A 57671-nucleotide genomic window follows, 5' to 3' on the forward strand; every position below is an offset into this window, starting at 1 on the left:
AGGCGGTTGCCGTTCTGGTCGTACTCGTAGCGGGTCACGCCGCCCATCACGTCGGTCGTGCTCAGCAGGCGGTTGTCGGCGTCATAGGTATGGCTGGTGGCGTTGCCGGCAGCATCGGTTTCCTTGACCAGGTTGCCCAGCGCATCGTATGCGTAGCTGCGCTTGCCGCCCAGTGCATCGGTCTCGCCCACGACACGGCCCAGGCCGTCGTAGCTGTAGCGCGTGACGTTGCCGTTGGCGTCGGTCTGGCTGGTCACGTGGCCCAGGGCATCGTACGCGAAGCGGGTCACGCCGCCCAGCGCGTCGGTGACGCTGGTCTGGCGGCGCAGCGCGTCGTAGCTGTAGCTGGTCGTGTTGCCGTTGGCGTCGGTGCGGCTGAGGCGGTTGCCCACCGCGTCCACCGTATAGCTTTCCTCGTTGCCGAGAACGTCCTTGGTGCGCACCAGCGCGCCGGCCTGGTTGTAGTAGTAGCTCGTGTACTTCTGGTTGGCATCGCGGACCTGGCTCAGGTTGCCCACACCGTCGTAACTCGTTTCGGTGTAGTTGCCCAGCGCGTCGATGACACTGACTCGGCGGTTCAACTTGTCGTAGCCATACTTCGTCGTGTTGCCGCGGGCATCCTGGACGCTGGTGCAACTGCCGTTGGCGTCGTAGCCGTACCTGGTCACATTGCCCAGGGCGTCGGTCTTGGTGCTGACGCGGTTGTCGGCATCGTAGGCCAGCGTCGTCACGTTGCCGCGGGCATCGGTGATGGCGACACGGTTGCCGGCCACATCGTACGCGTACGACACAGCAGCGCCCATGGCGTCGGTCTGCTTGACCAGGCGGTTGTCGCCGTCGTAGGCGAACAAGGTGCGGCCGCCGGCGGCATCCTGCGCCGCCAGGCGGTTGCCGACCGCATCGTACTCGTAGCTGGTCTCGCCGCCCAGGGCATTGGTTTCCTTCAGCAGGCGGCCCAGCAGGTCGTAGCTCCAGCGCGTGCTGAAGCCCAGCGCGTCGGTGCTGCTGGTTTCGTGGCCGGCGGCATCGTAGACGTGGGTGGTCACGCCGCCCATGGCGTCGGTCTCCTTCAGCAGGCGGCCGGCGGCATCGTAGCTGTACTCGGTGCGCGCGCCGTTGGCGTCGACCATGGCGGTGCGGTTGCCCAGGATGTCGTACTCGTAAGTGGTGACATTGCCCAGCGCGTCGGTCTTGCTGATGACGCGATTGCCTTTGTCGTAGGCATAGGTGCAAGGGTTGCCATTGCCGTCGCGGACGACGATCCGGTTGCCGAAGGCATCGAGCTCATAGGACTGCTGGCGCTCGTTGCCTTCGCGGAAGTCGGTCTCGACCAGGCGGCGGTCGGCGTCGACGCTCTGGCCGAAGTAGGAGCCGGTGCCGTCATAGGTATAGCGGCGGTCGCCATTCTTGTCGTAGGCGTGCTGGATCTTGTTGCCCAGCGCGTCGGTGACCATCAGCAGGCGGTGTTCGCCGTCGTACTGGTAGGTCGTGGCATTGCCCAGGGCATCGGTGACCTTGACCAGGTTGCCGACCGCGTCGTATTCGCTGCGCTGGACATTGCCTTCCGCGCTGCGGCTGAGCACCTGGCGGTTGTTGGCATCATACTCATAGCTGGTGGTATGGCCGTTGGCGTCGGTAACGCTCAGGCGGTTGCCCACTGCGTCGTAGGTGTTGCCGCTGATGCCGCCCAGGGCATCGGTGGTGGACGTCACACGACCCAGGGCGTCGTAGGCGCTCCTGGTGACGCCGCCCAGCACGTCGGTCACGGCAACGCGCTGACCCAGCACGTCATAGCTGTAGCTGCTGGTCTGGCCCAGCACGTCGGTTGAGGACAGCAGCAGGTGGCCTTCGTCGTAGGTGTAGCTGACGGCATTGCCCTGTGCATTGACTTCGCGCACCAGGTTGCCGACCGCGTCGTACTCGCGGGTCGAAATGCCGCCCAGGCTGTCGACGCTGCGCACCAGGCGGTTCAGCGCGTCGTATTCGTAGGCCGTGACCTGGTCGTGCGCATCGTCGGCCAGCGGCAGGTCGATGCGGAAGCTGTCGCGGTCGCCCCACCATGGGTCCGGCAGCTGGCCGTCGACCTTGTTGGCATAGCGGGTCTGGCGCACCATGTTGCCGTTTTCGTCGTATTCGTAGTGGGTCAGGTAGCCCAGCGCCGACACGCTGTCCGTCAGGCGGTTGTTGTCGTCGTAGAAGTAGCGCGTGGCGTTCTGCAGCGCGTCCGTGCGCATCAGCACGTTGCCGTTACTGTCGCGCGTGAGATTGTCGCTCAGGCCATCGGTGCTGTCGTGCCCGCTCACCCGGCCGACCTGGTCATACCAGGTGCTCTTCCAGTTGCCGAGGGCATCCGTGACGCGCGACACCTGGTGGTGTTCGCGCACGTCGAACCTGGTGACATTGCCCAGCGCGTCGGTATGGCTGATGCGGTCATCGGCCGCATCGTAAGCATTGGTCGAGGTATGGCCGTTGGCGTCGGTCGTGCTGGTCAGGTTGCCGACCTTGTCGTAGCCGTAGGTGGTGGCGGCGCCCAGGGCATCGGTGGTCTTGACCAGGCGGTCCAGTACATCGTAGGCATAGGCGGTGCTGTTGCCGGCGCCGTCGGTGGTGCTGGTACGGTTGCCGTTGACGTCGTAGGCGTAGCGGGTCACCGTGCCGCGTGCATCGGTTTGCTCCACCAGGCGGTTGTCGGCGTCGTACACGCTGGCCGTGGTGCGGCCCAGCGCATCGGTGGTGCCGATGCGGTTGCCCTTGGCGTCATAGCGGTACTGTGTCACGCCGCCCAGGGCGTCGGTGCTGCTGACCAGGCGGTTCAACAGGTCGTAGGTGTAGCGCGTGGTATTGCCGCGCGCGTCGGTCGAGGCGACCATGTTGCCGTTTGCATCGTATTCGCTGCTGGTGGCAAAGCCCATCGGGTCGGTGCTGCCGATGCGGCGGTTCTCCTTGTCGTAGCTGTACGACGTCATGCGGCCGCGCGCATCCGTGACCATGGTGCGGTTGCCGGCGTCGTCGTAACGGTATTCGACCCGCCTCCAGTCTTCGTTGCGGTAGCCGACCAGGCGGCCTGCCGCGTCATGGGCGTAGCCGCCGTCCTTGTTCTCGGCTTCGTCGTAGTTGCGATAGAGATTGGCCTGGTGGATTGCGTTATAGGTATAACGCTCGCGTTCCTCCCAGTAGTCCCAGTTGCCGTTGTCGCGCAGCAGCGTCGAGCGGGTCATGCGGTGCAGCGGATCGTATTCGTACTCGCGGACATGGCCGTTCGCATCTTCGACCCGGGTGCGGTTGCCGCCGGCGTCGTACTCGTAGCGCGTCTCGCCGCCCAGGGCATCGGTGGCCAGCAGCAGCTGGTTGATCGCATCGTAGGCATAGGTGGTCACCGCGCCGTTCGGTCGCGTGCGGCTCAGCTGGTTGCCGACGGCGTCATAGGTGAAGGTGGTGGCGGCACCCAGCGCGTCGGTGCTCGCTACCATGCGATACAGCTTGTCGTAGGCGTACTGGGTGATGCCGCCGGCTGCGTCGGTCTGGCTCAGCACATTGCCAACCGCGTCATAGGTGGACGAGGTGACACCGCCCAGGGCGTCGGTGGTGCCGACCAGGCGGTTCAGTGCGTCCCAGCGCTGCAGCGTGGTCGCGCCGCGCGGATCGGTGGTGCTGACCAGGTTGGCATTGGCGTCGTAGGCATAGGTCGTGACATTGCCCAGCGCCGAAGTCTGGCTGATGCGGCGGTTCGCAGCATCATAGGCGAAGCTGGTCTCATTGCCGTTCGGGTCGATGGAAGCGGTCATGTTGCCGTTCGCATCGTATTCGTATTCGGTCGGCGCCAGGCCGCCATGCGATTCGCTCGCCAGGCGGTCGCACTCGTCGAACGTGCGGTTGATGGTGAAGTGCAGCTCCATGTCGTCGACGCCGCCACCCTCTTCGCCGCCCCAGATCTGCTCGTAGTAGCGGTCTTCGAAGATGATGTTGCCCACGCCGTCGTAGCCGTAGTCGGTCACATGGCGCGGCCCGTAGTGCGGCTCTTCCCAATCACCGCCGTAGGACAGTGCGCCAGGAACCAGCATCGCCTCGCCGCCGGCCCTGGTCAGCGTCAGGGATTCGCCCCAGCCGGGGGTATGCATCATGTGCTCTTCGCGTACCAGGCGGTCGTTGGCGTCGTAGTGATAGAACGTCTCGTAGCCGAGCGGATCGTCCTTCTCGATGCGGTTGCCGACTGCGTCGTAATAGTAGTAAGTCGTATTACGGTTGGCATCGTATTCCCGGATCATCCGGTGCAGCGCATCGTAATGGAACTCCGATACGTTGCCGTTCTTGTCCTCCACGCTAATGCGGTTGCCCACTTCGTCGTAGGCGTAGCTCTCCTTGTTGCCCAGCGCGTCGACCAGCGTTGCGACGCGGTTCAGCGCATCGAAGTGGTATTCGGTGGCGTTGCCGTTCTTGTCGGTGATGCTGGTGCGGTTGCCGTTGGCGTCGTAGGTGTAGCTCTCGGTATGGCCCATGGCGTCGGTGGTCGACAGCAGCTGGCTCAGGGCGTCGTAGCTGAACCTGGTCACATTGCCGTTGCGGTCCACCGTTTGCAGCATGTTGCCGGCCGCATCGTAGCTGCTGGACACCGTGTGGCCCAGCGGGTCGGTGGACAGCAGCAGGCGGTCGCTGGCATCGTATTCGAAGGTGGTGACGCCCCCGTTGCGGTCGGTGTAGCGCGTGCGGTTGCCGGCGGCGTCGTACTCCACCTTGTCCGCATAGCCTTTCGGATCGGTGGTTTTCACCACGCGGTTGACGGCGTCGTACTCGTAGGTCGTGGTGTGGCCGTTGCCGTCGGTGCGCGCAATGCGGTTGCCTTCGGCGTCGAACTCGAGTTTGGTGGAGTAGCCCATCGGGTCTACCTTCTCCACCTGGCGGTTGACGGCGTCGTACAGGAACTGGGTGCGGTGGCCGTTGGCGTCGATGCGCGCGGTCAGGTTGTAGACCGCGTCGTATTCCTGGCGGGTGTGACCGTCCAGCGCGTCGATCGTGTCGACCAGGTTGTACACCGCATCGTAGACGTACCTGGTGGTGAACCCGAGCGCATCGGTGGTGCTGACGCGGTTGCCCACGGTGTCGTAGGCGTGGGTGGTCGCGTTGCCCAGCGCATCGACCTGCTTGACCATGCGGTTCAGCACATCGTAGTCGAAGCTGGTCTTGTTGCCGTTGCGGTCCGTGGTGCTGGTGCGGTTGCCCAGCACGTCGTAGGTGTAGCTCTCCTTGTTGCCCAGCGCATCGGTCTGCTCAACCAGGCGGTTGTTCAGGTCATAGGCGAAGCGGGTCACGCTGCCAAGCTGGTTGGTGGCCGACGTCTTGTTGCCGACGGCATCCCAGGTGAAGGACTGGGTGGCGCCCATCGGATCGGTCTGGAGCAGCAGCTGGCCCAGTGCATCGTACTCGTACTTGGTCACATGGCCGTTGCGGTCCGTGTTGCTCAGGCGGTTGCCGACCGCGTCATAGCTGCTGCTCGACACATTGCCCAGCGCATCGATGGTGCGCAGCTGGCGGCCGGCATCGTCGAACTCGTAGCGCGTGGTGTGGCCGTTGCGGTCGGTGTAGGCGATGCGGTTGCCGGCGGCGTCGTAGGTCGTGCTGTCGGCATTGCCATTGCCGTCCACGGTGCCAACCAGCTGGTTGACGGCGTCGTAGCTGAAGCGGGTTTCGTTGCCGTTGCCGTCGACCAGCGAGGTGCGGTTGCCCACTGCGTCATACTGGTAGCTGGTGCTGTTGCCCAGCGCATCGGTGACCGTGGTCAGTCGGTACACCTTGTCGTACTCGTAGTTGGTGCTGTTCTGTTCCGCATCGACCATGGTGATGCGGTTGCCGACGCCGTCATACACGTAGCGGGTCGATACCACGCGCTGGTAGGTCTGCTCGTAGCCCTGGTTCCAGTAGTGCTCGTCGAAACGGTCGAAGATGGTCTTGACCAGGCGGTTCAGCTGGTCGAATTCGTATTCGGTGGCATGGCCCTTGGCATTGGTGCTGCGCACCAGGTTGCCGTTGGCGTCGTACGCGTTGGCGGTGACGTTGCCCAGCGCGTCGGTGACGGTCACGACGCGGTTTTCCTCGTCGTAGGCGTAGGCGGTAACGCCGCCATTGCGGTCGGTCACGGACAGGCGGTTGCCCACAGCGTCGTAGGCATAGCTTTCGGTCTTGCCCAGTGCATTGGTGACGGCGACCAACTGGTCGTTGGCGTCGTAGGCGTAGGTGGTGGCCTTGCCGTTGCGGTCGACCAGGGCAATGCGGTTGCCGACGGCGTCGTACTGGTATTGCTCCATGTCGCCCAGCGCATTGGTGACGGACAGCAGGCGGCCGTCCGCATCGTAAGCGAAACTGGTGGTGTGGCCGTTGCGGTCGGTCACGGAGGTGCGGTTGCCGGCGTCGTCGTAGGCGTACTGCTCCGCCTTGCCCAGCGCGTCGGTCGCTGCAATCATGCGGCCGGCCGCGTCGTAGCTGTAGCTGGTCTGGTTGCCGTTGGCGTCGGTGACCGAAGTGCGGTTCACGCCGTCGTAGGCGTTGACGGTCTCCCCGCCCAGCGCGTCCTTGGTGACGGTCAGGCGGTTGATCTGGTCGTAGCTGTATTCCGTGCGGTTTTCGTTCCGGTCGATCATTGCGACGCGGTTGCCCACGCCGTCATATTCAAAGCGGGTCACCAGTTCTACCGTGTAAGGGTCCTGGTAGCCGGTGAAATGGCCGCTGCCGTAACCGTAGCCATAGCCGTAGCCATAGCCGGAATCGTCGCCGCTGGAGACAGCGAGGCTGTTCATGCGGAGCATTGGAGGCCAGCCGCCAGGAGGCGGCTCTTCCGGTTCGCCCGGTTCTTCCGGGAACTCCGGCTCTTCCGGTTCGGTCGGCGGTTCGATATCGGGATCGACCACCCACTTGATGTCGCCGGCGGCGCTGGTCACGCTGTTGCGGATCGCGATCAGGCGGTCGTCGGCGTCGTATTCGAAGTAAGTGCTGTTGCCGTGGCGGTCGGTCAGCTGGATGCGGTTGCCCACGCCGTCGTAGGAATACACTTCGAGATGGCCCAGTGCATCGCGGCTGCCGATCAGGCGGTTGCCGGCGTCATAGCTGAACTGGCGGGTGTGGCCGTTGCGGTCGGTGGCCGAGAGGCGGTTGCCGACTGCGTCGTAGGCGTAGCTTTCCTGCTTGCCCAGCGCGTCGGTACGGCTGGCCACGCGGTTCAGCTTGTCGTAGGCCTGCTGCGTGGTGTGCCCGTTGCGGTCGACCGTGCTCAGCAAGTTGCCCATCGCATCGTAGGCATAGCTTTCCTGCTTGCCCAGCGCATCGGCCATCGTGACCTTGCGGTTGGCGGCGTCGTAGCCGAAGGTGGTGCGGGCGCCGTTCTTGTCGCTCCGGGCCAGCATATTGCCAACCGCGTCGTACTCGAACTGCTCGCGGTGGCCCAGCGCGTCTTTTGCTTCCAGCAGGCGGTCGGCAGCGTCGTAGCTGAAGGTGCTACGGGCGCCGTTCTTGTCGGTAAAGGCCAGGCGGTTGCCGGCGCCATCGTACTCGAACAGTTCGGTGTAGCCGAGGGCATCCTTGCTTTGCACCAAGCGGTCGGCGGCGTCGTAGCTGTAGCTGGTGGCGTGGCCGTTCTTGTCGGTGAAGCCGGTGCGGTTGCCGACGCCGTCGTAGACGTAGGCTTCGGTGTAGCCCAGCGGATCGGTCAGCCCGGTCAGGCGGTTGTCCTTGTCGTAGACGTAGCTGGTGGTGTGGCCGTTGGCATCGGTGGAGGAAACGCGGTTGTCCACCTTGTCGTATTGCCAGCTGTTGCTGAAGCCCAGCGCATTCAGGCTGGACGTCATGCGGTTCTTGGCGTCGAAACTGTAACGGGTCGTGTTGCCGTTGGCGTCCTCGAGCGCGATGCGGTTGCCGACCTTGTCGTATTCGTATGCGGTCACGCCGTCCAGGGCGTCGATCACTTGCAGCAGGCGGTTGTTGGCGTCGTAGGCGCGGCGCGTGACGTTGCCGTTGGCGTCGGTCTGCGCCAGCAGGTTGCCCACTGCGTCATAGGCGTAATCAAAGCCGTTGTCCAGCGCATCCTGCTGGCGCACCAGGCGATGTTCGGCATCGTACTTGCTGCGCTTGGTGTGGCCATTGGCGTCGGTCACGGCAACCTGGTTGCCGACCGCGTCGTAGCTCATGGTGGTGGTGTTGCCCAGCGCGTCGGTGCTGCTCACCATGCGGCCAGCCAGGTCATATGCGTAGCGGCGGGTATGGTCGTTGCCGTCGGTCTGTTCCAGCAGGCGGCCCACGGCGTCGTAGGCGTAGCGGCTGGCATTGCCCATGGCGTCGGTCTTGACGACCAGGCGGTTGCCGGCGTCGTACTGCGACAGGGTGGCATGGCCATTGGCGTCGGTCAGGTTCACCACGTTGCCCACGGCGTCGTAGAAGCGGCGGGTTTCGTAGCCCAGCGGGTCGGTCACCAGGGAGACGCGGTTCAGCGCGTCGTATGCGAAGGCGGTTACGCCGCCGTTGGCGTCGACCACCGAGGTGCGATTGCCGACCTGGTCGTAGCCGTAGGCGGTGACGCCGTCCAGCGGATCGGTCACCGAGACCAGCTGGTTCAGCGCGTTGAACGCGCGCCTGGTGGCGTTGCCGTTGCGGTCGCGCTCGAGCAACTGGTTGCCGACATTGTCGTACTCGAAGATGTTGGCGTTGCCCAAGGCGTCGGCATGCGCCACCAGGCGATTCAGCTCGTCGTATTCGAAGGTGTTGTCGTTGCCGTTGCGGTCCACGACCGACAGGCGGTTGCCGACGGCATCGTAGGTGTAGCTCTCGATCGCGCCCAGCGCGTCGGTGTGCTCCTGCAGGCGGTTGTTGGCGTCATAGGCGAACTTGTTCTCGGCGCCGATGGCGTCGATGACCGAGACGCGGTTGCCCACGGCATCGTAGGCGAAGCGCGTTTCCGCGCCCAGCGCGTCGACCTGCACTACCAGGCGGTTGGCGGCATCGTACTGCGCCGAGGTGCTGGCGCCGTTGGCGTCGATGCTGCCGACCAGGTTGCCGGCTCCGTCGTAGCTGTGGCGGGTCACGCCACCCAACGCGTCGGTCGCGCGCACCACGCGGTTGGCTGCGTCATACTCGCTGGCGGTGACGTTGCCGCGCGCATCGGTCACGCTCAGGCGATTGCCGGCGCGGTCGTAGGCATGGCGGGTCTTGCCGCCCAGGGCGTCGGTCACCTGCACCAGGCGGCCGTTGGCGTCATACTCGAAGGCGGTGGTGTTTCCGCGTGCGTCGGTGACGCCGGTGCGGTTGCCCACATGGTCGTAGGCGAACCCGGTCTGGTTGCCCAGCGCATCGGTGGTGACGGCCAGGCGGTTCAGCGCATCGTAGGCGAAGCTGGTGGTGTTGCCGTTGGCGTCGGTTGCGCTCAGGCGGTTGCCGACGGCGTCGTAGCTGACACTGCTGTCGTGGCCCAGGGCATCGGTCTGCTTGACCATGCGGCTCAATGCGTCGTAATGGAAGCTCGTGACGCGGCCCAGCGCGTCGACCACCGAGGTGCGGTTGCCCAGCACGTCGTAGGCGAAGGATGTGGCATTGCCCAGCGCGTCGGTCTGTTTCAACAGGCGGCGATTGGCGTCGTAGCTGAAGGCATTGGCATTGCCGTTGGCGTCGACCACGCGCACCTGGTTGCCGACGGCATCGTATTCGTGCTGCGTCGCGTTGCCAAGCGCGTCGGCCTGGCGCACCAGGCGATTGTTGGCGTCGTAAGCGGCGGTGCTGGTGTGGCCGTTGCCGTCCGTGACGGCGACGCGGTTGCCGACCTTGTCGTAGCCGTAACTGTTCATCTCGCCCAGCGCATTCTTCACCTGGACCAGGCGGTTGGCGGCGTCGAAGATGGACTCGACCATGTGGCCATTGCCATCGGTGACGCTCACCTGGTTGCCGGCCGCATCGTAGGCATAGGCGGTTTCCACGCCCAGCGCGTCCTGCAGCGACACCAGGCGGTTGGCCTGGTCGTAGGTAAAGCGGGTGGTATTGCCGTTGGCGTCGGTGCGCGCGATGCGGTTGCCGGCAGCGTCGAAGGCGACCGCCGTCACGCCGCCCAGCGCATCGGTGATGCCGACCTGGCGCTGCAGCTTGTCATAGGCGAAGCGGGTCACGCGGCCCAGGGCGTCGGTAGTGCTGGTGCGGTTGCCGACCGCGTCGTACGTGGCGCGCGTCATGCCGCCCAGGGCGTCGATGGCCGCTACCTGGCGGTGCAGGGCGTCGTATTCGAAGCGGGTCGGGTTGCCGGCGGCGTCGACGGTCTCCAGCAGGTTGCCGACCGCGTCGTAGCGCAGCTTGTCGGTCCCGCCCAGGGCGTCGATCGTCTCGATCACGCGGTGCAGCGCGTCGTATGCCGCGCGCACAGTGAAGCCGTTGGCGTCGGTGGTGCCGACGCGGTTGCCCACGGCGTCGTAGGCATAGCCGGTACGGTTGCCCAGCGGGTCGGTCTGGCCCACCATGCGATCGGCCGCGTCGAATTCGTAGCGGGTGGCGTGGCCGTTGGCATCGATGCTGGCGATGCGGTTGCCCACCTTGTCGTACTCGAAGCTGCTGGTATTGTTCAGCGCGTCGGTCACGCTTGCCACGCGGTTCAGCGCATCGTAACCGAAGCGGGTGTCGTGGCCATTGCCGTCGATCATGACGATGCGGTTGCCGGCGCCATCGTACATGAAGCGCACGGTATGTCCCAGGGCGTCACGCTGCTCATTGAGGCGGTTGGCGGCATCATAGGCAAAGCTGGTGCTGTTGCCATTCTCGTCGACGACCTGGATGCGGTTGCCGGCGGCGTCGTAGGCGAACGCTTTCTTGCCGCCCATGGCATCGGTCTGCGCTACCAGGCGGCCTGCTGCATCGTAGCTGAAGGACGTGGTGCTGCCGGCGGCATCGGTGGTCGATACACGCTGGCCGGCGGCATCATAGCTGTGGCGGGTGACGCCGCCCAGGGCGTCGGTGATGCTTTGCAGGCGGTCGGCCGCGTCGTAATCGAAGGCCGTGGCATTGCCCAGCGCGTCGGTGCTGTGGATACGGTTGCCGACGGCATCGTAGCTGTGCGTGGTGACCGCACCCAGCGCATCGGTCTCGCTGACCAGGCGGTAAGCGGCGTCATACGCGGCGCGGCTGGTGGCGCCGTTGGCGTCAGTGGTGGCCAGGCGATTGCCGACCTTGTCGTATTCGTAGCTGGTGGCGTTCCCCAGCCCGTCGATCTGTTTCACCAGGCGGTTTGCGAGGTCGTACACGTAGCTGGTGGCATGGTCGTTGGCGTCGATGCTGGCGATGCGGTTGCCCACCGCATCGTAGGCCAAGCGAGTCATGCCGCCCAGCGCATCGGTACGTACGGACAGGCGGCCGTTGGCGTCGTAGCTGAAGCGGGTGGCATTGCCGTTGCCGTCCGTGCTTTCCACCATGGAGCCGACGGCATCATAGGCGAAGCTGGTCGAGCGTCCGGTGCCGTCCGTCTGGCGCACCAGGCGGTTGTTGGCGTCGAACTCGAAGCCGGTCGCATGGCCGTTGGCATCGATTGCCCCCACGCGGTTGCCGGCGTTGTCGTAATGGTACTCGGCCCGGTTGCCCAGCGCATCGGTCTCGGAAACCAGGCGATCGGCCGCGTCGTAGCCATAGCTTGTGACATGGCCGTTGGCGTTGACTGTGGCAACACGATTGCCGGCCTGGTCGTAACGGTGCTCCACACGGTTGCCCAAGGCGTCCGCGGTGGCGGCCAGGCGGCCGACGGTATCGTAGCTGAAGGAGACAGTATGGCCGTTGGCATCGGTGGTGGACAGGCGCTGGCCGACGGCGTCGTAGGCGTGCGTGGTCCGGTGGCCCAGGGCATCGGTGCTGGACACCAGGCGGTTGACGGCGTCGTATGCAAACACTGTCTGGTTGCCGTTGGCGTCGGTCGTTGCCGTGCGGTTGCCAGCCGCATCGTAGCTGAAGGCGGTCACCTCGTTGCCGGGAGCGGTGACGGAAAGCAGGCGGCTGTTGGCGTCATAGGCGAACAGGGTGCCGCGGCCCAGCGCGTCGGTGGTGGCCACCCGGTTGCCCAGGCGGTCGTAATCGTGGCGGGTGATGTTGCCGAGCGCGTCAGTCTGGTTGACCAGTCGGCCGTTGGCGTCGTAGGCAAAGCGCGTTGCGTTGCCCAGTGCATCGGTGACGACGGTGCGGTTGCCCACGGCGTCGTAATCGAAGCGGGTAATGGCGCCCAGCGCATCGCCTGCTGCAGTCAGGCGGTTCAGTGCATCGTAATGGTTGAAGCGCTGGTGGCCGTTGCCATCGCGGGTCATGATCAGGTTGCCCACGGCGTCATAGACATGCTGGACCGAGTCGCCCGCGGCGTTGGTCTCTTCGACCTTGCGGTTCAACGCGTCATAGCGGTAGCTGGTGGCATGGCCATTGGCATCGACGCTGGCCAGGCGGTTGCCCACCGCGTCGTAGCTGTAGCGCGTGCTCTGGCCCATCGCGTTGGTGTGCACCACCAGGCGATTGCTGCTGTCGTACTCAAAGCGGGTAGCGTTGCCCAGCGCATCGAAAGCTGCCGTGCGGTTGCCCACAGCATCGTATTCGTAGGAGGTACGGGCGCCCAAGGCGTCGATGGTCGCGGTCAGGCGGCCGTTTGCGTCGTAGTCGAACTTGCTGTCGTGGCCGGCCGGATCGATGCTGCGTACCCGGCGGTTCAGCTGGTCGTACTCGTGGCTGGTAACCAGGCCGAGCGCGTCCACGCTGCGGGTCAGGCGGTTGCCGGCGTCGTATTCGAAGCGGCTGGTGTTGCCAGCGGCATCGGTCAGCGCGGTGCGGTTGCCGACCGCGTCGTACTGGTAGGCGGTGACAAAGCCCATGGCATCGGTGCGGCTGACCACGCGGTCCAGCGCGTCGAGCATGTAGGTGGTGGCATTGCCGGCGGCGTCGGTGCTGCGCAGCAGGTTGCCCACTGCGTCGTATTCTTTGCGGGTGACTTGTCCCAGGGCGTCGGTGGTCTGCACCAGGCGGTTGGCGGCGTCGTAGCTGAAGCTCGTGGCATGGCCGTTGGCGTCTACCACGGACGTGCGGTTGCCCGCCGCGTCGTAGGCGTAGACGGTAGTACCGCCTTGCGCGTCGGTCACGCGCACCAGGCGGTCCGCGCCGTCGTAGGCGAAGCTGGTGGTGTTGCCATTGGCATCGGTCAGGCCGGTGCGGTTGCCGCGCGCGTCATAGCTGAAGCGCGTGGTGCCGGCCGCGTCGACCTGCTGGTCCATGCGGTTGGCGCCATCGTAGTGGAAGACTACGGTATGGCCGTTGGCATCCGTGGTGGCGATGCGGTTGCCGTTGGCATCGTACGCATAGCTGGTGCGGTTGCCCAGCGCATCGATGCTGGCGGCAAGGCGGCCAGCCGCGTCGTATTCGGCGCGGCTCACGCCGCCCTTGGCATCGGTCACGCTGAGGCGCTGGCCGTTCGCGTCGTAGGCGTAGGTGGTTTGCTGGCCCAGCGCGTCGATCTGGCTGGCCAGGCGGTTCAGCTTGTCGTATTCGAAGCGGCTGGTGCGGCCCAGCGCATCGGTGCTGGAAAGGCGGTTGCCATTGGCGTCGTACGTGTAGGCAGTCACGCCGCCCAGCGCGTCGGTCTGCGACAGCAGGCGGTTGCCGGCGTCGTAGACGAAGCTGGTGGCATGGCCGTTGGCGTCGACGGCGCGGGTACGGTTGCCGTCCGCGTCGTACTCGAACCTGGTTGCATGGCCCAGCGCATCCACCGATTCCAGCAGGCGGTCGTTGGCGTCGTAATGGAACTGGATGACGTGGCCGTCCGGGTCGGTCATGCTGACACGGTTGCCTTCAGCGTCGTAGGCGTAGCGGGTGGTGACGGCCAGGCCGGCCGGGTCGACCACTTCGGCCACGCGGCGGCCCAGCTTGTCGTAGTCGTAGCGTACGCTGGAGCTGTCGACGCCGTTGGCGCCGCGGCTGACGGTCAGGGTGTGGCCCTGCGCGTCGTAGGTATAGCTGGTGTGCAGGTTCAGGCCGGCCGGATCGACCACCACGCGGGTAGCCTGGCCTTTCTGGTCGTAGCTGGTGACGGTCAGCACGCCATTCGGGTCGCGCTGCGACACCACTTCGCCCTTGGCGTCGTAGGTCCAGGTGGTGGTCAGCGCCAGGCCGCCCGCATCGACCACCTGGCTCAGGCGGCGGTCGGCGGCATCGTAGGTGTAACGGGTGGCGACGCCGTTGCGGTCGATGGTGGCGACCAGGTGGCCGGCCGCATCGAATTCATTGCGCTCGGCCTTGCCGTTGGCATCGTTGGTGGCTAGCAGGCGGCCATCGGCATCGTAGCTGTAGGCGGTGGTGTTGCCATTGCCATCGGCAAGAGCGATCACTTGCCCTTGCGCGCTGCGCGTGATGGTGGTCACGATGCCAAGCGGCGAAGTGACGGTGGTCCTGTGCAGTGCCGTGTCGTAGGCATAGCGGGTCACATTGCCGCGCGCATCGGTCTGGGTCAGCACGCGGTCGAAAGCGTCGTAGCTGGTGGAACGCACCTGGCCCATGGCGTCATAGCTGGCCACCACGCGGCCGTTGCGGTCAAACGTGCTGCGGGTGACCTGGCCGTTGGCGTCGGTCTGCGCCACGGCGCGGCCAAAGGCGTCGTATTCAGTGCTGCGCAGGGCGGCAATGCCGTCGGCGTCGCGCAGGACGGACGTCTGCAGGCCGCGCTTGTCGTAGGTAAAGCGCACGAGTTCCTGCACAGCCGCGCTGATCGGACGCATTTCCTTGCTCAGCTGGCCGAAGGCGTCGTAGCTGCGCACGGTGGCATTGCCCAGTGCGTCGGCCAGGCGGGTGGCCTGGCCGCGCACATCGTAATCGGTGTGCAGCAGGCTGTCGCGCAATGGATCGGCCGCCACCGCCAGTGCGGCCAGCACCGGCGCATTGCTGCCGCCGGCCAGGCCGGCGGTATCGATGCGGTTGGCGTAGCTGATGGTGTCGGTGGCCTGGCCGAAGGCGTCGTAGCGGATGCCGCTTACCTCGCCCAGCGCGTTGACGCTATGGGTGCGGCGGCCGGCGCCGTCGTAGAAGTACAGCGTGGACGCACCAAGGGCGTCGGTACTGCTGACCATGCGGCCGGCGGCGTCATAGCCGTAGCGCTTGGCGTAGCCGGCCCAGATGCCGGTGTCGTGCACGGTGTCGCCGTTGAGCAGGCTGGCGCCCTGGCCGGACAGTTCGGCCACCAGGCGGCCCTGCACGTCGTAGCGCACCAGGGCCGTGCGCTGGTCGGCACTGCCGGCCGCCTGCACGGTCGATACCAGCTTGCCCACCTTGTCGTAGGCGAAATCGCTGCGCACGCCGGCGGCGTCGGTGCTCGAAACCAGCTGGTTCAGCTTGTTATAGCTGAAAGTCGCCTGCTGGTCGGCCGCGCTGGCTTGCGGCAGCATCTGCGCCAGGCGCGCGCCCGGCATGTAGTTGACCGGGTTGGCGAAGCGCTTGACGGCGCTGCGGTTGCCGGCGGCGTCATAGCTGAAGGTGCTCAGGTAGCCTTCGCCGTCGATGGCGCCGGTCTGCTGGCCGCGCGCATTGAAGAACTGGTGCACGCTGATGTCGGCGGCGGAAGCCTGTGGACGCAATTGTTCCAGCGAGCCGTTGCTGCGCAGGGCGGCATCGGTCAGGGTGGCATAGCGCACGGTCTCCACCAGCTGGCCGATGGCGTCGTATTTCTGCTCGGTCAGGACGCCCTGGGCATCGAGCTGGCCCACCAGGCGGCTGTCGGCATCGAAGAAATTGCGGCTGTGGCGGTCCTCGGTGGACGACACCACCTGGATGTCGGCCAGCTGCGGGTTGGCCGGCAGCGCGGCACGGCTGATGGCGTTGTTGTAGCGCACCAGGTCGGTGACGCGGTTGGCGGCGTCGAAGAACTGCTGGGTGACGAAGCCCGCTTCATCCACCGTGTAGACCAGGCGGTTGTCCTTGTCGTAGACCTGGTCGACGCGGCGGTCGGCGGCGCTGGCCAGCGGACGCAGCGTGGCCAGGGTCGCGGCTTGCGGCGCGCCGGCGGCATCCACCAGTTTGCTGCTGTCCACCAGGTTGGCGTAGCGGATGGTGCGCACCAGATTGCCGGCGCCGTCGTACACGCTTTCGGTCAAGGCGCCGAAGCCGTCGATCATGCCGTTGCGGCGGCCCATCTCGTCGTACAGGAAAGTGGTGCGCACGCCGGTCGCGTCCTGGGTGCAGAACAGGCGGCCGTCGGCATCGTAGAAGTTGCGCACGGTGCCCAGCTCGGCGCCGTTGGCGCTGTCGCTCTGGATCACGCTGACCAGCTCGCCGGCGGCGTCGTAGGTGGAGGTGGTGGCCAGGCCGTTGGCCAGGGTCGACACGGTGCGGTTGTGCGCATCGTCGTACTGCACCAGCGATTGCTGGCCCAGCGCGTCGGTGCTGGCCAGCAGGCGGTTCAGGCCATCGTAGGCGTAGCTGGTGGTGGCGCCGGCATTGATGGTCTTGAGCAGCAGGCCGGAGGCATCGTATACATAGTTGACGGTGTTGGCGCCATCGGCCACGCCGTTGCCGGCGCCATCCACTTCGGCATAGGTGGTGCTGGCGCTCACCAGGCCGCGGAAGTCGTAGGCGAAATCGCTGCGCGCACTGAGGGTCTTGTCCTGCGCCGCAGACCAGGCAGTCATCTGGGCTTCGCCTGGCGCCGCCCCTTCCGCCAGGGCGGAGGTGTTGTAGGTGCCGCCGTTGTAGGCGATCTGCGCCACGCGCTGGCCCTTGGCGTCGTAGCGGTATTCCACCACGTCGCCGGCCGGGTTGATGCGGAAGCGCAGGTGGTTCTTGCTGTCGTAGACGTAGCGGGTGACCAGGGCGCTGCCATTGCCCATGCGCACCGACTCGCTCACCACGTGGTTGGCGCTGTTGTAGCTGCGTGCCACCACGTTGCCCAGCGCATCCTGCTGCGTGAGCTGGTTGCCGTTGCCGTCGTAGGTCATGGTCACGGCATTGCCGTTGCCGTCGGTGACGCTGGTGACGTTGCCGCTGGCGTCATAGGCGTAGCTGGTGCGCACGCGAATGCCATTGACCGCAGGGCTGAGCACCTGGGTCAGCTGGTTCTTGGCGTCGTAGAAGAAGCTGGTGACAAAGCCCAGCGGATCGGTCATGTCGGTGCGGCCGTTGGCAACGTCGTAGCTCAGGCGGGTGACGCGTCCCAGGCCGTCGGTCATGCTGGCGACGCGGAAGTCCGTTCCCACCTGCACGTAGGTGAACGATTGCACCGTGCCGTCGCTCTGGGTCAGGGTGGCAATGCGGCGGCTGGTGCCGTCGTAGGTGTAACGGGTGGTGTAGGTGTTGCCGTCGGTCTTGCTGTTATCGTCCGGCGACAGGTCCACCTCCACGCTGGTCAGGCGCTTGCTGCTGTCATAGGTGTAACGGGTGCGGCTGCGGGTGACGCCGCCGCTGACGGTGCGCAGGCCGACCAGGTTGTTGTCGCTGTAATCGAGGTAGAGCACATCGCCCGAAGCCATGGTCACGCTCTGCATCAGGCGGCCGGCATAGGTGAAGGTGGTGGTGTTGCCGTCCACGTCGGTGGCCGAGGTGATCAGCCCCGAGGTGTTGTAGGTCTCGCTGGCCTGGCTATCGCCGTCGCGCCAGGTCCAGCTCGACGGCACGCTGCCGTTGGCCGGGGTGTAGGTCAGCGTGTCATGGGCGCCGGCGCCGTCGGTGGTGACATAGCAGCCGCGCGCCGCGTCATAGGTATAGGTGGCGGTGCTGCCGTCTTCCTCGGTGCGGCTGGCGATACTGCCCGCCGTGTTCACCTTGCCGCTGACGAAAGCGACGCGCTTGTAGACGCCCAGGCGGAAATTGTCGCCGTTATCGCCGTCGCCGAACACGCCCAGGCGGTCGGTATAGATGCCCTGGCTGTTATACGTGCGCAGGAGCGCGGTGTCGATGCCATTGGCGGCCAGGAACTCGTCGCGCGACTGGATGACCAGGTTGCCGTTGGCGGCGTTCAGATAGGCCTGGTCGCCATTACGCCCCAAGGCCGCATTACCGACCGTTCCCCGGTCTCCACCCAACACGAAACGGGAACCGCTTTGCAGGCCCAGTGCACCACCGCTGACAATCGCTACCATGAATTTCTCGTCCGAATAAATTGTTTGTTGGTAAAAGCGGGCATGGAGTCCTCCTCAACATGCCCTTCAAACAATATATCCAGCGTTTCCGGCAAGAATTTAGCGTTTTCTGCAATATTTTTTTTCTAATACACATTTATGCAGATGAATGTTGCTATTACGGCAATAAAAATGGCGCCTCGAGGGCGCCATTGCGTATTCTGGAGCGGGTGAAGGGAATCGAACCCTCGTATGAAGCTTGGGAAGCTGCCGTTCTACCATTGAACTACACCCGCGTGCCCGCATTCTATGTGGCTTTGGCTGCGGTTGGCAAGACTGTAACGGTGGCCCTACTGGATGAACGGCCAGCCGTCGGCGGTAAAGCCAAGCGTATTGATGCCCAGCGTCGCCCGCCCGCCATTGTTGCCGTCGTAGTAATGGTAGACGTAGGTGGGCTTGTTATTGTTGCCGGGATCGGTGAACACGCTGCCGCCGCCCGGGCCGATGATATTGCCGTGGGTGCTGAGCAGGATGGTGCCGCCGCCTGCGGTCAGGGCCACGCCGCCGCGGTCCACATAGGGCCCGGTCACGCTGGTGGAGCGGCCGACGATGGTGCGGTAGGTGCTGGTCGAGCCTTTGCAGCATTCGTTGATCGGCGCGAAGTAATAGTAATAGCCGTTGTAGTAGTAGATGAACGGGCCTTCTTCGCCGGCCGACGGGTTGCCGCGCTTGGCCACCGTGTACACCGGGGCGTTGGTCTTGATCAAGCCGTTGGCCGGGTCGAGCTGCACCAGGTGCGTGCCGTCGGTCCAGGAGCCCCAGGCCATCCACCAGTTGCCGCTGGCGTCGCGGAACGGCGCCGGATCGATCGCATTGTCGGTGGTCGCCCAGAAGCCGGGCGGCGGCGAGGTGGTTGTGCTGTTCCAGGACTTGGTGACGAAACCCTTGTCGGTCCATGGCCCCTGCGGCGACGAGCTGGTGGCGACGCCGATCACCGCTTCCGCGCCGGTGCTAGGCAGGTAGGGAATCGAGTAGTACTGGTAATAGGTGCCGTTCGCCACCATCAGGCTAGGCGCCCAGACGTCGGTGTTGGCGCCATTGTTCCATCCCTTCGGCGTCTGCAGGCCGCTCCATGAACTGAAGTCCGGCCCGATGGCAGGGCAGTTCGGCGCATAGCCGCCCATCTGGGCCGTCGTGCAGCTGGTGTAATTGGTGAAGTTCACGCCGTCGGTCGATGTGGCCAGCGTCTGGTGCGAACCATACAGCCAGTACTTTCCGCTGCCGTCGCGCAGCATGTAGGGGTCGTGCACGAAGATGCCGTTGCCGGTGACGGCGCGCGGCGCAGGGTACGGGCTGGCCCCGGTGTTCACCAGCTGCCATTCCTGGCAGGTGCAGCCGGTCAGGCCCCATTGGTCGATGGTGGCGGTGTTGGCGGTACTCGCCATATACACCTCCAGGTACTTGCCGCTGTTGACGTTCTGGATCAGGAAGTTGCCGCTGGCCGCTTGCGTGACCACCCATAAGTGGTCCGAAGTGCCGTTGTCGGCCCACTGGACGACCTGCGCGCCGTCGGCGGTCGAGGCGTTGGTGACGCCCAGCACCTGGTGCGTCAACATGTTCTCGATGTTGTAGCGCCCATTCCCCATCGGCATGAAGTGCCACAGGTGGTCGGCGGTACCGTTGTCGGACCACTGGATCACCTTGGAGCCGGCAGCCTGGCTGGCGCCGTCAATGCCCAATACCAGGCCGCTGTTGACGTTCTTGATCTTGTACTGCACGCTGGTATTGATCGTGATCGGCGTGGCTGCGTGCGCGGAAAGCACCATGCCGATCAGCATGGCGAAACATGACAGAATTCTCTTCATAGATGGTCTCCTTGGAGTTTTTTTTTACTGCCAGACCATCGTAGTCATTGGTTCGCACGACCACCAATCGTATCTTTTACATCCGCAATACCCCTTTTGGTATCACGGTTATGGCGTCACGCCATTGAAAATTCACGCAGCGGCCAGCGCGGAAGGTGCAAAATGCCTGGACCACATCACCGGATAGCTCCCAATGAAAGCAACCGTCGCCCTCAGCATCGCACTGGCCTTCGCGGCAAATGCCGCCCACGCACAAACGCCAGCTGCAGCCGATCCGATCTCCACGCTGGTGAACCAGCTCGAACTCGAAAAGTACAAGGCCACCATCAAAAGCCTGACCAGGTTCGGCGACCGGCGCCAGGGCACGGAACGCAACCGCCAGGCGCTGGACTGGATCGAAGCGCAGTTGAAAGCGTATGGCTGCTCCAACGTGGAGCGCCTGCAGTACCAGTTCACCGAACCGGCCGTGCGCGGCAAGCCGGCGGTGGCGGCGGGAGGCGGCGCGGGCGGACCACCCGGCCAGGGCGGCAGCACGCTGTTCGGCAACCGCGCGCCCACCGGCGTGAACACCGATCCGATGAAGCAGCCCGATGAACGGCTGCGCGCACTCAACGCCGAACAGACGCCGCAAGGCACCTCGCTGCGCGAGAACGTCTACTGCACCAAGATCGGCAAGACCCGTCCCGACGAAATGATGATCGTCAGCGCGCACATGGACGGCATCGGCTTTGGCGAGGCTGCCAACGACGACGGTTCCGGCACAGCGCTGGTGATGGAGCTGGCGCGCATCTTCAATGCGCCGGGCGTGGAAACCGAGCGCTCGATCCGCTTCGCCCTGTGGAACAACGAGGAAACCGGCTTGAACGGCGCAGCCGCCTACGTCGAGCAGCGCAAGAACCTGCAAGGCATCGAGTCGCCGAAAGGCTCGGGCAAATACCCTGAACCGCGCTGGCTGGGCATGATCCAGCACGACATGATGCTGTTCGACCACGGCATGCCGGTCCCCAAGCTCGATGACGCCGGCAGGCCGGTGCTGGACGCGAAAGGCCATCCGGTCTACGTGCTGCCGAAAGAGCAGCGCGCGGAGGCGGACGTGAATATCGAGTTCCAGTCCAACTCGAAACAGGCCGAAGCTTCGGCCAGGCTGGCATGGGACTTCCGCGCGGCGAACGACAAGTACGCGACCAACTATCCGGCTGCGGTCGGCTTCCACATGACCAACACCGACTCCACGCCCTTCATGGACCTGGTGCCCTCTATCTCGCTGCGCGAGAACGAGCGCGGGCAGCAGATCGGCGCCGGCTGGAACCCGCACTGGCACCAGCCGACCGACCTGTATTCGAACTATTCGGACAAGGACTTCCTGCTTGGCCTGAACGCTGCGCAGACCACGCTGGCCGGCGTCGCGAAGCTGGTTGGCGCCAGGGTCGCCAAGCCTTAGCGCCACAAAGGGTCGCTCGCCATCAAGGCGGTGGCCCAGTCGGTAAAGGCGCGCACGCGCGATGACAGCCTGCGTGCATACGGGTAGACAAGACTGATCGGCATGCTGCCCAGGTGCCAGTCCGCCAGTACTTCCACCAGCGCGCCGCTGCGCAAATGCAGCGCCGCTTCCGCACGCGGGATATTGAGGATGCCGAGACCCGCCACGCCCGCCGCGACGTAAGCAGCGGCGCTATTGAAGCGCATGGCAGGCAGCTGCTCGATCACGTAGCGCTGGTCGCCGCGCTGCAGCGACTGGACGTGCTGGCGGCCTGTCGCTGCAAACACGAAGCCAAGGTAGCGGTGCGCTGGCAGCTCCTCCACTGCCGCCAGCCTCGGGGCCGACGCCAGGTAGGAGGGCGCAGCGCACAGGCAAAAGCGCATATTCCCCACCGGCCTTGCCACCAGATCCTGGTCCGCCACCGGGCCGCCGCGCAAGGCGCAATCGATTCCCTCCTGCACCAGGTCCACCACGCGCTCGCCGCAGCCGATATCGAGCCGCACATCCGGATAGCGCGCCGCGAAATCCGGCAAGGCCGGGATGATCAGGCCCGTGCCGACCGGCGACGGCATTTCAACCCGCACCCGGCCGCGCGCATCGTGGCGCGAGGACTCCAGTTCATCCAGGTCGTCGAGCAGCGCGCGGGCGCCTTCGTAATAGGCCGCGCCGTCGGTGGTGGGCGACACGCGGCGGGTGGTCCGGTGCAGCAGCTTCATGCCCAGGTGCGCCTCCAGCCCCTGGATCTGGCCGGAGATGGTGGTCTTCGGCACGCCCAGTGCTTCGGCCGCGCCGACGAAACTCCCTACCTCGACGATGCGGCAGAAGGCGCGCATGGCCTCAAGACGGTCAAAAGCCATGATTGTTCGACTTTCCGTATATTCAAAACGATAAAGACCAGTTTATCCGCAATCTCGTCCGGACTAAAGTGGATTCATCGCTTCTCAGGAGATATCATGAAACGCATCAACTACTACGCCGCCGCCCCGACCGCCATGAAGGCCATGATGGGCCTCGAGCGCGCCATCGCCGAATCGCTGCTGCCGCTCTCGCTGCGCGAGCTGGTCAAGATCCGCGCTTCGCAGATCAATGGCTGCGCCTATTGCATCGACATGCACAGCAAGGACGCACTGAAGCACGGCGAAGACGTGCGCCGCCTGCTGGCGCTGCCAGCCTGGCGCGAAACGCCGTTCTTCGACGAGCGCGAACGCGCCGCGCTGCTGTGGACCGAAACGCTGACCGAGCTGTCCAAAAACGGCGCACCGGACGAGGTGTACGGCGAGGTCGCTGCCCAGTTCAGCGAACAGGAGCTGTCGGAACTGACCTTCGTCATCGGCGCCATCAACGCCTGGAACCGCTTTGGCGTCGGCTTTGCGATGGAATTGCCAGCTTAACTGCGTGACAACTGTTTTGGCGGAAAAACCACGAAATGGCCACGCTTTCGGCGCGGCCATTCGTCGATCTGCTAGTATGCTCTGCGATCTTTCCCAACTGAAACAAAGTGTCAAAAATGCGCAGCACACTCACCGCAGCCGAACACGAAACCCTGCTTGAAGACGGCAAGCCCATCGTCATCACCACCGACCTGCAGGGCCGCCTGACCTACACCAATTCGACGTTCATCGCTGTCGGCGACTACGCCGGCGAGGACCTGATCGGACGCCCGCAAAAGGCCTTCTATCACCCGGACATGCCGGCGCAAATCGACGAGGACATGCTGCGCACCACCATGTCGGGCGAACCATGGCGCGGCCTGGTCAAATACCGCCGCAGGAATGGCGCCTACTTCTGGTGCATCGCCAACGTTACCCCCGTGATCGAGAAGAACCGCACGACCGGCTTCATGTCGGTCTGCACCAAGCCGAAGCCGCAGCAGGTCAAGGATGCCGAGGCTTTGTACCGCACCGTCAAGGGCCCGAATCCGGATGGCGTGCGCATCGCACGCGGCGCCGCCGCACCGCGCGGTCGCAGGAAGATCGCCAATGCGCTGCGCGACATCTCCCTGTCGCAGCGCATGGCGCTGTGCTTCGGCAGCATGGCGCTGCTGGCGCTGGCGATGGCGCTGCATGCCGTGCTGCCCTACTCCGACTCCGCGCTGCACGTGCAGGCGTTGCTGCTGGCGGCGCTGGCGCTGTACGGCTGGTACAACCTGCACCGCGCCATCGTGGCGCCGGTCCAGGCCTGCATCAACGCCACCCGCATCCTGGCCGGCGGCGACCTGACCACACGCATGGCGGTCGACCGCCACGATGAATTGGGCCAACTGCAGGCCTTCGTACGCCAGCTGAACCTGAACCTGGCGTCGATACTGGGCGACATCCGCGGCAATTTCGCACTGACCCGCAGCACCACGACGCAGGTGCGCAGCGCCAACGTCGACCTGGCAGCGCGCACCGAAGCGCAGGCGGCAAACCTGGAACAGACCACGGCGCATATGGGGCTCATTACCGGCACCGTGAGCCAGACAGCCGACAACGTGAATATCGCCAATGGCGTGGCGACCGAAGCGACTGCGCTGGCCGAACGCACCGGCGTCGCCGTGGCGCAGGTGGTGACGGCGATGGACGAGATCCGGCAGTCCTCGCACAAGATCGTCGACATCATCGGCCTGATCGACGGCATCGCTTTCCAGACCAATATCCTGGCCCTCAATGCAGCGGTCGAAGCGGCGCGCGCCGGCGAAAGCGGCCGCGGTTTCGCGGTGGTAGCAAGCGAAGTGCGCAGCCTGGCGCAGCGCAGCGCGGCGGCGGCCAAGGACATCAAAGTACTGATCGATGCCTCTGCCGGCAAGATCGAAGGCGGCGCCAACGTGGCCACCGCGGCCGGCAAGGACATGGATGCGGTGATATCCTCGATCGGCCGCGTGGCCTCCATCATGGGCGATATCCGCGGCGCGACGCGCGAACAGAGCGACGGCGTCAACCAGGTGAAAGACGCCATCGTGCAGCTTGACGAAGTGACGCGCCAGAACAGCCAGATGGTGGAGGAAGCTTCCGCCGCCACCGGCGTGCTGGACCTGCAGGCGCAGGCCGTCGCCAAGGCACTGGAAGTGTTCAAGCTGCCGCCGCAAGCCGGTGCCGGCGCAAAGCGCGCCAGGCTTGCGTGAGGCGGGGGCGCTTACTCGGGCGCCTCCACCTTGTAGCCCTTGGCCTGCAGCTCGGCCAAGGGGCCTTTCGGATCGAGCAGGCGCACCAGCGGCAGCACAGCGAAGGTCGAATCATTGGCCGCCAGTGCGCGCTCGGCGTTGGCCAGCCAGTTCTTCTGCATCGTTTCCTTCACCTGCTTCAGCTTCTCGTTCGACTTGAACGCGTCGTTGTTCAGCACTGCGTCGGTGCATGCGGCTTCGCGGTCGGCAAAGCTCAGGGAAGAGATCTTCGACATGTCGCCGACCGCCCATGCATTGGCGCGCGCGCGCATCGCATCGAGATCGGACTCGAGGCGCTCCACGGTCCTGGCAAAGCAAAGCACGTCCGTTCCCGGTGAATTCTTGAATGCGCGCAGGGCCTCGGTCGGGCTTTCGAGTTCGGTCTGGACGTTACTGGACGTGACCTTCACCTTGTACTGCTTCACCAGCTTGTCGAGCTTCGAATAGACGTCGGTGCGCATGGTCAGGCCGTTCTTTTCCAGCCCTTGCTGGTACAGCGTGTCGGCAACGAACATCGGGCGTTCCCGCTCGATGCTGTCGTTCTTGCCGATGTATTTTGTCTTGAGCGCTTGCCAGCGGTCGTAAGTATCGGCTGGCAGCACGTCGATCAGCTTGCCGCCGTCCGGGTTATTCTTGATTCCGATGGCAAATGGCAGCATCTTGATGCCGCCCCACCAGCCGACGGAAATGCCAAACGACGGCTTGGGCAGGTATTCCTGGGACTTGGCGATGATGGCTTCCACTTCGTGGGAGCGCCAGTCCATCTTGATCGGCAGCGGTGCATAATCGCCGAAAACGTACATCACGTGTTCGCCTTTACTGACCTTCCACAGGCCCGGGCCGGGGCGCTGGCCCGTGATCACAATCGTATCGCCTTCTGGCGCCGGGGCCTCTTCCTGCGCCCAGGCGCTTGCCGCCAGCAGGCTCAATGCCACAGCGGTGAGTACTTTCCTTGTCATCCTCTTACGCTTTCTAAAATGGTTAAGAGAACGGCAATATTACCTCAGCGATGTCAGTAGCGATCGTCGAAAGCGAAGATCGGCTTGCGCTTGCTCCACTGGCCTCGTGTGAAGTCAGGGAAGTCCAGCGTCTGGAAGTTCTGCGCAATCGATTGCTCGGACAGTGGCGTGATGGCGCTCCACGTCACCGCGTCGTAGATATCGATCGGCATCGGCGCACGCGCCTTCAGCGCTGCCACGAAAGCGTGGATCACGAAGTAGTCCATGCCGCCGTGCCCCGCGCCCGCTGCGTCGCCTGCGTATTTGCGCCACAACGGGTGGTCGTACTGGTCCTGGTAGGCCTGGAAGTCGTCCCACTGGTGCGGCTTGCTCTTGCCTTCGATGTGGATGGAATGGTTCACGTCCATCCACAAGCCATTGGTGCCCTGCACGCGGAAGCCCAGCGAGTAAGGACGCGGCAGCGAAGTGTCGTGCTGCAGGATGATGGTCTCGCCGTTCTCGCAGGACAGCGTGGTGGTCACCACGTCGCCCAGGCTGAACTTCACCTTGCCGCTCGGATGATCGGCGCCGCCCTGCTTGACGATGTAGTCGTGCAGGCCGCGCGCCTTGGTGGCGAAGGTGTTGATGCGGGTGAAGCGGTTGCCGCGGTTGATATTGGTGTACATCGCGCACGGCCCGATGCCATGGCTTGGATACAGCTCGCCATTGCGCTGCACGGAGTGCTCGGTGCGCCACTTCGCTTCCGACCAGCCCTTGGCGCCGAACTCGATGCCGCTGCCGTATGGCTTGGCCGGGTCGCCGTTGTTGAACTTCACGGCGCGCAGGTCGTGCTGGTAGCCGCCCTGCAGGTGCACCAGTTCGCCGAACAGGCCGGAGCGCACCATCTGCAGCACCGCCATCACGTCGCGGCGGTAGCACACGTTTTCCAGCAGCATATACGGCGTGCCGGTCTTGAGCTGGGTGTCCAGCACGTCCCAGTGATCCTTCAGCGTCACGCCTGCTACTACCTCGCAGCCGACAGGCACTCTGGCTTGCATGGCGTCGATCGCCATTTGCGCATGCCATTCCCAAGGCGTGGCAATGATGACGCCATCGAGCTGTTTCGCGTCCAGCATGCGGCGGTAGGCGTGCTTGTCGCCATCCTCGCCGAAGGTGCGCGGCTTGGCCTTGCCGGCCTTCTCGAACTTCGCCATGGCCTTGCCCAGCATGATCGGCTCGATATCGCACAGCGCAGCGACTTCCACGTCGTCGCGGCGTATCAGTTCGCGCAGCAGCACCTGGCCGCGCATGCCGGTGCCGATCATGCCGAGCCGGAGCTTTTCGCGGCTGCCCGCCGCAAAGGCGGAAGGCAGCAGCAGGCTGCCCGCCAGCGCGGCGCCAGCGGTGAGGAAGTGTCGTCGATTGAATTGCTTGTCCATCTAGTCGTTACCTCTTTGGTTGGGTCGCAGGTTACCAGAACTTATAGTTGGCCGAGAGCGAGAAGACGCGGCCGAACAGGTTTTGCTGGTGGTTGTATCCTTCCCATCCGTTCGGGTCGTAGTACGGCCTCTTGTTGGTGACGTTCTTGATGTTCAGGCCCAGGTCCAGGTTCTTGACCGGCTTCCAGTTGAAGCCAAGGTTGACGGTGTAGTACGAAGGCTGGCCGCCGCACAGGTCATCCGGCAATGCGACGCCGCCGGCGGTGCAATTCTCCGGTGCGTTGTCGGTGTCGTATGCGCCAAATGCCCATTTGGCCTTGCCGGTGTAGTTCACGAACAGGCTGGTGACCAGGTTCTGGTAGGTCCAGTCGGCGTTGAAGGTGGCGCGCAGGCGCGGCGAATCGTAGTAACCGACGTAGTTGCCGGAGAAGCCGCTGCCGTCTTCGTAGTTGTAGGTTTCGCGCTTGCGGATGGTGAATGCGGCGCCGGTACCCAGCTTGCCGTATTCGCCCAGCGAGAAGCGGGCACGCGCATCGATGTCTAAGCCGTCCAGCAGGGTGCGGCCGCGGTTCGAGTAGGAATTGATCAGGCCACCCAGGTTGCCCACCGAGTACTTCGGCAGCGGGCCGGTGCAGGCAGCGGCATTGGCGGGATTGGCGCACATGGCGGCCACGGCTGCCATATTGGCGCGGTCGGCATCGGAAAGCTCGTTGCGGATTGCCTTGTCGGTGCCGGCCAGGCTTGGGCCGTACTGGTCGACCAGCGCGGTGAACAGCTGGTTGAAGTCCTGGCGCACGATTTCGTTGCGGCGGTAGACGAACCAGTAGTCCAGCGAAATGCTGACGTCCTTGGCCGGCTGGAGCACCAGGCCAAGGGTCGAGATCTTGGCTTTCTCCGGCGTCAGGTTCGGGTTCGGCGGGGTCAGGCCGCCCACGGTGGTCGAGCAGTTGGAATTGAGCAGGGTCTTGCCCAGGTCGCGGTCGGTCGCGGTGACAGACATCTGCAGCAGCATGGCGATGGCGTTGGTTTCGTCGCAGCGCACGGTGTCGCGGATGCCGCCCACCTGCGCGAACACGCCGCCGCTGCCCGATTCTGCCAGGTTGGGGGCACGGAAGCCTTCCGAGTAGGTGCCGCGCACCATGATTTCAGGACGCGCGCGCCATTGCACGCCGACCTTCGGCGCAAGGTTGGCGGAGAAGTGCGGGTATTTGTCCAGGCGCGCCGCGGCGTTGACTTCCAGCGTGTCGGTGACCGGAACCACCACTTCGCCGAACAGCGCGCTGACGGTGCGCTTGCCGTCGAACCAGGAACCGCCCTGCTGCGTGATCAGGCCATTGGCGGCATCCGGATTGCCGGGAGTATCGAAGCTTTCGCGCATCAGGTTGGTGCCGAAGGCAGCGCGCACTTCGCGTTCGCCCAGCTTGAACAGCGTGCCTTCCACCTTGGCGTCGAAGGTAATCAGCTTCGTCCAGGACTGGATGTCGAAGGTCGGATACGCTTCGCGGATCAGGGCCGCATTGGCTTCGCTGATTTCGCCGAACTTGTAGGCCGGGTTGTCAGCGATATAGGTGCGGCCGGTGACCGGGTCCTTGGTGAAGGGACCGAAGGCTTTCTCGAAGCCTTTGGTATTCACGTTGATGGTCTGGTACAGGGTGGAATGGCTGCCTGCGACACCCAGTGCGGTTTCGAAGTCCCAGCTGCCGGCCAGGTGCCCCTTCAGGCCGGCCAGCACGCGGTAGTTGTCGTCCAGGTTCTTCTGGCCGAAGTGGCCAGCCGCATCCTGCAGGACGTAGTTCAGGCCCGCCGCGCCGCCCATCTTGGCGGCCATGTCGGCATCGAGCTTGCCTTTCAGGTAGACGTTGTTGGGGCCAAGGTAAGGGTAGCTGAAGGTGTTCAAGGTGGTGCCGGTATTGCGGGAGAACCAGTTGTTGGTGGTGCCGCTGTTGAAGCTGCGCGGGCCGTTCTCGCCGCGCAGCTTGATGTGGGTAAAGGCTGCTTCGGCAAAGAATTCCAGGTCTTCGCCAAGCTTCTTGCGGCCGGACAGGAAGCCGGTTGCGCGGTCGGAAGTCGGGCCGGTATCGATGGAGTACGGCAGGTTGTTCCACACGCAGCGTGTACCGGATGCTTCGGTGATCATGGTGGAACAGCCGGTCACCGCACGCTGGGTGCGGGCATTGTTCCTGGCCGGATCGAATACGAAGAAGGTGCCCGGGTTAGGCTGGCCCGGTTCACTGCCGACGCCGACGCGGAAGTTCGAAATGAAGTTCGGGTTGTTGACGTAGTAGTAGTCCGGGCGCTTGTCGTAGGTATCGGCCAGCGCGATGCGGTCGCGCTTGTACACGTTCAGGGACGCCATGAAGTTGTAGCCGTCGCTGCCGAAGTCGCCCTTCCCGTACACCAGGCTGGCCTGGTGCTCGCCGTAGGCCGACACCTCCTGCGAATGGTCGGTGCTGACCTTCGCTTCCAGTCCCTGGTAGTTCTTCTTGGTGATGACGTTGATCACGCCGGCCACCGCGTCCGAGCCGTACACCGCAGACGCACCATCAGTCAGGATTTCCATGCGCTCGATCGCCGCAGCGGGAATCGAGTCGATATTGACGAACATGGTCTGGAAGCCGGCCGGTGCGCCGTAGAAGGACAGGCGGCGGCCGTTCAGCAGCACCAGGGTTCCTTGCGCGCCGAGGCCACGCAGGTTCGCTTGCGAGGCGCCGTCGGAGCCGGTGAACATGGAACGGAAGTCTTGCTGGGCCGGGCGCGCGGCTGGCAGGTTGTCCAGCACCTGCATCAGGGTGCGGGCGCCCATGTTTTCGATCTGCTTGGCGTCGATGACCTGCACCGGCGATGCGGTTTCGGCGTTGATGCGCTTCAGGCTCGAGCCGGTCACTTCGACGCGGTGGATCTTCTCGCCTTTCTCGTCCTTCTTGTCATCCGCCCCGTCTGCCAAGGCCCCGCCAGCACATCCAATGGCTGCCAGCGCAGCGATCAATTTCTTCAGTTCCACTTGCATCTCCTTTTTTTAGTTTGCAAAACGCCCTCCCCGGTCCGAAGAGGGGTTCGTTCTTGGTGACGAAAAATGTGCGGTCAGCGCGTCTTGGCGGTGGCGCCTTCTGTGCCCAGCAGTACGGCATTGGCCCAGTTGCCGCAAACCTGGGCTGGCTGGGCGCCGCGCGCACCCAGGGTCCGCAGGCTGAGTTGCCGCAACCCGCGTACATCGATTTCCGGCTTGACGACGGCAGGCGCCGTCACCAGGCCGCTGTCGTACAGCAGGCGCTCGCTGCTCCAGACCTGGAATTGCAGGCCGCCGGCGCTACGGCAGCTGTCGTCCACGCCCAGGTCGGCGCGCAGGAGGTTCCAGCTGCCTTCCAGCTGCAGGTCGATGCGGCTGGCGGGGCCGACGCCCAGTCCCTTGCGGAACCACAGGCCGTTCATGCGCATGTCCTTTCCCTTGCCGGCAGGACGATCGCGTCCGACGCCTTTCGGCAATGGCAGGTCCGACAGGAAGCTTTGCTGCTCCGTGCCTTCCTTCGCACGATGTTCGAGGATGCGGAAGCTGGACAACGCGATCGGCCCCACTTCGGCCGGCTGCATGGCGTTGATTGCCTTGGCCGGCGCTTGGACGGCGGCCGTCACCATCGGGTCGGTGGAAGCCGCGCCTTCCCCTTCCGGGTTCTGCGTGCTGAGCACGCGGAAGCGCAGCAGGCGGCCAGCTGTGGCCGGGAAGCTGATGGTCTGCGTTTCCTTCTGCAGCTTCAGGCGGCCGGTGAAGTTCGGCTTGCCCCATTCGCCGTTCGTGTCGGCGATGTAGATTTCATAGTCCCGCACCTGGCCGTGCTTCCAGTGCTCGTCGTTGCGCGGCGCGATCTCGATGCCGTCGACCAGGCGGCGCTCGGTGAAGCCGATGGTCCATTCGTGGGCGCCGGTGCGGATCGACTGGTTGCGGGTGGTTCGGAACCAGGTGGCCTCTTGGTCATCGAAGGCGTTTTCAAGCGGGTGTCCAGGCTCCTCTGCGGGGCGGTTCACCACCAGCAAGGCGTCCGGCGGCAAGGCGCGGCCCAGTTCAGGAGCTTGCGGGAAGCTGCCGTCCTGTGCGGCCAGTGCTTGCGCGCCCTGGACGCTGATTTGCAGCGGCTGGCGGATGTCCTGCTTCGCAGTCTTTACGTACAGCGTGCCGGTGCGCTCCTGCGGGTCGTAATACCAGCCTTCCGCGGCAGCGTCATAGGCGGCGCGGTCCGCGCGTGCGGGCAGGGTGCGGCTTGCAGTGGCGACCGCCGCCGGGCGCTGGCGCGTCAGCATGCGCAAGACGTAGCTTCGGCGTGCCTCCTGGCCTGCGTAGCTGCCTTCCACCGGGGCGATGTCGACACTCACGGCGCCGCCGGATTCACGCATGCGCAGGACCTGCCGGCTGAATGCACCCTTCTGGTACTGGCGCGTGTTGCCGTCGTCTTCGTACAGCGTGAACGACGATTCGCCGTGCGGATACAGGTCCAGCGTCAGCACGTCCTTCGGTTTTTCGCCGTCGTACAGGACTTCCGGATACATCGGCAGGATGGCGCCGGCGCGAACGAAGATCGGCAGCTTGTCGAGGGTGACCTGCAAGTCGATGTCGCGCCCCGCGGCGCCGGCCGTTGCCTGGCGCCCGTCCCAGTACTCGAACCATGTTCCCTGCGGCAGATGGATCGCCTTGCGCCAGCCTTGCGACACCGCCTGGCTGCGATACACGGGCGCTACCAGCACGTCGCGGCCCAGCAGGAACTGGTACTTGTACGCTTCGGTGAAGGCGGCAGGGTCGGATGGGTAGTCCCACATCAGGCCGCGCACCAGCGGCGCGCCGGTCTGTTCCGCTTCGTGCGCCAGCGTGTACATGTAAGGCGTCAGGCGCAGCTTGAGTTTCAGGTAGCGGCGATTGATGCTGCGGTAAGGCTCGTCGAACCACCATGGATGCTTGCGCGCATTGGCAGACCAGCCCGACATCCCCATCAGCACCGGCGTGAATGTCTTCCACTGCAGGTCGCGGGTATAGGTTTCGGGGCTGCCGCCAAAGATCGCATCCACGTCGCCCGTCGCATACGCCTGGCCGGACAGGCCGGAGCCCACCAGCGTCGGCACGTGCCAGCGAATGTAGTCCCAGCTTGCACTCTGGTCGCCAGTCCATGCCACCGCATAGCGCTGCGTACCGGCCCATCCCATCACGGTCCAGATGAAAGGGCGGCTGTCGGAATTGTCCAGGATGCCGTCGTAGGCCGACTTGTTGGCATCCAGCGAGAACTGGTAGCCCTTGCCGGTCCAGGCCACGTCCAGCTTCTGCACTCGGCTGCCGGCGGCGCCTACTTCCCACTTGATCTTGTCGACGCCGTTCTCGGTCCACAGGCCGGTGCGAAAGCCGTATTTCGCCAGGCCCTGCACGGTTTCCGGCAGGCTGGTGTAGCCGCAACCGTAGCCGTCGTTGGGCAGGATCCAGCCGCCCGGCATATCGTTCTCACGGTATCTCCGCGCCACCGAATCGACAACGTCCGGCGTCTTGCCGCTTGGGCCATCGCTCCAGCCTTTCGGCACGGTGCCCGGCTTCTTCACATTGTCGCCGTCGTTGTAGCAATCGGCATCGCCGTATTCCAGCGCCCAGCGCGGCAGCATGCGCGCGCGGCCGGTCCACTCGGTGTAGCGCGCCAGCACGTCGCGCACATCCTTGCCGACGAAGTAGTAGGCATCGAAGCGCGGTTCTGCGTGCTGCAAGGCGACGACGTCCTGCTGGCGCAAATCATAGCTGCCGTCGGACCAGGTGTTGCGCAGCATGCCCCAGCCGCGCGAACTCATGAGAAATGGCGCCGGGCTTGGGCGGTCGCCCTCTTCCCATCCGCCCGAATAGGATACGTCAAGCTGGCGCCCCTTGAACTCGAAGCGGCCATTCTGCTGGCCGCCGCCAAAGAAGCGTTCCGCCTTGTCGCTGGACAGGGTCTGCACGCTGGTCCTGTCCCCCAGCTCCAGCGGCTGCACTTCGCGCCACAGCGGCTGCGTTTCTCCAGCGCGGAACAGGCTGAAACGCAAGGGGTTGCGGTCGATGCGCAAGGCCAGTTTCGCGGTGCGCAGCAAAATGTGGTCGGGCTGTTCGCTTACGCTATGCTCAATATGCGCGGCCGGCTTGCCGATCACGATGGCGGCCGCCTTGTCGCCGGCATCGGTCAGTTTGCCTTTGGGGCCAGCCCAGATGCGCAGCACGTCGTCCTGCAGCAGGCTGACGCGCACGATGGCGCCGGATTCGGTCGCGAGGCCCCAGGACAGGCCTTCCGCGGCAGCGGCCGGCGCGGCAGCAATGCTGCGCAGTTTTCCGAGCGGGGCAGCCAGGGCGGCGCCAGTGGCCAGCGCCATCGCGGCAGCGGCAATTGCAGTGCGGGTGAGTCTCTTCATAAGCCTGCCTAAGGTGCAATATTTTTCGTTTTGATGGTCTTACTTTAGGAATAAAAGCAAAAAAGGTCAACAAAAAGAAAGTAAACTGCGATTTTGCACCAATTTTTTACGCAATTTACTTTCGTTTAGGCGGTTCCGCAGCGCAAAAACTTTCGAATAGTAGCTATAACGCAACGTAGCATGCTGAATCATGGACGCTTTGCCATCGTTCCGGCACAGCTTTCAGCCGCCCTAATCTTTCGTTTATCTTTCGTATTTGACTTTTCGAAATATACTATTTATGCTTTCAGCCAACGAATAACTTTTCTTTTTTCGATGACTACCCTCCTCCAGCGTGACCCGCAATCCTGGCGCGATATCCGCGGCCTCGATACCGCCGAAGAGATTACGCAGCAGCCGGCTCTGTGGCGCGAACTGCGCAGCAGCCTGCAAAGCCGCGCGGCCGACGTTGCCGCTTTCGTCGGCGGCTGCCTGCACGATCCGCAGCAGCGCGTGATCCTGACTGGCGCCGGAAGCTCCTCTTATGTCGGCGAGATCGTTGCCGATGAACTGAACGCGGCCTGGCCAGCGCAGGTGCGCGCCGTGGCCACCACCAGCCTGCTGACCCACCCGGAGCTCTACCTCGACCCGGACGCGCCAACCCTGCTGGTGTCCTTCGCCCGCAGCGGCAGCAGCCCGGAAAGCCTGGCCGCGGTCGACCTGGTGCGCGAGCTGGTAGCCGACGCACGCTTCCTGAACATCACCTGCAATGCGCAAGGCCAGCTGGCACGCAAGGGCGATACCGACGCGCGCGCCTTCAACCTGCTGATGCCTGCCGCCAGCTGCGACCGTGGTTTCGCCATGACCAGCAGCTTCACCTGCATGCTGCTGGCCGCCCTGTGCGTGCTGGGCAAGGGCGAATGGCAGGAGCACCTGGCAGCGCTGGCGCAGGCCGGCGACACCGCATTGCGCGACTGGGCAGCGCCGGTGGCCACGCTGGCCGCGCAGCCGGTACAGCGCGTGGTCTACCTGGGCAGCGGTCCGCTGGAAGCACTTGCCAAGGAATCCGCGCTGAAAATACTGGAACTGACGGGCGGCCGCGTGCTGGCCATGTCGAACACCGCGCTCGGTTTCCGCCACGGCCCGAAGTCGGCGCTGAACAAGCAATCATTGGTTGTGCTGTTCCGCAGCGGCAAAGCGCTGGCGCGCCGGTATGAGGAAGACCTGCTGCAAGAGCTGCGCCGCGAAGGCGTGGCAGGTTCGGTGATCACCGTCGGCAGCGAATCCGACATCACGGTCGCAGCGCCCGCCTTGCCGGACGCCTGGCTGGCGCCACTGTGGCTGCTGATGGCGCAGCAATACGCCCTGCACCAGTCGGCCACGCTGGGCCTGGCACCCGACAATCCCTTCGCCGACGGCACCGTCAACCGCGTGGTGCAAGGCGTCACCATCTACCGCCATGACCAGTTCTGAGCAAACCGGCTATCACGGCATCGATATCGGCGGCACCAAGATCGAACTGGTGTCGTGGATCGATGCCGGCGGCGAACTGCGGGAAATGTTCCGCGAGCGCGTCGCGACGCCGGGCACCGACTTCAATGAATTCGTCGCCGCGATCGGCGGCCTGGCGGCGCGCGGCGACGCAGCGCTTGGCCCGCAGGCACCGGCTGCCGCGGTCGGCATCGGCCTGCCCGGCGTGATCGACAGCGCCACCGGCCGCCAGCTCAGCTCCAACGTGCCGGCCCTGAACGGGCGCCTGGTCACCGCCGCGCTGCAGGAAGCGCTGGCGCGTCCCGTCGTCATCGGCAACGACTGCCAATGCTTCGCCCTGTCGGAAGCGCAAGGCGGCGCTGCAGCAGGCCTGCCCACCATGTTTGGCGCCATCATCGGCACCGGCGCCGGCGGCGGCTACTGCGTCGACGGCCGCCTGCAACGCGGCTTCAACGCCATTGCCGGCGAGTGGGGCCACTGGACGATTCCCGCGCCGCTGCTGGCCCTCTACAAGCTGCCGGTGCTGGACTGCCCCTGCGGCAAGCAGGGCTGCCTCGAGCGCTACGTCTCCGGTCCCGGCCTGTCGCAGCTGCACGCCCACCTCGGCGGCGACGGCGCACAGCCGCTGGCGATCGTGGGCCGCGCCAACAACGGCGACGCCCTGGCCGCGCAAGCGCTGGCGATCCACCTCGACCTGCTGGGCCACGCCATGGCCGGCCTGGTGCTGGCCTACGACCCGCACGCCATCGTGCTGGGCGGCGGACTATCCAAGCTGTCGCACCTGTACCAGCAACTGCCGGCCGCCATGCGCCGCCACCTGTTCCGCGGCGTGCAAACTCCGCCAGTGCTGGCGCCGCGCTTCGGCGATGCCGGCGGTGCACGCGGCGCCGCCCTGCTGGCGCGCCAACAAACGAACTAAGACGACGATGAAACAGCCTGCCCAGCTTTCCCCAGTCCTGCAAATCGTCGAGGCGCACCGCGCCGGCAACGCCGTCGGCCTGTACAGCGTCTGCTGCAGCCACCCCGCCGTGCTGCGCGCCGCCGTGCAGGTGGCCGCGCAATACGGCACGCTGCTGCTGGTGGAAGCCACCTCCAACCAGGTGGACCAGTTCGGCGGCTACACCGGCATGCAGCCGGCGCAATTCCGCGACTATGTGCATCGCCTGGCGCAGGAGCAGGGCTTCCCGGCCGACCGCCTGGTACTGGGCGGCGACCACCTCGGCCCCAACGCCTGGCAGTCGCAGGACGCGGCCAGCGCCATGGCGCATGCCGACGTGCTGATCGACGCCTACGTGTCGGCCGGCTTCCACAAGATCCACCTCGATTGCAGCATGCGCTGCGCCGACGACGAGCCGGTGCTGAGCGACGAAACCGTGGCCGCCCGCGCGGTCCGCCTGGCCGTCATCGCCGAGCAGTCGGCGGCCCGCGCCGGCCTGCCGCCGCCGGTGTATGTGATCGGCACTGAAGTGCCTGTGCCGGGCGGCGAGGCATCGCTGGAACAGGCGCTTGCCGTCACCGCGCCGCAGGCGGCGCAGCGCACGCTCGAGGTGCACCGCCGCGCCTTCGCCAAAGCCGGCCTGCACGCTGCATGGCAGCGCGTGATCGCCATGGTGGTGCAGCCGGGGGTCGATTTCGACCAGGCCAATGTGCAGCACTACGACGCGGTTGCGGCGGCCGGATTGTCCGCCTTCGCCGCCAGCCAGCCCGGCCTGGTGTTCGAGGCGCATTCCACCGACTACCAGCGCGAAGCGGGCCTGCACGAGATGGTGCGCGACCACTACGCCATCCTCAAGGTCGGCCCGGCCGCCACCTTCGCCCTGCGCGAAGGCTTCCTGGCGCTGTGCCTGATCGAGGAAGCCCTGCTGGGCAGGGAGCAGGCCTCGCGCCTGATGGACGTGCTGGACGAGGCCATGCTGGCCAAGCCGCAGCACTGGCAAAAGCATTACCTGGGCAGCGCCGAGGAACAGCGCCTGATGCGCCGCTACGGCCTGTCCGACCGCTGCCGCTATTACTGGGGCGAACCGGCAGTGGCCGCCGCCGTCAGCCAGCTCCTGGCCAACCTGGCCGGCCGCAGCATCCCGCTGCCTTTGCTGAGCCAGTACCTGCCGGAGCAAGTGCCCGCCGTGCTGCAGGGAGAACTGGCGGCCGCGCCGCAATCCCTGCTGGAACACAAGGTCGGCCGCGTGCTGGCGCAATATGCGCGCGCCTGCAGCGCCAACGCCGCTGCCGGGCACAGGGCTGCCGCCATCTGTTAAGCTCGACGTTTTGACAGCCAGCGACAGAAGACATGCGAAATACCAGCCAACGCCGCGAAACCATCCTGCAGGCGATCGTACAACATGGTTCGGTCCAGGTCACCGACCTGGTGGACAAGCTAGGCGTCTCCGCCGTCACCATCCGCAGCGACCTCAGTGTGCTGGAATCCCAGGGCCTGGTGCAGCGCAGCCACGGCGGCGCCCTGCTGGCGCGCACGCCGCCGACCGAGCACACCATCCGCCAGAAGGATTCGCTGAACCAGGCGCAGAAAGAGCAAATCGGCCTGCTGGCCGCACGCATGGTGCAGCCGGGTGACAACGTGATCATCGACTCCGGCACCACCACCATCTCGCTGGCGCGCCAGCTGCGCGACGCCAGCGACGTGACGGTGCTGACCAACGGCCTGAACATCGCGTGGGAGCTGGCCGACGCGCCGGGCGTGGACCTGATCCTGACCGGCGGCCGCCTGCGCAAGCAATCGCTGTCGCTGCAGGGCGCCCAGGCCGAAGCCTGCCTGTCGGCCTACAACTTCGACAAGCTGTTCCTCGGCGTCGACGGCTTCGACCTGCAGTTCGGCATCACCACCCACCACGAAGCGGAAGCAAACCTGAACCACAAGATGGTGGAGCGCGCCAAGAAAGTCATCGTGCTGACCGACGCTTCCAAGTTCGGCCGCGTCTCGCTGCACCGCATCGTGCAACTGGACCGCGTGCACACCGTCGTCACCGACGCCAGCATCAGCGCCGAATACCGCGATGGGCTGGAGAAGCGCGGCATCGAAGTGATCGTCGCGGAGTAAAGATGCTGCAAGGTCGCATCCTCACTCCCGACGGCTGGATCAACGGCAGCATCGCCTTCGATCAGCGCATCACCAGCATCACCGAAGGGCCGCCCGGCGCAGGCCTGACCATCCTCCCCGGCTTTGTCGACCTGCACGTGCACGGCGCCGCCGGCGTCGACATCATGGAAGGCGGCGCAGCCGGCAGCGTGGTAGCGCGCAGCCACGCGCGGCACGGCACCACCGCGCTGCTCGGCACCACCCTGACCGCCAGGGAGGATTCGATCCGCCACGCACTGCAAGGCCTGGCCGGCGTCATCGCGCAACGCCCGCAGCACGGCGCGCGCATGCTGGGCGTGCACCTGGAAGGCCCGTTCCTGAACCGCCGCCGCCTCGGCGCCCAGCCGCCCGACGTGGTGACCGGCAGCCGCGCACTGGTGGAGAGCTACCACGCCATCGCGCCGATCCGCGTGCTGACCATGGCGCCCGAAGTGACGGGCCACCTGGAACTGATACCGCACCTGAAGAACATGGGCATCCGCGTCCAGATCGGCCACAGCGCCGGCAGCTACGACGACGGCGTGGCTGCCATGCGCGCCGGCGCCGCCGGCTTCACCCACCTGTTCAACGGCATGACCGGCATGAGCCACAAGGAGCCGGGCATGGTGGACGTGGCCATGGCGCATGCGGAATATGCCGAGATCATTCCCGACCTGCTGCACGTGCATCCGGGCGCCATGCGCGCCGCGCTGCGCGCCATTCCGCGCCTGTACGGCGTGACCGACGCCACCTCCGCCACCGGCATGCCGGACGGCGAGTACGCGCTCGGCACCCAGCGCGTGTTCAAGTGCATGGGCTGCGTGCGCCTTGCCACCGGTTCGCTGGCCGGCTCCGTGCTGACCATGGACCAGGCCTTGCGCAACTTCGTCAGCCTGGGCATGGACGTGGCGGAAGCTTCGCAGCGCCTGTCGCTCTTCCCTGCCGATTACCTGGGCGAGTCGCAGCGCGGCCGCCTGGCGCCGGGGGCCTGGGCCGACATCGTCGTGCTGGACCAGTCCCTACACCCCGTGGCCGTCTTCGTTGAAGGCGAGGCCATCCCGCTCTCATAACCATACAGGAGATCCAATGCAGGCCTTATCCATGCGCTATTTACTGTTTATCGCCGGGATGGGCGGCCTGCTTTACGGGATCGATGTCGGCATCATTGCCGGCGCCCTGCCTTACCTTGAGTCGACCGCCTCCGTCGCGTGGAAGCTGAGCGCCCAGCAACTGAGCTTCATCGTTGCTGCGGTGCTGCTCGGTTCCGTGCTGTCTTCGCTGTTTGCCGGCGCCATTGCCGACGCCATCGGACGCCGCTGGGCGATGGTGCTGGCCGGCGCCCTGTTCACCATCAGCATTCCCCTGATCGCGCTGTCGGACGGCTATACCCCACTGTTGCTGGGGCGCCTGCTGCAAGGGATCAGCGGCGGCTTGATCGGCGTAGTCGTGCCTTTGTACCTGGCCGAATGCCTGCGCGCCGAGCAGCGCGGCCGCGGCGCCGCCCTGTTCCAGCTCCTGCTCACCATCGGCCTGGTGGCGGCAGCCGTGATCGGCCTGGTGCAGGCGCAACATGTCGAAGGCGCGACGCAAGCCGCGCAAGCCTTGGCGGAAACCGCGCGTGCCGCCGCAGTTTTCGACGCCAAGGATCACGCCTGGCGCAGCATCTTCTGGATGTGCCTTGCGCCGGGCCTGGTATTCACTTTCGGCAGCGCCTTGCTGGCTGAATCGCCGCGCTGGCTGGTGCAGCGCGGCCGCAGCGAACAAGCCCGCACCGCCCTGCTGCGCACCCGTGCCGCCGCCGAAGCCGATGCCGAACTGCGCGACATGCAAGCTGCCGCCGGCCTGGCCAGGCGTGGCGCTGCCGCTGCCGGCGCCGGCGAGCCCACCGCGGGCGACATCGCCGCCGCGCGCGGCGTGGTTGCCGGCCGTGGCGGCGCCGCTGCCACGGCCGCCGACGATCCCCTGCTGAGCCGCCGCTACGCCCTGCCTTTCCTGCTGGCCTGCCTGGTGCTGGCCTGCACGCAGGCGACCGGCATCAATTCCGTGCTGGCCTACGTCGTCAACATCCTGAACCAGGCCGGCCTGCCCGGCGCCACCGCCAACATGGCCGACGTCGGCCTCAAGCTGCTGAACGCCGTCATGACCGTGGTGGCCGTGCTGCTGGTCGACCGCAAGGGCCGCAAATTCCTGCTGATGCTGGGCAGCGGCGGCATCGTGGTCGCCCTGTTGGCCGCTGGCCTGCTGTTCCGCAGTGCGGAGAGCGGGCAGCGCGACGTGAGCGCCATCGTGGCAGCGCTGGCCAGGGGCGATACGCTGTCGCTGCGCCTCGACGCAAGGACCCTGAAGGCGCTTGGCGCCCAGCCCGGTGCCGATGCCGCGCCGCAGCTGCTTACCGTGTCCTACTCCTACGGCCCGTTCACCAACGTGCAGACGCGGCGCAGCGACGACCCGGCACTGGCGCCAATGGTGCTGTCGCGCGACGACACCGTGCAGGCGGACAGCGTGATCGGCGCCTTCTTCCGCCGCCTGCACCTGAATCCCTTTGCCGACCCGGCAGAAGGGCGCAGCGCGCCGCTGAAAATAGAGCAGGCACAGATCGGCGCCCTGCCTTCGGCGACGCACGGCTGGCAAGTGACGCTGGCAATCTGCCTGTTCGTGGCCAGCTTTGCCGTCGGCCCCGGCGTCTGCGTCTGGCTCGCGCTATCGGAGCTGATGCCAACCCGCATCCGCTCCAACGGCATGAGCATCGCGCTGCTGGTCAACCAATTCGTCTCCACGACTATTGCGGCCGTGTTCCTGCCGACCGTTGGCCAGCATGGCTACGCGGCGATGTTCTTCTTCTGGGCTGGATGCACGGTGGTGTACTTCCTGGCCGCCGCTTTCCTGCTGCCGGAGACGAAGGGCAAGACGCTGGAAGAGATCGAAGCGCACTTCGCGCGTTGAAAGGCGTTGCACGCTTGGGGCAATTGCGTCACCATGGCGCTGCAATTGAGCCCCCGGCACTGTCGCTGTCCGGGTCACGCCGCTGTTGCGGTCGCGCGGCGGCAAACCTGATATCCTGGGATCACATTAATGAATATTTCCGCCCTGCTGCTAGCGACTGCGATTGCCGCTTCGCCCAATGATGGCATGTTCGAACCAGGCCTGGTGTCGGACAACGGCGTATTCGGCTTCACGCTGTCGCCCGATGGCCAGCACGCGCTGTGGGTGCAGTCAGGCGGCGCCCGAACCAGGCTGGTGATCGTGGAATCGCACAAGGTCGATGGCAAGTGGCAGAAGCCGGCACCGGTGCCGTTCTCCGCCACCGATGGCTCGCGCGACATCGATCCGGCCTTTGCTCCCGACGGCAAGTCGATCATCTTCCAGTCCAACCGCCCGGTGCCGGACAAGCCTGCCCGCAAAGGCTTCGACATCTACTCGGTGGCGCTGCAGGATGGCCGCTGGGGGCCGCTGGTCCATCTCGGCCACGACATCAACAGCGATGAATCCGAGTCCTCAGGCTCGATTGCCGCCGACGGCACCATCTACTTCATGAAGAATGGCGCCGAAGGCAAATCGGACCTGTGGCGCTCGCGCCGCGTCGAAGGCAGGTACGTCGCGCCGGAGCGCATGCCCGAACCGGTCAATACCGGCCCATGGCGCGAATCGAATCCGTACATTGCCGCCGACCAGAGCTACCTGCTGTACTTCTCCGACGTCCCGGGCGGCGCGGGCGACATGGACCTCTACATCAGCTTCAACGGCAAGGACGGCTGGAGCACGCCGAAAAATATCGGCGCCCCATACAATACGGCGCAGGCCGAATTTACGCCCTTCGCGCACGGCAAGCGCCTGTACCTGGCGCGCCAGGCCAAGGAAGGCGAACGCTTCATCGAAAACATTTACAGCTACCCGTTCGATCCTTCCCGCTATCGCTGACCGGGCCGGCAATGAAATAATTTGTGCACCGCACAAAACCTGTGTTATACTGCGCTCCGCGGTGAAGCACTCGAGAGCTTCACCCTGTAGCACCAAACATTGGTCACAGGCCGGCACCTTGCAGATAGCATTGGCTGACCGCTTCGCACCGTGCAGATAGCACGGGCTGTAGCAGCGATTGAAATATTGGCATTACATTGAAATGAAGCCCGCAACTACGCGGGCTTTTTTTTCGCACCTCGCTCCCCAATCGCAAAGGAAAGCAGCATGGCAAAAGAAGAACTCATCGAAATGAATGGCGTGGTCACCGAGATCCTGCCGGAGCAACGCTTCCGCGTGGACCTGGACAACGGCCACAAGCTGATTGCCTACACCGGCGGCCGCATGAAGAAGAACTTCATCCGTATCATCGCTGGCGACAGGGTAACGCTGGAGTTGTCTCCATATGACCTGAACAAAGGCCGCATCGTCTTCCGTCACATCGAGCAGCGCGGCACGTCCGGCCCGCGCCCGCCCCAGCGTCGCCGCTAATTACCCTGAAAGGGTTTGGGGAGCGGCGTGCAACGCGCTTAGCTGGTGTGGTGCGAGGCGGGCCGCGGCGCTGGCGAGGTGGCGCGCGGCGGCGGGCTGGCCGTTGCGTTCGGCCAGCGACAGCCAGCGCCAGGCTTGCTCGGCGTCGGCTGGCGTGCCCTGGCCGGCCAGGAACATCAGGCCGGCATTGAGCTGGGCGCGGCCGTGGCCCTGGCGTGCGGCAGCCAGGTACCAGGACAGCGCTTGCGTGAAGTCGCGCGGCAGGCCCTGGCCGTTGTCGTAGCGCAGGCCGAGCGTGAAGCAGGCCAGCGTGTGACCTTGCCCGGCGGCCTTGCGGTACCAGGCATTCGCCTGCGCCAGATCGGGCGCCGGGCCGTCGTCGCGGTCGTGGACCTGGCCCAGCATGAATTGCGCCGCCACGTAATCCTGTTCGGCGGCGCGGCGGAACCAGGCCAGCGCCTGGCGCGCGTCTTGCGGCACGCCCTGCCCCGTTTCATGGCGCAGGCCGAGGTCGAACTGCGCGCGCAGGTGGCCCTGGCCGGCGGCCTTGCGGTACCAGAAGATGGCTTCCTGCTGGTCGCGCGGCACGCCCTGGCCTTGTTCGTACAGCTGGGCAAGATGGTATTGCGCGGCAGGATGGCCGGCTTCGGCTGCCTTGCGGTACCAGTGCGCGGCTGCGCGGTGGTCCTGCGCCACGCCCTGGCCTTGCTCGTAGCGCTGGCCCAGGTTGTTCTGCGCGCCGGCATGCCCCAGTTCCGCGGCGCGGCGGTACCACTTCAGCGCCAGCGCTTCGTCGCGCGGCACGCCGTTGCCGTTGTCGTAGATCAGGCCCAGGTTGAACTGCGAACTGACGTGGTCCTGCTGCGCCGCCAGGGTGTACCACTTGATGGCGCGCGCGGCGTCGGCCGCCACGTCCTGTCCCTTGTCGTAGCGCAGCGCGAGGTTGAACTGGGCGGCGGCGTAGCCTTGCTCGGCGGCCTTGCGGAACCAGCCCAGCGCCTGCTTGCCGTCCTGCGCCACGCCCTGCCCGTTGTCGTAGCGCAGGCCGAGGTTGAACTGGGCGCGGGCGTAGCCTTGGTCGGCGGCCTTGCGGTACCACATGATCGCTTGCGCGAAGTCCTGCGGCACGCCGCGGCCGCTGTCGTACATCATGCCGAGGTTGTTCTGCGCGCCGGGATCGCCCTGGTCGGCGGCCTTGGCGAACCAGTAGCGTGCCTTCTCGGTGTCGTGCGGCACGCCCTGGCCCTTGGCGTACAGCCAGCCCAGGTTGTACTGCGCGGCGGCGTAGCCCTGCTCGGCGGCCAGCTGGTACCAGTGCGCTGCCTCGGCGAAATCGGCGTCCACGCCCTGCCCCTTCTGGAACATCACGCCCAGGTTGTATTGCGCGTGCTCCAGGCCTGCGTTGGCGGCCTGGCGGTACCAGGCCAGCGCCAGCTCGTGGCTTTGCGCCACGCCCTGGCCGTTGAAGTACATGAAACCCAGGCTATGCTGGGCATTGGCCACGCCGCGTTCGGCCAGCTGGCGCACGCGCAGGAATTCGGCGACGTAATGCGCTTCGCTTGCCGGCGCGCCGGCGCCTGCTGCTTCAATCGTTGCGGGCCGCTGCATGGATGCTTAGGCCTGGCTCGCCAGGCGCAAGCCGGCCGGCAGGGCGATGGCGGGAGCGTCGGCCTGGTTCTGCGCCGCCAGCACTTCCATGAAGGCCGTCAGCGCGATCGGGCGGTAATACAGGTAGCCCTGCATGGTGGCGCAGCCGTTGGCGGCCAGGTAGCGCGCCTGCACTTCGGTCTCCACGCCTTCGGCCACCAGGTGCAGGCCCAGGCCGCGCGCGATCGAGATGATGGCCAGGATCACCGGGTAGTGCCCGTGCTCGTCGTGGATCTCCTTGACGAAGCTCTGGTCGATCTTGATGGTGTGGATCGGGAAGCGGTGCAGGTAGGACAGCGAGGAGTAGCCGGTGCCGAAATCGTCGATGGCCACCGATACGCCGAGCTGGCACAGCTTGTTCAGCTGCTCGATGGCGTATTGCGGATTGCGGATGCAGATGTTCTCGGTGATCTCCACTTCGATCTGCGAGGGCGAGATCTGGTAGCGCAGCAGTGCATTGCGCATCTTTTCGAAGAAGTCGCCGCGGTCGAGGTATTGCGGCGACAGGTTCAGCGACAGGCGGATATTGTCGGCGCCGGCCGCGTTCCACAGCAGCAGGTCGCGGCACAGGGCACCGATCATCCAGTCCGAGATCGGCAGCATCAAGCCGTTTTCTTCGGCGAACGGCAGGAACTCGCCGGCCGACAGCAGGCCGCGCGTCGGGTGGTTCCAGCGCATCAGGCCTTCGGCGCCGATGATGCGGCCGCTGGCCATGTCGACCTGCGGCTGGTAGTACATTTCCAGCTCGTTGTTCTCGAGCGCCTTGCGCAGCGACTGCTCCAGCGCGATCTTCTGGTGCGACATGTCCTGCATCGAGGCGTGGTAGAAGCTGTGGCCGTTCTTGCCCTGCGCCTTGACCTGGTACATGGCGATGTCGGCGTGGCGCAGCAGCTCTTCGATCGAATCGCCGTCGTTCGGGTAGACCGCGATGCCGATCGAGGCCGAGATGTGCACCACGTGGCCGTCCAGGTCGAACGGCGCCTGCAGCACTTCCTGGAACTTGTCGGCAATGGCCCTGGCGTCGGCGCGGTCGCGCAGCTCGGGCAGCACGATGGTGAATTCGTCGCCGGAATGGCGCGCCAGCGTGTCGCCCTTGCGCAGGCATTCCTTCAGGCGCCGCGCGGCCTGCTGCAGCAGCTCGTCGCCTTTCACGTGGCCCAGCGTGTCGTTGACCAGCTTGAAGCGGTCAAGGTCGATGAACATCACGGCCAGCTCGGTGAGCTTGCGCTTGGCCTGGATCACGGCCAGCCCGAGGCGGTCCTTGAACAGGATCCGGTTGGGCAGGTCGGTCAGGATGTCGTGGTAGGCCTGGTAGGAGATCATCTCCTCGGCCCGCTTGCGGTCGGTGATGTCGCGCGCCACGCCGTAGGTGCCGAAGAACTCGTGCCGCGCCACTTCCTCGCCCGGCACGTGCATGCCGATCGCGTTGAGCGAAATCGTCATCAGGGTGTTGCTGAAGGTGCGGTCGCCGGCGGCGCTGTTGTTGCACTTGAGGCGCAACTCGACGTTGCGCGAGGCGCGTTCGTCGACGCGGCGCTCGTTGAACACGTAGCGGGCGCGCTCCTGGTCTTCCTCGTGCACCAGCACCGAGTAGTGGCTGCCGATCAGCTCTTCGCGCGAGTAGCCCAGCAACTGGTAGGCGCGGTCGTTGACGAAGGTGAAGCAGCCCTCGTGGTTCAGGGTGTAGATGATGTCGGGCGAGCTGTCCACCAGGTAGCGGTACATCTTTTCCGAGTTTTCCAGGCGCTGGCCGATGCGCGTGTTCTCCACCGCCAGGCGGCGCTTTTGCAGCGCGTTCTCCACCGTCTTGAGCAGCTCGGGCGGGTTGTACGGCTTGCGCAGGTAGTCGTAGGCGCCGCGCTTCAAGGCGCCGATGGCGGCCTCGATGCCGGCCTCGCCGCTCATGACGATCACGTCGCAGTCGATCTCGCGCGCGTTCACGAAGTCCATGATGTCGTGGCCGCTCATGTCGGGCAGGCGCAGGTCCAGCAGCAGCAGGTCGAATTGCTGGCGGCTCAGGTGGGCCAGCGCTTCGGCGCCGGTGCTGGCGGTCACCAGCTGGTAGCTGTCCTGCACGCGCAGCAGCTCGTACAGGGAAGACAGCAGGCGCGGTTCGTCGTCGACCAGCAGCAGGCGTGGCTGGAATTCCGGCGGCGGGGGCGTCGGGATCATCGTGTTCATGCGGGCCTTATACGGAATCCACCGCGCCGCGCGCCTGCACCGGGGCGAGCTGGCTGGTGCTGCCGCGGGCCGGCAGCAGGAGTTCAAACGAGGTGCCGTTGGCGCCGCTGCGGCAACTGATCATGCCGTTCATCTTCTTGACCAGGTTGTGCACGATCGACAGGCCCAGGCCGTGATGCTTGCCTTCCTTGCTGCTCTTCACTGCGGTAAACAGGTTGGCCAGCACGTCCTGCGCCAGGCCCGGGCCGGCGTCGGCCACCACCAGCTCGACGTAGAGGCGGCGTTCGCGGTTGACCAGGCCGCGGTTGGCCAGCTCGATGCGGCCGCCGTTGGGCTGGGCCTCGATCGCGTTCTTGACCAGGTTGACCAGGATCTGCTTGAGCAGGTCGGCGTCGCCGTCGACTTCCTGCGGGCCGTCCTGCATGCGCGTGATCACCTGCACCGAGGCGGGCAGGAAGTCGGTGGCGCGGAACAGGCGCAGCACGTCTTCCACCACGCGCGCCACATTGGCGACGCAGCCGCCATCGGAGGGCTGCAGGTCGGCCAGGCCGTTGATCAGGTGGCCGACGCGGTCGATCTCCTCGTTCAGGATCGACATCTCGGACACCACCGGCTCGCGCCGCGCCAGCTTGGCGTCCAGCACCGACAGGTAGTTCTTGATGATCGACAGCGGGTTGTTCACCTCGTGCACCACGCGCCGTGACGCCTCCTTGTATTCCTCGGCCACGTGCGCCACCTGGCGGCGGACGTGGCCGCGTTCGGACAGGGCCGTTTCCAGCGCATTGGCCGCCTGGCTGCCGAAGGCTTGCAGGAAGCGCTCCTTCTTTTGCAGCAGCGGCAAATGCCAGGCCGGCAGGCCGCCGACGATCATGCCCAGACAGCGCTGGCCGGCCACCAGCGGCAGGCACACCAGCGCTTCGCTGCCGATGATGCGGAACAGCTGTTCTTCCGCGATGCCCAGGCCGGCGCCGGCGCCCCTGCCACTGCCAATACGGGCGGCAAACGCCAGCTGGCGGCCGTTGGCGGCATCGGACAGCAAGCCTGGCTTGTTGAGCGGCACGGCAAACTCGGCCAGGCGCTGCTGCGCTTCGCCGCTGCCGGCGCCCTGCAGCGCGTGGCCGGTCGGGCTTTCCAGCAGCATCACCGTGGTCTCCAGGTCAAACAGGATGCGCGCCGAGCGCGTCATCGCGTCCAGCATGCCGGCCTCGCCCTGCTGGCGCGCGAAGCTCTGGCCCATTTCCTGCACCAGCACCATGTTGCGCACTTCTTCCGACAGGCGCGCCTGCACCGGGTCGACCGGCGCGGGCGGCGCGGCGGGCGGCGCCGGCACGTCGTCGGCGCCGGCCAGGTCGATGCCCAGCGCTTCGGCGGCGCGCGCCACTTGCCGCGCGGCCGACTTGACGAAGGCGTCCAGCTTGTCTTCCTCGATGCCGCACAGGGCGGCCGCGTCGGCGGCGCCCTGCGACGCGTCGGCGTGGTAGCACAACTGGTGCGCCAGGCGCACGATGCGGATCAGGGGATGCGCCGCTTCCAGGCGCAGCACCGGCTCGTGGTGGTACAGCACGGAATCGGCCAGGAAGGAGTCGAGGTTCCAGCGCTCGATCAGCCAGGCGCCGGCTTCGGCGTGGGTGATTTCCAGCGTGCGCAGTTCCACCGCGCACAAGTCCTCGTCATCGCGCGCGGTGAAGTTGTAGGCGTATTCCTTGGGCGCGGTGGCCAGCAGTGCCAGGCGGCCGACATTGTGCAGCAGGCCGGCCAGGTAGGCTTCCTCCACGTGCGGGTAGTCGAGCGCGCGCGCGATATCGCGCGCGATGACGGCCGTGGTCAGCGAGCCTTTCCAGAAGGCGCGCAAGTCGGTGCTGCCGCTGTGCGGGAAACTGTTGAAGGTCTGGAACACCGATTCGGAAATCACCAGCGTCTTGATGGTGTCGGTGCCCAGCGAGACCAGGGCCTGCTCCAGGCCCACCGTGCGCTGGTGGCGCTGGTAGGCCGAGCTGTTGGCCACGGCCAGGATCTTGCTGGCCATCCCGGCATCCTTGGCGATCAGCGCGGCCAGCTCCGGCATGCCGGCATCGTCGGCTTGCAGGAGTTCAATCAGCTTGATCAGGATCTGCGGCATGGCGGGCAGCCGCGCGATCAGCAAGCGATTGCGGATGTCTTGGTCGGGATGTTGCATGGGGGTCTTAGCGGCTGTATTCCGGCTTGCAATCCACTACGCAAATTGGCATAAATATACTATAACTTAACGGCAATACAAATTTCTGACGGCAATAAAATGCATTTGTGTAGCAAGAACTACACTATTGGTAGTAATTTACTTTGTACCAACAATATTTTCAAATAGGCACTATCTTGCGCCGTAGTGAGCGCGCCGTCAACCACAGACCGAGTGCCGTCAGCGTCAGCGCCAGCTGGCCGCCGGCCAGCCACAGGAAGGAATGCGAGGCCAGCGGCGCCAGAACGCCGGCCACCAGCGCCCCCAGCAGGGTGGTGGCGAACGATTGCACCGAGGCCACCGTGCCGCGGATGTGGGGGAACAGGTCGAGCGCCAGCAGGGTGGCGGCCGGCGCCGCCATCGACATGCCAAAGGTGTAGAAGAACAGCGGCAGCACGCTCCACGGCAGCGCCGGCCCGGCCAGCAGGTGGTAGCCGACGTTGACGGTGGCGGCCGTGATCAGGAAGCAGAAGCCCATGCCGATCTGGCGCGCGAAGCTGGTCTTGCCTGCGATACGGTTGGCCGCCAGCGCGCCGAGGAAGATGCCGGATACGGCTGGCACGAACAGCCAGGCAAACTGCTCCGGGCCCAGGTGCAGGTGGGCCGGCAGCGCCACCGGTGCGGCCGTGATGTACAGGAACAGGCCGGCGAAGTTGAACGCCACCACGCCGGTCTTCAAATGGAACAGCGGCGAAGCCAGGATGGACTTGTAGTTGCGCCACAGGTAGCGCGGGTTGAACGGCTGCCGCTTGTCGCGCGGCAGGGTGTCGGGCAGGCGCCGGTAGCAGACGATGAACAGCAGCACCGTGTAGCCGGCCAGCGCCAGGAAGATGGTGCGCCAGTCCGAATACTTGACGATGAAGCCGCCCAGCACCGGCGCCACGGCCGGCGCGATCGAGAAGATCATGGTCACCAGGGACAGCAGGCGCGCGGCGGCGGCATCGGCGTACAGGTCGCGGATGATGGCGCGGCCGACCACCACCCCGGCGCCGGCCGACACGCCCTGCAGCACGCGGAAGAACCACAGGTACTGCACCGAGTGGGCGGCGGCGCAGCCCACGGTGCCCAGCAGGAAGGCCACCAGCGACACCAGGATCACGTTGCGGCGCCCGAACGCGTCCGACAGCGCGCCATGCCACAGCACCATGCCGGCAAAGGCCAGCATGTAAGCCGTCAGCGATTGCTGGACTTCGATCGGCGTCGCATGCAGCGTGGCCTGGATGTTGGGGAAGGCGGGAAGATAGGCGTCAATCGAGAACGGGCCCAGCATCGACAGGCTGGCCAGCACCGCTGCCAGCGCGCCCGGTCCCAGCGGCTTACGCTGCGGCGCCTCCGGCTCGGGAATCAAGGAAGTTTCGTCGGTCGGTGGCGTATGCAAGGGGTCAGGTCTGTCAAACGGACATATTGCGGCCCGGGACTCGGGCCGCCAAGCCCCACACTGTACCCGCAAAATGTTCGTTTGTCAGACCTGACCCCGACTTAAGCAGCCGAGCCCGTGTCCGATTGCCAGACCTGACCCCGACTTTTTACTCGCTAGCGGGCTTGCGGTTGAATCCGGCCACCATGTCGAAGCGGAACAGGCGGCATTCCAGCGCGCCGTTGAAGAACGGCGTCTTGCGCGATTCTTTCAGGCGCAGCATCTTCGGCAGGCCCAGGTCGGCGGTGAACAGGTAGGCGGTCCAGCCGGAGAAGCGCTGCTTGAGGGTGGTGGAAAACGCGCTGTAGAAGCTTTTCGCCAGCTCGTCTTCTTCCAGGCTGGCGTCGCCGCGCACGCCGATCCGCTCGCCATACGGCGGGTTGGTCAAGAGGATGCCGGGCTCCTTGGTCGGTGCCTGCACCTGCTGCGCTTCGATCTGCTTGAGCGGCACGTCGAACAGGATGCCGGCGCTCTTCAGGTTGTGGCGCGCCATCGCCACCATGTCGCCGGAAATGTCGGAGCCGAAAATGGTCGGTTCGGCCGGCAGCGGGTTGGGCTTGAAGTCGGTCTTCATCTTCTGCCACGGCTCGGGGTCGAAGTCGTGGAATTTTTCGAAGGCGAAGCGGCGGCGGGCGCCGGGCGGGATCCCTTGCACCATCTGGGCGGCTTCGCACAGGATGGTGCCGGAGCCGCACATCGGGTCGAACAGCGGCACGCCCGGCTTCCAGCCGGACACGCGCAGCAGGCCGGCGGCCAGGTTTTCGCGCAGCGGGGCGTCGCCGGTCTCGGTGCGCCAGCCGCGCTTGAACAGCGCTTCGCCGGAGGTGTCGAGGTAGACCATGAACTGGCGCTGGTCGAGGAAGCCGAAGATGCGCATGTCGGGCTCGCGCGTGTTGACCGAGGGGCGCTTGCCGTACATGTCGCGGAAGCGGTCGCACACGGCGTCCTTGATCTTCAGCGTGGTGAATTCCAGCGACTTCAGCGGCGACTTGATGGCGGTGACGTCGACGCGGATGGTGTGGTGGATGCCGAACCATTCTTCCCACGGCTGGCCCAGCACCAGGTCGTAGATGTCGTTTTCGTTCTGGTAGTGGCACACGCCCATGCGCATCAGGACGCGCGAGGCGATGCGCGAGTGCAGGTTGATGCGGTAGGCGTCGTACAGGTCGCCGGAGGCGTGTACGCCGCCGGGGACCTGGTTGTGGACCTTCATGGTCGGGCTCATGGCCGCGATTTCGGTCAGTTCTTCCGCCAAGGCGGCTTCCAGGCCGCGCGGGCATGGGCAGAAATAGGATGGCATGTTGGGGGACCCTTTATCCGTTGTAAAAATCAAAACCGGTACATCGGTGTCTGACCCGCAGGGTCAGACACCGTTACGCGGCTGTCCCGGGCCTGGTGTCTGACCCTGCGGGTCAGACACCGGTTTGCCGGTTTTAGAAAGGCTTGACGACCACCAGGATGACAATCGCCAAGAGCATCAGCACCGGCACTTCATTGAACCACCGGTAAAACACATGGCCGCGCACATTGGCGCCGCGTTCAAACTTCTTCAGCAGCGCGCCGCAGGCGTGGTGGTAGCCCAGCAGCAGGAACACGAAGAACAACTTGGCGTGCAGCCAGCCCGGCATCTTCGCGCCGTACTGCAGCACCACCAGCCAGATGCCGAACACCACCGCCGGCAGCGCCAGCATGGTGGTGAAGCGGTACAGCTTGCGCGCCATCGTCAGCAGGCGTTCGGATGCCGGGCCCGGCGTTTCCATCGCCAGGTTGACGAAAATGCGCGGCAGGTAGAACAGCCCGGACATCCAGGACACGATGAAGACGATATGCAGCGCTTTGATCCAGAGCATATTTATTTTCTAGTTTCGCCGTGGCCGAACACCACGTATTTGAGGGAAGTCAGGCCTTCCAGGCCGACCGGGCCGCGCGCGTGCAGCTTGTCGTTGGAAATGCCGATCTCGGCGCCCAGGCCGTATTCGAAGCCGTCGGCAAAACGGGTCGAGGCGTTGATCATCACCGACGAGGAATCGACTTCGCGCAGGAAGCGCATCGCGGCCGAGTAATCCTCGGTGACGATGGCTTCGGTGTGCTTGGACGACCAGGTGTTGCAGTGCTCGATGGCGGCGTCCAGCCCGTCCACCACGCGCACCGCCAGGATCGGCGCCAGGTATTCGGTGGCCCAGTCTTCTTCGCTGGCGTGCGCCAGGTGCGGGTAGCCGGCAGCGGCCAGGATGGCGTGGCTTTCCGCGTCGGCGCGCAGCTCGACCTGCTCGGTGGCGTAGCGCGCGGCCAGCTGCGGCAGCACCTCGGCGGCGATGGGGCGCGCCACCAGCAGCGTTTCCATCGTGTTGCAGGTGCCGTAGCGGTGGCATTTCGCGTTGAAGCCGATGTCGAGCGCCTTGGCCATGTCGGCCCTGGCGTCGATGTAGACGTGGCAGATGCCGTCCAGGTGCTTGATCATCGGCACCGTGGCTTCTTCCATCAGGCGCGCGATCAGGCCCTTGCCGCCGCGCGGCACGATGACGTCGACGTACTGCGGCATGGTGATCAGGGCGCCGACGGCGGCGCGGTCGGTGGTGTCGACCACCTGCACTCCGTCAGCGGGCAGGCCGGCGCCTTGCAGGCCTTCGGCGACCAGCTTGGCCAGGGCGCGGTTGCAGTGGATCGCTTCCGAGCCGCCGCGCAGGATGGTGGCGTTGCCGCTCTTGATGCACAGGCCGGCCGCGTCCACCGTCACGTTGGGACGCGCTTCGTAGATGATGCCGATCACGCCCAGCGGCACGCGCATCTGGCCCACCTGGATGCCGGACGGGCGGATTTTCACGTTCGAGATTTCGCCCACCGGGTCGGGCAGCGAGACGATCTGGCGCAGGCCTTCCACCATGGTGGCAATGGCCTTGTCGCTCAGCGCCAGGCGGTCCAGCATGGCCGGCGCCAGGCCAGCGGCGCGCGCGGCGGCCAGGTCCTGCTCGTTGGCGGCGCGCAGGGCCGGCGCCTCGCGCTCGATGGCCTCGGCGATCAGTTGCAACGCGCGGTTGCGCGTGGCGCTGTCGGCGCGCGCCATGCCGCGCGATGCGGCGCGGGCGCGGCGCCCGATGTCTTGCATGTACTGCTTGATGTCCATTTGTTTACCCTCTTGCAACGCGCAAAGCCAATTGCAGCATGGCGTCCCACTGGTCGCCGGCGAACGCCTTGGCGCGCAGGCCCTTGACCATGCGGTCGACCTGGGCGGCCTGCTGCATCGCCGCCTCCAGGGTGGGCAGCGAGATGCGGCGCAGCGCCGGCTCCATCAGCCGTTCGCGCGGGCCCCAGATGCGGTATTCCTTCAGGAGCGCCGGCAGCGGACGGCCCTGGGCCATGCCTGCCTTTAATTTTAGCAGCGTGCGGATTTCTTCGGAGACGGCCCACAACACCAGCGGCAGCGCTTCGCCTTCGCCTTTCAAGCCTTCGAGCATGCGGATCAGGCGCGCGGTGTCGCCGGAGAGCATGGCTTCGGACAGCTTGAACACGTCGTAGCGCGCCACATTGAGCACGGCATCCTGCACCTGCTCGTGGGCCAGCTTGCCCGGCTCGTGCAGCAAGCCGAGTTTCTGGATTTCCTGGTGTGCCGCCAGCAGGTTGCCTTCAACGCGGTCGGCGATGAAGTCCAGGCTGGCGCGCTCCGCGCTCTGCCCTTGTGCGGCAAGGCGGTTCGCAATCCATCCCGGCAGCGCATTGCGCTCGATGCTCGGGATGTCGATGTACACGGCGGCCTGCTGCAAGGCCGCTACCCACGCAGCCTTCTGCGTCTGCCAGTCCAGCTTGGGCAGGGTGATCAGCGTGAGGTTGTCGGGGGACAGGTCTTTCGCGTAAGCCTGCAGGGCGGCGCCGCCGTCCTTGCCCGGCTTGCCGGTCGGGATGCGCAGTTCGATCAACTTCTTGTCGCCAAACAGGCTCATGGCCTGGTTGGCGGCCAACAGCTCGCCCCACTTGAAATTGCGCTCCACGGTCAGCACGTCGCGCTCGGAATAGCCTTGCGCGCGCGCGGCGCGGCGGATCTTGTCGGCCGCCTCCAGCGCCAGCAAGTGCTCGTCGCTGGTGATCACGTACAGCGGGGCCAGCGTCCTGGCGACGTGCTGGTCGAGGGCGTCGGCGCGCAACTGCATGGCGCGCCTTTAACGGACCGGCGGCGCGGCCGGCGCGGTAGGGGCGGTGACGTCGGGCGCCGACAGCACGCCTGGCAGCACGCCGGACGGGGTGGGCGCCGGCGCCGGGCTACCGAGCTTGATGGCGGCCATGCGGCGCATCATCTGCTGCACCAGGTCGGCCTGCATGTCCTTGTACAGCAAGGCTTCTTCCTGCTCTTTCGCCAGCAGCTGGGTTTCGCTGAAGGTGATCGGGCGGCCCAGCACGATATTGGTCGGCGCCAGCAGTTCGTTGCCGGCCTTGTCGGTCACGCGGAACAGGATGTTATAGCTGAGCAGGTATTCGCGCACGCGGCCATTGCTGTTCAAGGACAGGATCGACTTGGTGCGGGTTTTTTCCGGATTGGTCAGCACTTCGATCACGCCGTCCGCTTCGGCCTTGCTCGACACCACGGTGGTGTGGCCGTTGACGCGGATATTGCGCTTGAGCTCAATCGCCAGCGGCGACGACTCCGGCAAGCCCACATACATGGCGTTGAACGGCAGCGTGTACGTGCCGCCGGCGCCGCGCAGGTGGAAGCCGCAGCCGGTGGCCACGGCAGCCATGCCCAGCGCGGCCAGCGCCAGCATGGAGCGGCGCAGGGCGCCGCGGGAGTTCAGAGTCGTCGTCATCTTTGCCTTACACCACGATATTGACCAATTTGCCCGGTACCACGATGACCTTCTTCGGCGCGCCTTCCAGGAACTTCTGCACGCTTTCCTCGGCCAGCGCGGCGGCTTCGATGGCGGCCTTGTCGGCGGCCTTCGGCACTTTCACGCTGCCGCGCAGCTTGCCGTTCACCTGGATCATCAGCTCGATTTCGGACTGCTCCAGCGCGGCCGGGTCGACCTGCGGCCATTGCGCGTCCAGGATGTCGCCATGGTTTTTACCATAGCCCATTTCCTGCCACAGCACGTGGGTGATGTGCGGCGCCACGGGATTCAGCAGGCGCAGGAAGATGGCGTAGCCTTCGGCCAGCACGGCCGGCTCGACGCCCTTGGCCGATTCCAGGGTATTCAGCATCTTCATGCAGGCCGACACCACGGTGTTGTACTGGATGCGCTTGATGTCGTAGTCGGCCTGCTGCAGCACCTTGTGCACTTCGCGGCGCAGCGCCTTGCCGTCGTCGGTGGCGGCAGCGGCAGCCAGCGGCGAACCGGCGGCGCGGATCGCGTCGCGCTGGGCGAAGCCGAAGTTCCACACGCGCTTCAGGTAGCGGTTGGCGCCTTCCACGCCGGAACCGGACCATTCCAGGGTCTGCTCAGGCGGCGAAGCGAACATGGTGAACAGGCGCGCGGTGTCGGCGCCGTACTGTTCGATCTGTACCTGCGGGTCGATGCCGTTGTTCTTGGACTTGGACATCTTCTCGATGCCGCCCAGGCTGACCGGCTGGCCGTCGGCCTTCAGCACGGCCGATACAGGACGGCCGCGGTCGTCGGTGGTCAGCGTCACGTCATCCGGGTTGAACCAGTGCTTCTTGCCGGAGGCTTCTTCGCGGTAGTAGGTCTCGTTCAGCACCATGCCTTGCGTCAGCAGGTTGGTGAACGGCTCGTCGAACTTGACCAGGCCGAAGTCGCGCATCACCTTGGTCCAGAAGCGCGCGTACAGCAGGTGCAGCACGGCGTGCTCGATGCCGCCGATGTACTGGTCCATCGGCATCCAGTAGTCGTTGCGCGCGTCGATCATGGCCTTGTCGGAACCCGGCGAGGTATAGCGCATGTAGTACCAGCACGAGTCGACGAAGGTGTCCATGGTGTCGGTCTCGCGGCGCGCAGGCTTGCCGCATTTCGGGCAGTCGCACTTGAGGAAGGCTTCATGCTTGTTCAGCGGGTTGCCGGTGCCGTCCGGCACGCAGTCTTCCGGCAGCACCACCGGCAGGTCCTTCTCAGGCACCGGCACCGAGCCGCAGGACTCGCAGTGGATCATCGGGATCGGGGTGCCCCAGTAGCGCTGGCGCGAAATGCCCCAGTCGCGCAGGCGGAAGGTGGTCTTCTTCTCGCCCAGGCCCTTGGCGGCCAGGTCGGCGGCGATGGCTTCCAGCGCTTCGCTGTAGCGCAGGCCGTCGTACTTGCCGGAGTTGGTGACCACGGAGACGGCCTTGTCGCCGTACCATTCCTGCCAGGCGTCGTCGGAATACGACTGGCCTTCAGCGGCGATCACCTGCTTGATTGGCAGATTGTATTTTTTGGCGAAGGCGAAATCGCGCTCGTCGTGCGCCGGCACGCCCATCACGGCGCCGTCGCCGTAGGTCATCAGGACGTAGTTGCCGATCCAGACTTCCACCTGCTCGCCGGTGATCGGGTGGGTCACGAACAGGCCGGTCGGCATGCCCTTCTTCTCCATCGTTGCCATGTCGGCTTCGATCACGGAGCCCATCTTGCATTCGGCGATGAAGGCTTGCAGTTCCGGCTTGTTTTGCGCGGCGTGGGCGGCCAACGGGTGCTCGGCGGCCACGGCGCAGAAGGTCACGCCCATGATGGTGTCAGGGCGGGTGGTGAACACGAACAGCTTGCCGTCGTTGATCAACTGGCCGTCGCCGCCGGCGATGTTGTGCGGGAAGGCGAAGCGCACGCCGGTCGACTTGCCGATCCAGTTCGACTGCATGATGCGCACGCGCTCAGGCCAGCCTGGCAGCTTGTTGTCGACGTAGTCCAGCAGCTCGTCGGCATAGTCGGTGATGCGCACGTAGTACATCGGGATTTCGCGCTTTTCGATCAGCGCGCCCGAACGCCAGCCCTTGCCGTCGACCACCTGCTCGTTGGCCAGCACGGTCTGGTCGACCGGGTCCCAGTTCACGGTGCCGGTCTTCTGGTAGATGATGCCTTTTTCCAGCATCTTCAGGAACATCCACTGGTTCCACTTGTAGTACTCGGGCTTGCAGGCAGCCATCTCGCGCGACCAGTCGATCGCCAGGCCCATCGACTGCATCTGCTCTTTCATGTGGTCGATATTGGAATAGGTCCACTTGGCTGGCGGCACATTGTTGGCCATGGCCGCATTTTCGGCCGGCATGCCGAAGGCGTCCCAGCCCATCGGCATCAGCACGTTGTAGCCGTTCATCCGTAAGTAGCGGTACATCACGTCATTGATCGTATAGTTGCGCACGTGGCCCATGTGCAGCTTGCCCGATGGGTAAGGCAGCATCGAGCAAGCGTAATACTTGCCTTTTGGGAAACGCGGGTCGTTTTCGACGGCTTTGTAGGCGTCGATCGCCTTCCAGTGCGATTGGGCGGCTTTTTCGACTTCTGCTGGACTATATTTTTCTTGCATGATGGAGCGCACTAAAATTGGTGGATATGAACCCTTCATTATAACAATGCATTGGTGCGGCGCGTCAGAATGAGATATCAGGAATTTCCGCCCCCGCCGGGGCTGGCCGGGCTGGTCGACTGCCTGTGGCTGTCCGAAGCCCCTGCCGCGCCTGCCGACCCGGCGCTTTTGCCCGTCGCGCACCGCGTTTTGCCGGACAATTGCACCGATATCCTGTGGCAGGACAGCGGCAATGCCTTCTTCGTCGGCATGATGAGCACGTGGTTCGATGTGTCGGCGGCGCGCCGCGTGCGCACGGTAGCGGTGCGCTTCCGCCCGGGCGCAGCCAGCCTGTTCGTGGGGCCGGTGCCGCTGGCGAGCCTCATCGACCAGCGCGCCGGCCTGGACCAGCTTTGGGGCCGCTCGGCGGCGGACCGGTTCGGCGACAAGCTTTGGTCGGTCGCGCGCA

29 protein-coding genes and 1 tRNA gene (2 of these 30 cut by a window edge) are annotated in these 57671 nt (G+C 65.4%); 12 read left to right on the top strand and 18 right to left on the bottom strand.

Features of this window, described 5'->3' with window-relative positions:
* From ACN9MW_RS29665 to ACN9MW_RS29675, 3 genes are all read right to left on the bottom strand, one after another.
* Positions 1 to 18092, bottom strand: the 5' portion of a protein-coding gene (locus ACN9MW_RS29665) for a LysM peptidoglycan-binding domain-containing protein (RefSeq protein ID WP_426165698.1). It extends 13387 nt beyond the left edge of the window; the window shows 18092 of its 31479 coding nt (coding positions 1–18092); the start codon lies at positions 18090 to 18092; its stop codon lies off the left edge, out of view.
* A 201-nt stretch (positions 18093 to 18293) separates the two neighbouring features.
* Positions 18294 to 18367, bottom strand: a tRNA-Gly gene (locus ACN9MW_RS29670).
* A gap of 54 nt (positions 18368 to 18421) precedes the next feature.
* Positions 18422 to 19936, bottom strand: coding sequence for a family 43 glycosylhydrolase (locus ACN9MW_RS29675; RefSeq protein ID WP_426165700.1), 1515 nt, complete (start codon positions 19934 to 19936; stop codon positions 18422 to 18424).
* A 193-nt stretch (positions 19937 to 20129) separates the two neighbouring features.
* Here ACN9MW_RS29675 and ACN9MW_RS29680 point away from each other — a divergent pair, with 193 nt between their 5' ends.
* Positions 20130 to 21377, top strand: a complete 1248-nt coding sequence (locus tag ACN9MW_RS29680; RefSeq protein ID WP_426165702.1) for a M28 family metallopeptidase — start codon at positions 20130 to 20132, stop codon at positions 21375 to 21377.
* Here ACN9MW_RS29680 and ACN9MW_RS29685 read toward each other — a convergent pair.
* Positions 21374 to 22273 carry a LysR substrate-binding domain-containing protein gene (locus ACN9MW_RS29685; RefSeq protein ID WP_426165704.1) on the bottom strand — a complete coding sequence of 300 codons (900 nt, stop codon included), beginning with the start codon at positions 22271 to 22273 and terminating at the stop codon, positions 21374 to 21376. The two genes, ACN9MW_RS29680 and ACN9MW_RS29685, sit on opposite strands and share 4 nt — an antisense overlap.
* Before the next feature lie 93 nt (positions 22274 to 22366).
* Between ACN9MW_RS29685 and ACN9MW_RS29690 the strand changes: the two genes are divergently transcribed.
* Both ACN9MW_RS29690 and ACN9MW_RS29695 read left to right on the top strand, forming a co-directional pair.
* Positions 22367 to 22807, top strand: a complete 441-nt coding sequence (locus tag ACN9MW_RS29690; protein ID WP_426172336.1) for a carboxymuconolactone decarboxylase family protein — start codon at positions 22367 to 22369, stop codon at positions 22805 to 22807.
* A gap of 116 nt (positions 22808 to 22923) precedes the next feature.
* Positions 22924 to 24519: a methyl-accepting chemotaxis protein gene (locus tag ACN9MW_RS29695; protein ID WP_426165706.1), complete on the top strand. Its 1596-nt coding sequence runs from the start codon at positions 22924 to 22926 to the stop codon at positions 24517 to 24519.
* Positions 24520 to 24530: 11 nt separating this feature from the next.
* Here ACN9MW_RS29695 and ACN9MW_RS29700 read toward each other — a convergent pair whose 3' ends face one another.
* The 4 genes from ACN9MW_RS29700 to ACN9MW_RS29715 form a co-directional block, all read right to left on the bottom strand.
* Positions 24531 to 25517: a TraB/GumN family protein gene (locus tag ACN9MW_RS29700; RefSeq protein WP_426165708.1), complete on the bottom strand. Its 987-nt coding sequence runs from the start codon at positions 25515 to 25517 to the stop codon at positions 24531 to 24533.
* 53 nt (positions 25518 to 25570) lie between these two features.
* Positions 25571 to 26935 (bottom strand): Gfo/Idh/MocA family protein, encoded by a 1365-nt coding sequence (locus tag ACN9MW_RS29705; protein ID WP_426165710.1) that lies wholly within the window; start codon positions 26933 to 26935, stop codon positions 25571 to 25573.
* Positions 26936 to 26966: 31 nt separating this feature from the next.
* A complete protein-coding gene (locus ACN9MW_RS29710) occupies positions 26967 to 29942 on the bottom strand; it encodes a TonB-dependent receptor plug domain-containing protein (RefSeq protein ID WP_426165712.1) in 2976 nt (991 codons plus the stop codon).
* Positions 29943 to 30016: 74 nt separating this feature from the next.
* Positions 30017 to 33337, bottom strand: a complete 3321-nt coding sequence (locus tag ACN9MW_RS29715) for a TIM-barrel domain-containing protein (RefSeq protein WP_426165714.1) — start codon at positions 33335 to 33337, stop codon at positions 30017 to 30019.
* A 315-nt stretch (positions 33338 to 33652) separates the two neighbouring features.
* Between ACN9MW_RS29715 and ACN9MW_RS29720 the strand changes: the two genes are divergently transcribed.
* The 8 genes from ACN9MW_RS29720 to infA all read left to right on the top strand — a co-directional run bounded on the left by ACN9MW_RS29720 (position 33653) and on the right by infA (position 42329).
* Positions 33653 to 34789: an SIS domain-containing protein gene (locus ACN9MW_RS29720; protein WP_426165716.1), complete on the top strand. Its 1137-nt coding sequence runs from the start codon at positions 33653 to 33655 to the stop codon at positions 34787 to 34789.
* Positions 34776 to 35726, top strand: a complete 951-nt coding sequence (locus ACN9MW_RS29725; RefSeq protein ID WP_426165718.1) for an ROK family protein — start codon at positions 34776 to 34778, stop codon at positions 35724 to 35726. The genes ACN9MW_RS29720 and ACN9MW_RS29725 overlap by 14 nt, the downstream gene beginning before the upstream one ends.
* A gap of 7 nt (positions 35727 to 35733) precedes the next feature.
* A complete protein-coding gene (locus tag ACN9MW_RS29730) occupies positions 35734 to 37062 on the top strand; it encodes a D-tagatose-bisphosphate aldolase, class II, non-catalytic subunit (RefSeq protein ID WP_426165720.1) in 1329 nt (442 codons plus the stop codon).
* A 32-nt stretch (positions 37063 to 37094) separates the two neighbouring features.
* Entirely contained in the window at positions 37095 to 37862 is a 768-nt protein-coding gene (locus tag ACN9MW_RS29735) for a DeoR family transcriptional regulator (protein WP_426165722.1), read from the top strand.
* A gap of 2 nt (positions 37863 to 37864) precedes the next feature.
* Positions 37865 to 38950 (top strand): N-acetylglucosamine-6-phosphate deacetylase, encoded by a 1086-nt coding sequence (locus ACN9MW_RS29740; protein ID WP_426165724.1) that lies wholly within the window; start codon positions 37865 to 37867, stop codon positions 38948 to 38950.
* Between the two features lie 16 nt (positions 38951 to 38966).
* Positions 38967 to 40823 carry an MFS transporter gene (locus ACN9MW_RS29745; RefSeq protein WP_426165726.1) on the top strand — a complete coding sequence of 619 codons (1857 nt, stop codon included), beginning with the start codon at positions 38967 to 38969 and terminating at the stop codon, positions 40821 to 40823.
* A 129-nt stretch (positions 40824 to 40952) separates the two neighbouring features.
* On the top strand, positions 40953 to 41798 hold the full coding sequence (locus tag ACN9MW_RS29750; RefSeq protein ID WP_426165728.1) for a TolB family protein: 846 nt from the start codon (positions 40953 to 40955) through the stop codon (positions 41796 to 41798).
* 267 nt (positions 41799 to 42065) lie between these two features.
* Entirely contained in the window at positions 42066 to 42329 is a 264-nt protein-coding gene (gene infA, locus ACN9MW_RS29755) for a translation initiation factor IF-1 (protein ID WP_426165730.1), read from the top strand.
* On the opposite strand, the gene ACN9MW_RS29760 is transcribed toward infA, so the two are convergent.
* From ACN9MW_RS29760 to leuS, 10 genes are all read right to left on the bottom strand, one after another.
* The gene (locus ACN9MW_RS29760) at positions 42330 to 43937 is read right to left on the bottom strand and encodes an SEL1-like repeat protein (RefSeq protein ID WP_426165732.1); all 1608 of its coding nucleotides are present in this window, start codon (positions 43935 to 43937) and stop codon (positions 42330 to 42332) included.
* A 6-nt stretch (positions 43938 to 43943) separates the two neighbouring features.
* Positions 43944 to 46157 (bottom strand): putative bifunctional diguanylate cyclase/phosphodiesterase, encoded by a 2214-nt coding sequence (locus ACN9MW_RS29765; RefSeq protein ID WP_426165734.1) that lies wholly within the window; start codon positions 46155 to 46157, stop codon positions 43944 to 43946.
* A gap of 7 nt (positions 46158 to 46164) precedes the next feature.
* Complete coding sequence (locus tag ACN9MW_RS29770) at positions 46165 to 48333, bottom strand: HDOD domain-containing protein (protein ID WP_426165736.1); 2169 nt, start codon at positions 48331 to 48333, stop codon at positions 46165 to 46167.
* 160 nt (positions 48334 to 48493) lie between these two features.
* The gene (locus tag ACN9MW_RS29775; RefSeq protein WP_426172338.1) at positions 48494 to 49717 is read right to left on the bottom strand and encodes a multidrug effflux MFS transporter; all 1224 of its coding nucleotides are present in this window, start codon (positions 49715 to 49717) and stop codon (positions 48494 to 48496) included.
* A 181-nt stretch (positions 49718 to 49898) separates the two neighbouring features.
* Positions 49899 to 51089: a THUMP domain-containing class I SAM-dependent RNA methyltransferase gene (locus tag ACN9MW_RS29780; RefSeq protein WP_426165738.1), complete on the bottom strand. Its 1191-nt coding sequence runs from the start codon at positions 51087 to 51089 to the stop codon at positions 49899 to 49901.
* Between the two features lie 133 nt (positions 51090 to 51222).
* Entirely contained in the window at positions 51223 to 51639 is a 417-nt protein-coding gene (locus ACN9MW_RS29785; protein ID WP_426165740.1) for a CopD family protein, read from the bottom strand.
* Between the two features lie 2 nt (positions 51640 to 51641).
* On the bottom strand, positions 51642 to 52913 hold the full coding sequence (locus ACN9MW_RS29790) for a glutamate-5-semialdehyde dehydrogenase (RefSeq protein WP_426165742.1): 1272 nt from the start codon (positions 52911 to 52913) through the stop codon (positions 51642 to 51644).
* Positions 52914 to 52917: 4 nt separating this feature from the next.
* Positions 52918 to 53934 carry a DNA polymerase III subunit delta gene (gene holA / locus ACN9MW_RS29795; RefSeq protein WP_426165744.1) on the bottom strand — a complete coding sequence of 339 codons (1017 nt, stop codon included), beginning with the start codon at positions 53932 to 53934 and terminating at the stop codon, positions 52918 to 52920.
* A 9-nt stretch (positions 53935 to 53943) separates the two neighbouring features.
* Entirely contained in the window at positions 53944 to 54585 is a 642-nt protein-coding gene (gene lptE, locus ACN9MW_RS29800; protein ID WP_426165746.1) for an LPS assembly lipoprotein LptE, read from the bottom strand.
* A gap of 7 nt (positions 54586 to 54592) precedes the next feature.
* Positions 54593 to 57223, bottom strand: a complete 2631-nt coding sequence (gene leuS / locus ACN9MW_RS29805) for a leucine--tRNA ligase (protein ID WP_426165748.1) — start codon at positions 57221 to 57223, stop codon at positions 54593 to 54595.
* 69 nt (positions 57224 to 57292) lie between these two features.
* Here leuS and ACN9MW_RS29810 point away from each other — a divergent pair, with 69 nt between their 5' ends.
* Positions 57293 to 57671, top strand: partial view of a DUF6597 domain-containing transcriptional factor gene (locus ACN9MW_RS29810; RefSeq protein WP_426165750.1) — the 5' end (the start) only. The gene runs 449 nt beyond the window's last position; only the first 379 of its 828 coding nucleotides appear in the window; its start codon is at positions 57293 to 57295; the stop codon falls past the right edge of the window.

The sequence above is a fragment of the Pseudoduganella sp. R-34 genome, from assembly GCF_049904655.1.
Classification (GTDB): domain Bacteria; phylum Pseudomonadota; class Gammaproteobacteria; order Burkholderiales; family Burkholderiaceae_D; genus Rugamonas.

Coding starts and splice junctions, on each gene's coding strand:
- ACN9MW_RS29675 (WP_426165700.1), bottom strand. CDS start 19,936: ATGAAGAGAATTCTGTCATGTTTCGCCATGCTGATCGGCATGGTGCTT.
- ACN9MW_RS29680 (WP_426165702.1), top strand. CDS start 20,130: ATGAAAGCAACCGTCGCCCTCAGCATCGCACTGGCCTTCGCGGCAAAT.
- ACN9MW_RS29685 (WP_426165704.1), bottom strand. CDS start 22,273: ATGGCTTTTGACCGTCTTGAGGCCATGCGCGCCTTCTGCCGCATCGTC.
- ACN9MW_RS29695 (WP_426165706.1), top strand. CDS start 22,924: ATGCGCAGCACACTCACCGCAGCCGAACACGAAACCCTGCTTGAAGAC.
- ACN9MW_RS29700 (WP_426165708.1), bottom strand. CDS start 25,517: ATGACAAGGAAAGTACTCACCGCTGTGGCATTGAGCCTGCTGGCGGCA.
- ACN9MW_RS29705 (WP_426165710.1), bottom strand. CDS start 26,935: ATGGACAAGCAATTCAATCGACGACACTTCCTCACCGCTGGCGCCGCG.
- ACN9MW_RS29710 (WP_426165712.1), bottom strand. CDS start 29,942: ATGCAAGTGGAACTGAAGAAATTGATCGCTGCGCTGGCAGCCATTGGA.
- ACN9MW_RS29715 (WP_426165714.1), bottom strand. CDS start 33,337: ATGAAGAGACTCACCCGCACTGCAATTGCCGCTGCCGCGATGGCGCTG.
- ACN9MW_RS29720 (WP_426165716.1), top strand. CDS start 33,653: ATGACTACCCTCCTCCAGCGTGACCCGCAATCCTGGCGCGATATCCGC.
- ACN9MW_RS29725 (WP_426165718.1), top strand. CDS start 34,776: ATGACCAGTTCTGAGCAAACCGGCTATCACGGCATCGATATCGGCGGC.
- ACN9MW_RS29730 (WP_426165720.1), top strand. CDS start 35,734: ATGAAACAGCCTGCCCAGCTTTCCCCAGTCCTGCAAATCGTCGAGGCG.
- ACN9MW_RS29735 (WP_426165722.1), top strand. CDS start 37,095: ATGCGAAATACCAGCCAACGCCGCGAAACCATCCTGCAGGCGATCGTA.
- ACN9MW_RS29740 (WP_426165724.1), top strand. CDS start 37,865: ATGCTGCAAGGTCGCATCCTCACTCCCGACGGCTGGATCAACGGCAGC.
- ACN9MW_RS29745 (WP_426165726.1), top strand. CDS start 38,967: ATGCAGGCCTTATCCATGCGCTATTTACTGTTTATCGCCGGGATGGGC.
- ACN9MW_RS29750 (WP_426165728.1), top strand. CDS start 40,953: ATGAATATTTCCGCCCTGCTGCTAGCGACTGCGATTGCCGCTTCGCCC.
- infA (WP_426165730.1), top strand. CDS start 42,066: ATGGCAAAAGAAGAACTCATCGAAATGAATGGCGTGGTCACCGAGATC.
- ACN9MW_RS29760 (WP_426165732.1), bottom strand. CDS start 43,937: ATGCAGCGGCCCGCAACGATTGAAGCAGCAGGCGCCGGCGCGCCGGCA.
- ACN9MW_RS29765 (WP_426165734.1), bottom strand. CDS start 46,157: ATGAACACGATGATCCCGACGCCCCCGCCGCCGGAATTCCAGCCACGC.
- ACN9MW_RS29770 (WP_426165736.1), bottom strand. CDS start 48,333: ATGCAACATCCCGACCAAGACATCCGCAATCGCTTGCTGATCGCGCGG.
- ACN9MW_RS29780 (WP_426165738.1), bottom strand. CDS start 51,089: ATGCCATCCTATTTCTGCCCATGCCCGCGCGGCCTGGAAGCCGCCTTG.
- ACN9MW_RS29785 (WP_426165740.1), bottom strand. CDS start 51,639: ATGCTCTGGATCAAAGCGCTGCATATCGTCTTCATCGTGTCCTGGATG.
- ACN9MW_RS29790 (WP_426165742.1), bottom strand. CDS start 52,913: ATGGACATCAAGCAGTACATGCAAGACATCGGGCGCCGCGCCCGCGCC.
- holA (WP_426165744.1), bottom strand. CDS start 53,934: ATGCAGTTGCGCGCCGACGCCCTCGACCAGCACGTCGCCAGGACGCTG.
- lptE (WP_426165746.1), bottom strand. CDS start 54,585: ATGACGACGACTCTGAACTCCCGCGGCGCCCTGCGCCGCTCCATGCTG.
- leuS (WP_426165748.1), bottom strand. CDS start 57,223: ATGCAAGAAAAATATAGTCCAGCAGAAGTCGAAAAAGCCGCCCAATCG.